Here is a 57,671-nt window from a genome sequence, read left to right on the forward strand (position 1 = left end):
GCAAAGCTAGTTATTTGAAACTTTATTGATTACGTTTTGCTTGTTCAGTTTTCAAGGTTCATTTAATAGTTACATCAAGTAACTTTTTATAATTTAACATAATGTTAACTTCATGTCAACCGTTTATGTTAATATTTTTTTAGTTGTTCGTTTATCTCGTAACAACGTGTTTAAATATATCATCTTAAAAATAAGTTTGCAAGAGTTTCATTGAAGTAAAACTATTCTTATTTATTCAAAATCAAGTTTCTTCTATATAATGTAGAAAATTAATAACTTGATTTGTTTAGGCTATGCTCTATTTTGAATGTCTTAAACCCCAAAATAGTTTCTTGTTATTTTTGTTGGCAATGAAAAAGCACCTCTAATTGTTAGTTTCTTACCTAACAATTGAGGTGCCTTTCAAAATATATTTAACTATCTTACCCAGATAAAGTACGCAAGGAAGACAAAGAATAAGCCATACATCATAGGATGAATTTCTTTTTTACGACCAGCTAATAACATTGTAATTGGATAGAATACAAAACCGATTGCAATACCAGTAGCAATTGAATAACCAAGTGGCATCATTAATACTGTAAAGAATGCAGGTACTGCTATTTCGAATTTATCCCAATCAATTAGACGTAATGATGATACCATCAGTACCCCTACGATTACTAGAGCTGGTGCAGTTACTGCTGGCGTTACAACAGCTAGTAATGGTGAGAAGAATAAAGCTACTAAGAATAGTACTGCAGTTACGACTGCCGAGAACCCTGAGCGTGCACCCGCTGCTACCCCAGAAGTTGACTCTACATACGCTGTTGTTGTTGATGTACCAAATAAAGAACCGATTGTCGTTGCTAGCGCATCCGCCATTAAGGCACGCCCTGCACGTGGTAATTTATTATCTTTTACTAAGCCAGCCTGTGTCGCTACAGCCATTAAAGTGCCTGCTGTATCAAAGAAATCTACAAACAGGAATGTTAACACTACTACTAAAAACTTCACGTTAAATAACGTTCCAATGTCACCAAGTGGTTCCAATGCTACCATAAATGTAGAGTCTACACTTGGAATAGCCGAAACAACTGCTGTTGGAGGATCAATGATACCTGTGATCATCCCAATAACCGCAGTAATGACCATCCCTAAGAAAATACCAATACTACGGAATTTAATGATAAGAATAACAGAAAGAATGATTCCGAATACTGCTAGTAATGTAGCTCCAGTAAAAGTTCCTAAAGTTACTAATGTCGCTGGACTATCAACTATAATCCCTGCACCTTGTAAACCTACGAATGTGATAAATAAACCAATACCTGCTGAAACAGCATATTTAAGTTGTACTGGAATGGCGTTAATAACAGTTTCACGAATACCCGTTAAAGATAAAATGATAAAGATAATTCCAGAAAAGAATACACCTGTTAAACCAGTTTGCCATGGAATACCATAAGCTCCGACTACAGTAAATGCGAAGAATGCATTTAATCCCATCCCAGGAGCAAGTGAAATTGGGAACTTAGCGAAAATCCCCATAATCAAAGAACCGACTGCTGCTGCTAATGCTGTTGCTACGAAAACAGCACCTTTATCCATCCCTGCATTTTCTAGAATACTTGGATTAACAGCTAGAATATATGCCATTGCAAGGAAGGTTGTAATACCACCAATTATTTCTCGGCGATAATTAGTTCCTAATTCATCGAACATGAAATATTTTTTCATTATCAAAAAATCCTCCGTATGGTCGTCTTCAATATCGAAAACAAAAAAGACACGCTGACTACTCTACTAGTCGCATGTCTACGATATATTTCATCACCATAGTGTGTGAAATAAATTAGTGTTTATACATAGATAAACCCAAATCGTAGTCAAGTTATTTACGGTAACTTGGTAGAAACTCACGGGCCTTATTCCCGACATTATACGACGACGTATTTAATTTACATTCGTAATATATCATTTCACTTTTTAGATTTCAACCCCATTTCCGAACATTTTTACAAAAATAAATACGAAAGTTCGTGTAAAATTCTTATTTAATGTTCATATTCAACTAATTCACCGCTAAATAAACGTAGTACTGAACATTTCTATAATCAATAAAAGGCAAAAACCCTCTGGAACTCTTTCGAATTCTAGAGGATCGTCCCTTGAACGTTATGACTTAATTCATCACCTTACTTTGTAAGATTTGAATCCTTTTTTCTAGTTTTTCTTTCCAATCTTCCGCTAATGCATCCACTGCTTGTATTTGTTTCATAGCTATCGCATCTTTATTTTTAAAGTACACTTCATTGCCGTACAAAACTGTGATACGCGCAGGATGCTTTTCCACAACTTCTATTGTTGAATCTGCACAAATTGACCCCTCCTCCAGTACGCGTGCAAGATAACCTGTATAACCTGTTTCAATTAAACGTTTAAGTAATGTGGTTGCCTCAGTATATCTATCAATCGTACTACATGGAATACGTCCTTGTGTGATTTGTATGACGGCATTACCTATTTTATAAATATCCCCAATACAAACATCCGCTTCTAACATATTCGTTACTGTTAAATTTTCACCAAATGCAGCAGTAGGCAACGGTTTTCCAAGTTCATGTTCCCATTGTATGTAATGCTCTGCAGGGTATAAACAAACTGCACGGTCTGGGCCACCATGATGTTTTTTATCTGCCACATCATCCCCTTCGAAGCCACGCGATGACAAATAAACCTCTTGCATTTGTTGCTTTTCAATTCCTGTAATCATCGAACGTCCTTTACTATCAAGCAATTCTTTCGGCATTCCAACAGCAAGTGTGTGAATTATTGGCCTATTTTTCTCCATTTAAATCCCCCCCTAATCTGAATAGTACAATTCTTTTGCATTCATTTAGTTTACTACATACAGCACTTTACCAGCAATTACTGCTTTAACCTTGATATAATTCGAATTATACAATCTATGAATAGACTAAAAATGATCAAATCAAAAAACCCTAAAAACCTCTCAAGGCTTTTAGGGCAGTTACTGTTATTCCCACTCAATCGTTGCTGGTGGCTTAGATGTAATATCATACAGCACGCGGTTCACGTGTTTTACTTCGTTTACCATGCGGACAGAGATTTTCTCTAGTACGTCCCAAGGGATACGTGCCCAGTCAGAAGTCATGCCGTCGATAGATGTTACAGCACGGATACCGATTGCGTAATCATACGTACGTGCATCGCCCATTACACCAACTGAACGGATATCAGGTAATACCGTGAAGTATTGCCAGATGTCACGGTCAAGACCAGCATTTGCGATTTCTTCACGTAAAATGAAATCTGCTTCGCGAACGATTTCTAATTTTTCTTCTGTAACTTCACCAAGTACACGAATACCTAATCCAGGACCTGGGAATGGTTGACGCCAAACGATTTTTTCATCAAGACCAAGTTCTAAACCTAGCGCACGAACTTCATCTTTAAATAACGTTTTCAGTGGCTCGATTAATTGGAATTGCATATCTTCTGGAAGACCACCAACATTATGGTGTGATTTGATTGTTTGCGCCGTTGAAGTACCAGATTCAATGATATCTGTGTATAGAGTACCTTGTGCTAAGAAATCCATACCTTCAAGCTTCGATGCCTCTTCATCAAATACGTAAATAAATTCATTACCGATAATTTTACGTTTTTTCTCCGGATCTGATACACCTGCAAGTTTGTCCATGAAACGTTTGCGAGCATCAATTTTAATAAGATTCATATCAAAGTCTTCTGTGAATGTTTTCATTACTTGTTCAACTTCACCTTTACGGTTTAAGTTGTGGTCTACGAACATACAAGTCAATTGATCGCCGATTGCTTTATGAATTAAAACTGCTACAACTGATGAATCTACACCGCCAGAAAGAGCACATAATACTTTTTTATCGCCAACTATTTCACGAATTTTTGCGATTTCAAGCTCAATGAAGTTAGCCATTGACCAGTCGCCTTTTGCCTCACAAATATCGAATACGAATTGACGTAGTAAGTCATTACCATAAACAGAGTGACGTACTTCTGGATGGAATTGTACAGCATATAATTTGCGTTCTACATCTGCCATTGCAGCAATCGGACAAGATGCACTTGTAGCAATTACTTCAAATCCAGCTGGAACTTCTGTTACATGGTCACCATGGCTCATCCACACGATTTGCTCAGTTGGTAAGTCTCCAAATAACTTATTTGAAGTAGTGACTTTGATTTCCGCTTTACCATATTCACGCGTTTCAGCACCTTCAACTTTACCGCCATTTGTATGTGCCATTAATTGCATCCCATAGCAAATACCTAATATTGGTAAACCTAATTCAAAAATAGCTGGATCCACATGGAAGGCATTTTCATCATAAACAGAGTTTGGGCCACCTGAAAAAATAATACCCGTTGCGTTCATATCTTTAATTTCTTCCGCAGTTACCGTATGTGGGTGCAATTCACTGAAAACACCAAATTCACGGATACGACGCGTAATTAACTGGTTAAATTGGCTACCGAAGTCCAGTACAACGATTTTTTCTTGCTCTTTTAATAAAGGGCTAGCTGTCAAAATTTCCACCTCTTCTACTATTTTTAAAGGATATTTTCATTTGTTCAAAGAAAAACGCGAAGAAAGTAAAAAAACTTTCTACGCGTTCATAAGCTCTAGAATAGTGATAAAGGCGAATGCGTAGCAAAGTAAAGTGATTTACTATACTTTTCACCTAACGAAAACATCCGCCTTCATAGAGAAATCATTTAAGGTGATTTCGTAGAAACATCCGAACCCTATTATCGAACTTATATGAAAGCAATCCTTGCATTTAATTTTTTTCATTTTACTCTTTGTACACATTAAAATCAACTGATAGTGCGATTGATTAAATATTCCCAACTTTCTTTCAGCTCTCTAAAATCGACTTCCTCCTTATCTTTCCCATAAACATGTTGTTCATATACTTCTGTCAGCTTTTGCATTTCATCTATCTCAAGCGCAGCATCTACTCGCTCAGCGAACGCACGCAATGTTTCCCCATCTCTTCTACGCAATCCAATACGGGATAATTGCTTCAGCAATACATGGTAAGAAGAATCGAAGTTTGACCAATCCGCTACCTTTTTGCGATATACACGCACATGCATCTTAGGAATCCATGTTTTACGTTGTAAGTATAACGTAATACTAATAATGATCAGTAAAACCACGATGGCAATCCACACATAAGTGAATTTTTTCAGCCATGTCCATACTGCATCTAAATTAAATGTTGATGGAGACTGTTCCTTTTCAGATACCTTTTCTTGTGGTTGGGGCTGCTCTGGTTTTTTTTCTGGCTGCAATACCTCTTCCTGATCAGCTGTATCTAGTGGGATATCATAATCAATATTCACATTACCTGTAAAGCCGATGGTAGGTTCAAACTCCATCCAACCCGTGCCAGGTATATATGCTTCCACCCAAGAGTGCGCATTGTCATTCGTGATTCGATATTCGCGCAGTCCGTCTGTTATCGGTCCTACTGTGCCAGGTGCAAAGCCTTTAACCCATCTTGCTGGTATGCCTAGTGAACGTAAAAGCACAACCATCGAAGTGGAGAAATTATCACAATAGCCTACTTTAGTATCGAATAAAAATTGATCGACATAATCTTGATTTTCAGCAGGAATTGCCGCTTCATTTTTATCGTATCTAAAGCCATTGGTTCTAAAGTAACTTTCCACAGCTTTAATTTGATCGTATATCGTAGCTTTACCTTGCGTTATATTAGAAGCTAAATCTCTTACACGCTGCGGCAGCTGGTTTGGTAATTGTAGAAAACGATTATATGAAGGATCTAATGTTTCAAGTGTAGTAGGATATGACAATTGAAGCTGCTCCATACTATAAACTGGTTCACTATAAGACAATGAGTAGTTTGATAACGATTTTGATTCACCCGCCTGCTGCTCTATCGTCATTTTTTCAGTCTGCTCATCCTGAATAAATAAAGTGGCGTCTTGAGCTGAAACAGATAATAAACCATAAGTTTGAATCAAAAATGGCATTGGAACAGCAATATCTAATTGAATTTGTCGCTCATTTTCTGGTAATCCTACTTGTAAAGAAGTATGAATGGGTGTATTTGTTTCATAGACATTTTTGCCAAAGTTTCCATCCGAAATAATCCAGCCTTTTGATGTATACGTATCTTTTGTTTCAATACGCCAATAATGCCGATCACGAGAAGAAGCCGTGAAAATTAATGTATTATCCCCTTGGAATGGGCCTCCGAGCTGACTATCATCTTGGCCATAGCCAACTGATTTTTCCCCAGTTCCGCTTCCAGCTTGGCCAGTAATTTCTTGGATGAATGGCACAGGATCTGCCCATGTTGGTCCTGTCTTTGGTAAAAAGAATGCGACAGAGCTAACAAGCAATACTGAGACAAGCATCGGAATAACAATTTTCCATTTCTCCAGTATAGTACTTGTTGTCTCAACTTGAAGCCATAGACGTTTAACAAAGAGTACTCCTGTCATAATTAATCCAAGTACAATAACTTTTACAATAGCCGCTTTACCATCATAATCACTAAACGTATCTAATGTGGCAATAAAGAAGACAGTCATAGCAAAAAAGTAAAATATATTTTTCCGCACTGAAACCCAATGGTGAATTAAATAAACAAGCATCCAAATTAATACAAGAAATAGCACTGTCCTAAAGGCATTTGATACTTGTCCAAAATCCCCCGATAGTATAGAGGCCATATTCCCTGTCCATTCAGACAATAAAAACGGTAAAGTTTCTCCTGAAAAAACGGGGCTTGTACTATAAGTGAAGACAATAAGCCAAGTAATATAGCCTAACTTCACTAATCCAGATAATATTGGGTGTACTCGGCATAAACTTAACGCTAGGGATAAACCAATAAACACAAGGAAGAGTTGCATCCCGCCAGTATTCGTTAATTGCATAATAGGAATAAGCCATTCACGCAAAATGAAGAATATAATAATATACGCAATGGTTAATTCTATAAATTCCCCTAATGGTCGTTTCACGGTTTCATCACCTCCGTGAATAAATGATAAAAATCTGTTGGGTCTACATAAACGATTTGTATATGTTTATAACGCATCATAAGCTCAGATTGCACAGGTGGCTGTTTTGCCACTACAAAACAAATACAGCTTTTCACTAAATTCGCAAGAGTATGTAGTAATTCTTCTGATACATCACTTGTCACATAAAGCAATGTTGCAACTTGCTTAAAAGATTGCTGATCATAAAATCTGAATTTGACATTCTCTATAGGCTTTATAGCGGCTAAATGATACATAATCTGATCTAATTGCTTTTCACCTTGTATAACCGGGAATACTTTCGTCATTTCTCCAGCGGAAATAAAAGATAAATCTCCTCGTTCTTGAACAATCATCTGTAGCATGGATGCTACTAACTCCACTTTTTCTTCAAACATTGGAGATTTTTTAGCGTCTAATACGAGCAATAACTCTGAAGATTGTCGATCCTCAAACTCCTTCGATTGTAAGGTTTGCGTTCTCGCAAATGATTTCCAATGAATCCATGAAAAGCGATCTCCTGGAACATACTCTCTTAACCCAACAGCCATAGATGTGTCCTTTACAATGGAATAGGGTGACATCATAGAGCCAACATCATATTTCGTTTGAAGGGTAGCGTATTTCATCTCCCTGATTCTCGGATAAACTAAAATAGTTTGTTCCTTTTCTGCTATGACAGGCTTTTTTGCCCAGCCAAAGAAATCATAGAAAACCATTGTAACCCCTAAGTAGCGATGCTCTCCACGAGGCATCTTTTCCAAGTCATAATGCCAGCTAAATTTTTTCCTAAAACCAACAAACTTAATGGCATTTGAATTTTCTATTTTAGCCTGTACTAACCCCTCACTATCTACAAGTTCCTCCATCATGATATAGGCAAATGGGAAACGTGTTCTTCTTTCTATCGTAATAAACACCTTTGCCGATTGCCCTCGTTCTATATGATTTGGTTCAATTTTACGCTCTACAAGTAAAATATCTTCTCTCACTACAAAGAACAAGAGTGCGTACACTAAAAATGGACTAACCGTAAAAAATACAAACCAGCTGACGAATCCTCCTTGGAACATAGCGTAACTAAATGTTACGACCATCAAAAAGGTAATCAATAAAAAATGTTTGCTTTTTTCTAAAAAGCCTTTCCATTTCTTCATTGTTCTGCAAACCTTTTAGTCGGAACAGGTGTACTCGCAATAATGCGCTTGATTATTTCGTCTGCGGCTACGTTATCGTAGCGTGCATCTGGTTTTAAAACTAAACGATGGTTAAAGACAAATGGCACAAGATATTGAACATCATCGGGTGTCACATAGCTGCGCCCTTTCATAAATGCATAAGCTTGAGAAGCTTTCATTAGCGCTAATGTTGCCCGCGGACTCACCCCTAAATAAACATAGCTATTTTCCCTTGTTTGGGCAGCAAGCTCCACCATATAATTTTTAACTGAATCTTCCACATACACGCCCTGAACAAGCTCCTGCAATTCAATTAATTGCGTTACAGATAACACTGATTCGATTTTTTCAATTGGTTTACCATTTTCAGCTCTTCGCAAAATTTCTACTTCCTGCCCTCTAGATGGGTAACCCATTTTTATCTTCAATAAAAAGCGATCCAGTTGTGCCTCTGGTAAAGGATAGGTACCCTCATGTTCAATCGGATTTTGTGTGGCCATAACAAAAAATGGCTGGTTAATTAGCAGTGTTTTTCCGTCAATTGTGACAGATGCCTCCTCCATGCCCTCTAATAAGGCAGATTGTGTTTTTGGCGACGTACGGTTTATTTCGTCTGCTAATACAACATCCCCCATAATTGGTCCTGGGCGAAATTCAAACTCCATTGTTTTTGGATTATAAATAGATATACCAACTACATCTGAAGGCAATAAATCTGGTGTAAATTGAATGCGCTTAAACTGAGCGTCAAAGGATTTCGCAAGCGCTCGCACCATCATCGTCTTTCCTACTCCAGGTACATCCTCTAACAAGACATGCCCTCTCGCTAATAATGCGACAATACTAAGCTCAGCAACCTCTCTTTTACCAATCATTACTTTTTCTATATTTTCTAAAACATCCTGTATTTGAGAATTCATAAATCAAAAAAGCCTCCCATTCCATCAGGCAATTGTGTGAATTGCACGATAACTTATCCTAAGCATAGCGAAATCTGTCTTCTAAAACAATTATCTGAAACCGCTACATACTATTGATCCTCATAAAGAAGGCTTGTTTGAATGTTATCAAACAAGCCTAGTCCTTATTATATAACGTCATTCCGTAATAGAATGTTACAAATTTATTCTTTTTAACCATATTTCTTCCAACGATGTAGCATCTTCTTGTAAAAAAATATTAGTTATCGTCCCAGAAACAATAATTTTCCCTTCATGTAAAACTAATATATCATCTGCTATTTCTTCAGCAAAAGACAGCAAGTGTGTAGAAAATATGACCGTATTCCCTTTCTCCTTTTCCTCCAACATCATATTTTTCAGCTGCGCTATCCAAAACGGATCAAGGCCATTAGTCGGTTCATCTAAGATCAACAAAGAACCGCTGCCAAGTAAGCTTTGCGCAAGATTTAATCGTTGTAGCATTCCCTTAGAAAACTGTTTAGCCTGTTGCCTGCGAACGTCCCACAAGGAAACGCGCTTCAAAACGTGCTCTTGTTCATATTTATCTACTTGTTTTAAAGATGCCAACAACTCTAAAATTTCAGCGGCAGTTAGCATAGTAGGGAAATCTACATCGTCAGGCATATAACGAATTGCTTGTGGTTTATGCCATATCATTTCCCCAGATTTTTGCTTTTCTTGACCCGTTAATAGTCGAATCAACGTACTCTTTCCTGCTCCATTGCCTCCAACCAGCGCTAAAATTCGACCTGAATGCAATGTAAAGGTTGCTTCTTTTAAACCTCTATCATTATCATAGACATTAGCTACATTTTTCGCTTCTAAAAGAATCATCGTTGCTGGTCCCCCTTTAATAACTTCGTAGCAAGCATAAGCGGCAAAACAATCCAACAAGTCGTCACAATCCCATATACCACGTGACCCAATGGCGACAAATAAAACTTCGTTACTCCATAAAACGCTGGACCAAGCACACTAGCTTGATTGCTGAATATAAAATAACCAAAGCGCAGCCATTCCACAGGATTTATATGTATCGTTATGATGGTAAGCTTTTGTAAAACATGACCAGCTACAACTGCACCTAGAGCCATTAAAGCATAAGATATAAGCAATAAAAAAAAGGACCATACAACAAGTGATAATGCTAGTGCAAATAACCTTGTTTGGGCAAATGCCCCCAGTGCAATACCTATTGATACAAAAATAAAGATACTTAATAGCGTGAGGGTAACTAAAACAAACGGTAATCGTACGCCGCCTAAAAAACCACCTAATGCTAAGACAACACCAAATGCCACTAACACAACCAGTAAAAAGGCAAGTGATGTTGCTACATATTTGCCTATAATATATTGTCGTCGTTTCATCGGATAGGTTTTTAGTAACGAATACCAACCAGATTCTATATCACCAGCTATACTCATACTTCCAATGCTTACAATAAATAATGGTAATAGAAACAATAATACATTTAAAAATGATGCTGTTTGACGTGTAAAACCCTCGATATCAGGTAAAGCCATTTGTTGAATGACAATAATTGCTACAAAAACAAATGTAAAAAGAAAGGCTACTAGTTGCATCCAACGACTTCTTAAAATTTGCTTCAGCTCTATTTTCACAAACATCACTCATGTATCCCCCAATTAAACGTTAGCAAATCCTGATAAGCCAATAGTTGACCATCTCCTTCATTAGTCATCCATTTTTGCGCTTCATCTTTTGTCGCAAATGCTAGAACTCCATAGTTCATCGGAGTCCAATACTCTTTGTTGTACACAAATGTCGCTTTATAAATGTCAATCCATTCATTGTTTGCCTTATTTTTAATATAGGCTGCGCCAACTTCATCCTCACCATTTAGCTCAAGATATTCCATCAGACACCCAATATCATCAAAAATCTCATAGTCTCCATTTTTCAAAACAATCTGTCCAGCATATTCATTATGAACAATACTCATATTACAAATTTCACAAACATCTGTTTCACTGATAATCTCACGTGGTTTATATGTTTTATCGCTACATCCTACCAATAGTGCACTGCATAAAATCAAAATAGTTATCCATCTAGTCATATTCGCATCCCTCTTTTCCAAAACCATAAACCACACATAGATACCACTAGACCAATTAACAATTGTATGATATTTATCGAAAACTCCGTCTTTCTCATATCGCTAAGTAATTTTGGTTCATTATCTACGAGTAGATTTTGTTCTGTTTTATTAATTTGCTGATCTAGTGACGTCAAGATCATGACGCTTGGTGATGCTACAAAAAATTGATAAACTGGTTGTCTCACCATCCACTGTCCAAAGCTCGATACAGCTACGTAGGGAACATCCCCGAAACCATCGCCCGCAACATCTATCCCAGTATAATCATCATAAAAATTGCCAATGAGACGCAAACCTTGGTGGTCTGATCTTGCCGTTAATATATTTCCCGTAAACTGATTATCATTTATGATTGAGTCATCCTCTACCTTTGTACCTTCTAATGCGGTCTGATTCATTCGAAAGCAATTTTCTTGTATTTGAATGTCTGAACTTTTTTGCAATGCTACACCTACTCGATTATTATGAAAGCTATTTTTTCTTATCATTGCTTGCTGAGTGTCATACATTAAAAGACCATAGCTATTGAAATCGTTATGGCTACTGACTGTATTATTAGCTATTTCTAAGTCAGTAGTCATCATGACCATTAGACCTGTAACATTATGTGAATACGTATTGAAAAGCACCTCCACACCACTCGAATACATAAAGTGTGTTCCGTAACGGCTATTCGTCACCTTGTTTCGTTGAACATCGATTTGCTTCACTTCTTCTACGTATATACCATCTTGCACTTGTTCAATAGTATTTTGTTCGATGGCAATGTCCTCGCTTTTAAACACAGCAATCCCATTGCCTTTTTCAGCATAATGTGACTGATTACCAATAATCCTATTTTCTAAAATTCGAACATGCTTTGAACGTTGAATATGGATACCTACTTGAACATCTTTTACCTCTATCTCTCTCAACTCTAGATTCTCTGCCTCATTGGCTACAATGCCTTTGTTTTTTGCACTTATCATTATATTTTCTACAGAGACATTAGCTACATGTTCAATTTTTAGTGCAGGGTTATTATTTAAAGAATACAACTCAACCCCCTCTTCTCCGCGTAGTATAATTGGTTTCTTCACCGTAAAATTCCCTTGGTAACGACCAGCAGGAATATGAATAATCTCTCCAGTTTTCGCTTGATCAATAGCAAATTGAATATCAAATTCCGCATATGCCGTTTGACTTGTAAATAGAAAAAACAAAAAGAAAAAACTGATTTGTTTCATCACTCTTCACCTCCCCATTCAGCATGAAAAGACTAGAGGAATGCCCCCTAGTCTAACGCTTTAATGACTGTGTCCCTCTTGTTCATGATTCATTTCATTCGAATGCATGGAACCAGATTCGCCATTTTCTTCCTCAGCCTTTTTTTGCATCATTTTCTTCTTACGTCTCTCCAATGCATCATCTTTAATTTTTTGTAGATCTTCAACGTAAGCTTTCGAATTTTCTTGGATATATTTATCTGCTTCAGCCTTGTTCACAAAATAAATATAGCCCCAGTTCATTGGAGATTTCAGCTCTGTTTTCACAATAGTTACATCTTCAACCTTTGCCCAATCCTTTGTCACAAAATCACGGACAAATTTTTCATTTTTTTCTTCATTGGCAACCTCCGCGTTCAACAAACAGCCAATATCGTCATAAAAAGCAATGGACCCATCTTCTTTTATAGCTTGTGTTGAAAATACTCCCATCTCGTGATCTTTCATGTAAACCTTCATATTACACATTTCACAAACTGTATCTTCCTTTGGCTCTTGTAACCGTGGGTCTACTAGCGAAGCAACCTGGACAGAATCTTCTTTCAATGTTGCTGTTTCATTTTTCGTAGCCTCTTGCTCCGTTTCCTTCTCTTTCACTTGGGCTTTTTCACTGCCACATGCTGCAAGTACAAATAATAATATTAGTGCAGGTAACCATAATTTTTTCACAACTATTTCCTCCAAATTTAGTTTTCTGTTGCTATACTCTACATTACAGATTAGTTGTGAAATTAGTTAAAAATCGGAGTGAAGAATTGGAAAAATTATCTTGAACATTCAATGAACATCTTCACTTCAAATATTTTGAATTTAGAGCAATTCTTTTTCCACTCTTATATAAAAACTCCCCACACTATGCATGTGGAGAGCTCGTTATTTATATGGAAGAACGGTAACTATTGAGTCGCTTCTTTTGTTTGCTTAAACGGCTTAGCTTTAACGCAGTTTCATTTAATTCCCGACGAATTTGTAAATCACTAGCACTATCCATATGAATAGGCGCTGTATGTTGATGTTGCTGCTGTTGATTTGGTGCATTTATTGAACTGTGCTTCTTCTCTTTATTTTTTTGCAAACTATTTTTAAATAGTTTTTGTGGATTTTGCCCAAAGTTATGGCTAATATCCCCAGCATGCAAATACTGATTTTCTTGCCGAAAAACACTGCTTGTCGTTGCACTCACTCTAGAAGTCCTCATAAAAAGTTACCCTCCCCTACATTTTATTATCCTTATAGGTAATTATATCGACATTATATGCTGATCATTAACAACATAGAACCAAATGGCATAAAAAAAGAGAGAAAAGAGCTATTTTCAAAAGCGAAGTTCACTTTTTCATAACTCTTTTCACTCATCTTACTTCCAAAAATCATCAAATATTGTAATTGGCATATGACGTTTATGTTGAGAACGCAAATAATATCCTTCTAAGATTCGGCGTGGTTCTTCAGGAATTTCTTTTCCCTCTAAATAATCATCGATTTGATCATATGATACACCAAGTGCCACTTCGTCTGGCAATGATGGACGATTCTCCTCTAAATCCGCTGTTGGCACCTTTTTATAAAGATGCTCAGGACATTTAAGTTCTGCTAACAGTTGCTTACCTTGTCGTTTATTTAGACGAAAAATCGGCATTAAGTCCGCTCCACCATCACCAAATTTTGTATAAAACCCCGTAATAGCCTCCGCAGCATGATCCGTTCCTAACACAACTGCCCCATTCATCGCGGCAATTGAATATTGCACCTTCATACGCTCACGAGCTTTTTCATTCCCTTTCACAAAATCATTCAGCTCAACGCCTGCATTTGCTAAAGCCAACACACTAGCATCTACAGCATTTTTTATATTCACAGTGTAAATTTTCGTTGGTTTTATATAATCAATGGCATCCTGACAATCTTGTTCATCAGCCTGCATGCCATATGGTAAACGTACAGCCAAAAAAGAATACTTCATTTCCCCAGCCTCTGCATTTAGTTCATCAATTGCCAACTGTGCTAGTTTTCCTGTTAACGTCGAATCTTGACCACCAGAAATACCAAGAACGAATCCTTTTACAAAGCTATAGTGTTGTGCATATTCCTTTAAAAAATCAATGGATTTACGTATTTCTTCCTGTACATTAATAGTAGGCAATACACGTAATTCTTCAATAATTTGTTGTTGTAAAGTCATTGTACCCGTCACTCCTCTTATTTACATTCGCTTAACCATATTGTGCACTTCTTCAATATTACGCATTTTATTATCCCAGCATTTTTGGCTGAGATCGACTGGATACTCTTCAGGATTCATCGCACGCTTATATTCATCCCACAGCAATTCTAAATTTTCCGCAGCATAATCACGCATTTCCACCAAAGTAGGATTTTGATAATTGATTACTCCATTTTTAATGACATGCTGATGTAAATTTTTTGCTTCAAAATTTGTGACAAACTTTGATACAAATGTATGGATTGGATGGAACATTTTTATGCGTTCCTCAGCTTGAGGGTTTTCTTCTTGCATCGTAATATAATCGCCCTCTGCCTTCCCATTTTTTTTATCGATAATACGATAGACATTTTTTAATCCTGGCGTTGATACCTTTTCCGCATTAGCCGAAATTTTGATTGTATCTTCAAGTTGCCCTTCGCTATTTTCGATAGCCACCATTTTATAAACTGCACCTAATGCAGGCTGATCGTAAGCTGTAATAAGCTTTGTACCAATTCCCCAAACATCTACTTTTGCACCTTGAGATTTTAAATTTAAGATTGTGTATTCATCTAAATCATTCGAGACAATGATTTTGGCATCCTGGAAGCCTGCAGCATCCAACATACGACGAGCTTCTTTTGATAAAAACGCGATATCACCGCTATCTAAACGTATGCCAATAAAGTTAATTTTGTCTCCTAGCTCTTTAGCTACTTTAATAGCAGTTGGCACACCTGATTTCAATGTATTGTAAGTATCTACTAAAAAAACACAATCACGATGACGTTTAGCATAAGCATGGAATGCATCATAATCATTTTTATAAGCTTGTACTAACGCATGTGCGTGTGTACCAGAGACAGGAATATTAAAAAGTTTACCTGCACGAACATTACTAGTAGAAGCAAAGCCCCCTATAAACGCAGCACGAGTTCCCCAAATAGCTGCATCCATTTCCTGTGCACGCCTTGTCCCAAATTCCATCGCCACTTCATTTTTAGTAATTTGTTTAATACGGCTTGCCTTTGTGGCAATTAATGTTTGGTAATTAACAATATTAAGCAATGCCGTTTCAATAAGCTGCGCTTCTACTAATGGAGCTTCAATTCGAACAATCGGTTCATTGGCAAAAACAAGCTCCCCTTCTACCATAGAATACATATCCCCTGTGAATCGAATATTTTTCAAGTACTCGATAAAGTCCTCCTTGTAGCCCACTTCCTCACGTAAATAGGTAATATCGGATTCGCTAAAATGAAAATCACGTAGATAATCAAGCATTCGCTCTAACCCAGCAAATATGGCATAGCCATTACCAAAAGGTAATTTCCTAAAATATAATTCAAAAACTGCTTTTTTATTATGTATGCCATCCGCCCAGTAGGATTCTGCCATATTAATTTGATATAAGTCTGTGTGTAGCGCTAAGCTATCATCTGCATAGTTTGATCTCAAAAGAAACCCCTTCTTCCGCTTTGATAATTAGTCCTAGTATACACTATATACCCAAATTCTTGCGTTTTACATATCTTCTATTTGATGTTAGGTTTTCTAACATAAATAGTCAGAAAATTTAGAACTGTTCACATTTTAGACACATTTTTTAGTACCGCTTTCATTCCTTTTATAAAAACATTTTCTGCAAACTATTTCGAGAATAGAAATATAAGATGTAAGGTAATGTAACATGCATTCTAAAAAAACAATTGCATTGATTTTTATTCCGCTTTAACATGTAAATTAAATTTACGCAAGGAGCTGGTACACATGAAAAAAATTGAAGCAATCATTCGTCCTGAAGTTTTTGGGGCCGTTCGGGACGGACTTGCAAAGGAAGGAATTGCAGGTTTAAGCGTCTCTGAAATTGCCGGCTGTGGTCGTCAGTTAGGTAGAACAGGACTCTTTCGCGGCAATACGTATGAAATTGAATTTTTACCTAAATTGAAATTGGAAATGATTGTGGACGATGGGAAAATCGATGCCATCGTAGAGATTTTATTGCGTGAAGCAGCAACTGGCAAGGTCGGGGACGGAAAGATTTTCATTTATCCAGTAGAACAAGCAATTCGTATCCGAACAAAAGAAGTCGGATCGATTGCAGTAGAGTAAAGGGGGAAGATGTAGATGGATGCAGTATTATTATCGGTTAATTTAATTTGGGTGATGCTTGGTACTATTTTAGTATTCTTTATGCACGCTGGTTTTGCTATGGTCGAGGCTGGATTTACCCGCTCGAAAAATGCCGTCAATATCATCATGAAGAATTTCCTAACGATTTCCCTTGGTGGCATTGTCTATTTTTTATGTGGTTACGCCATTATGTTCGGCGACACAGTAGGTGGTATTTTCGGCACTAGCGGCTTTGCTTTAAAAGGAGTAGATGATCTTTCCTTCTTTATCTTCCAAACAATGTTTGCTGCAACTGGAGCAACGATTTTGTCTGGCGCTGTCGCAGAACGTACTAATATTTTTGCTTATATCGGCGTCATTATACTTATGTCTTTAGTTGTTTATCCTGTTGTTGGTCACTGGGTTTGGAGTGGGCAAGGCTGGTTAACAGATCTAGGCTTTGTTGATTTTGCCGGCTCTACAGTTGTTCACTTAACGGGGGCTGTCGCAGCATTTGTCGCAGCTGTTATGGTTGGACCTCGACTTGGTAAATATGAAAATGGTCGAGTAAATGTAATTACAGGACACAGTATCCCATTAGGAGCTTTAGGCGTATTTTTACTTTGGTTTGGTTGGTTTGGCTTTAATGGAGCTTCAACGTTAGCTGCCGATCCTGAACTTGTTCCTAGTGTTATTTCCAATACATTCTTTGCAGCAGCTGCTGGTGTAGTTGCTACCGCTTTCTATACGAAATTCCGTTACGGTCATATTGATGGCTCCCTTACATTAAACGGTGCATTAGCCGGGCTTGTAGGGATTACGGCTGGTGCTGCGAATGTCAGTATCATGGGCTCCCTCATCATCGGCTTAATCGCCGCGCCATTACTTGTAGAAGGTGTACGTTTCCTTGAATGGAAGCTAAAAGTAGATGATCCTGTTGGAGCGATTGCGGTTCATGGTATTTGTGGTATTTGGGGAACATTGGCAGTTGGTTTATTTGACATTGGTGGTCAAGGCTTATTGTATGGCGGTGGTTTTGGTCTACTAGGGATTCAAGCAATCGGTGTCATCGCAACAGTTGCCTGGGTTAGCGTATCTGTGTCAGCAGGCTTATTGATTATCAAAGCATTTATCCCATTACGTGTAACAGCTGAAGAAGAGATTGCTGGTTTAGATGTAATGGAACATGGCGCTCCTGCTTACGAATTCCAAGACATTTTCAAAAGCTCTGCTGTACGAGGAGAAACCTTTGCTCATCGCTTAACACATTTCGGTAAATCACAAAGCAATGTCCAAGAAGAACAACATGTATAGCTAGTGGAAAATCTGCTCCTGTATCTCTAGATGATGGGGCAGATTTTTCTTTTTTAGTTCGGTAATTATTTCCAATTCTTTCGCTCAAAACGCTCTTCCCATTGCTCAAACCACCCTTCATCAACCTTCACTTAATTTAAACTTGCTCTAACTCAAGTAAAAACTGTTTCATAGCGAGGCCACTTCGGAAGCCTGTTAATTGACCATTTTTGCCAATGACTCGATGGCATGGAATAATCGCTAGTATTGGATTTGCACCAATTGCAGTCCCTACAGCTCTAACTGCTTTCGGATTACCAATGCGTTGTGCGATATTACCATAGGATGTTGTTGTACCATAAGGCAATTCTTTTAGGGCATCCCAAACGGCTAATTGAAAAGGTGTTCCCTTTACATGGACAGGTAGGTCAAACTCAGTAAGCTCCTTGTTAAAATAAGCAGTTAACTGAGCCTTATATGGCTGTAATTTTTCTGGATTTTCTTCAAAGCCATACCCTTTAAAAGGTTTTTTAGCCCACTCTTCTACTTCCTCAAATGATGCATTTGGTGTTCCTATATAGACAAGACCTTTATCTGAAGCCACTAGATACATATCCCCTTGTGTATACGTTAATGTATCGACATACAATATTTGCATTTCCAAATCCCCTACTTTCTACTATTTAAACTGCATCTTCCAGTCATTTCATGCTACAGTTATTTTACCGACTATAACAAAGGAGTTTCAATAAATGAATACGTTATATGAGCCTGCCATTCACTTTCAACAAGTTCATTTTTCAGTAAATGACAAAATGATATTAAAGTCAATTACTGGGTCATTTCCAAAAGGGCAAATTACGACTCTTGTTGGTCCTTCTGGTGCTGGTAAAACAACGCTACTTAAATTATGTAATGGTCTTCTGTCACCAACAAACGGGCATATACTCGTTGAAAATCAGCCTATTTCTACATATGAGCCCACCGCTTTAAGGAGACATGTTGGTATTGCTTTACAGGCAGCTCCGATGATAGCAGGTACAGTGCTAGATAATCTCGCCCTTCCCCGTACACTACAGGGGCAAAAACTCTCGCAGCAGGAGGCTGTCCAATATTTAGAGGATGTTGGATTAAACGAAAGCTTCTTACACCAATCAACAAGTGAATTGTCTGGTGGACAACGTCAAAAGGTATCCATTGCACGAACCCTGATCAATCAATCCTCTATTTTATTATTAGATGAAATTACATCTGCGCTGGATCGTCAATCCGTACAAGAAATTGAAAAATTGATTGCTACTATTAACAAAAAATACAATGTCACGATAATTTGGATTACACATAATTTGCAACAAGCATTGACAATTGGTCACTATACATGGGTTATGATGGATGGTGAGTTAATTGAAACTGGTAAAAGTGCTTTACTTGAAGCCCCAACGAATCCACGTGTTGCAGCGTTTGTTCAGGGGGTTAATCAATGACATTTACAGCCTTATCCTTAACCCTAATCTTTGTCTGTATTCCTCTCATATTATCTAAAACATTAAAGTTGGGTCTTGAAAAAGATACGCTCATTGCAACGTTACGTTCCATTGTTCAATTGCTTGCTGTCGGCTATATTTTAAAATTTGTTTTTGACGCCAATAGTTATGGTTATATACTTCTCATGGTAGCGCTAATGATTGTCGTCGCAACATTAAATGCACGAAAAAAAGGGGTGGATATTAAAGGAATTACTTGGAAAATAGCACTGACACTTGTCGTCATAGAAATTGTTACACAAGGTGTCTTGCTAGGATTTCATATTGTTCCAGCTACTGCCCAGTATATCATTCCGATTAGTGGGATGTTAATTGGCAATTCGATGGTGCTGTCCATTTTATTTTTAAATCGTTTTACAGCTGAAATTAGTAGCCATAAAGATCAAATGGAATTAATTTTATCGCTAGGTGGCACGCCAAAACAAGCCGTTCATCGCCAACTGATCAATGCCGTAAAAGCTAGTATGATTCCTACGATAGAAAGCCAAAAAACAATCGGTTTAGTACAGCTACCAGGTATGATGAGTGGGCAAATTATTGGTGGGGCTGACCCTATCCATGCTGTCCAATTTCAACTTTTAATCATCTTTGCGCTCTTAACAACAGCAACATTATCCAGCATCATGATTGGTTTTTTAAGTTATCCTGTGCTATTTAATGAACGTATGCAAATACTTGATATGAAATAATTGTTAAGCTGAAATGAATATAGTTTAAAACATTTATGTTATACTAAAAAGAAAATGCAGTTAGGAGAATGACCATGTTATTACGCGATTTTTTCATCCAGTTATCTGAAAACCAACTATTAAATAGTGCTGCAAAGAAATATGGCCTAAAATTAGGAGCACAGAGTGTAGTAGCTGGTACAAATATTGAAGAAACAATTGCAAGCATCAAAGAACTAAATGCACATAATATTTCTTGTACGGTAGACAACCTAGGTGAATTTGTTTCAAGTAAAGAAGAAGCAACGGCTGCAAAAGAAAAAATCCTTACTGTAATCGAAGCCATCCATGAGAACGGTGTTGCTGCACATATTTCATTAAAACCATCTCAATTAGGTTTAGACATTGATGTTGATTTTTGTTATGACAACCTGTATGAAATAGTAGAAAAAGCCGCTTCTTATGATATATTTGTTAACTTTGATATGGAAGACTACGGCCGTCTTCAAACATCCTTTGATATGGTAGAAGAGTTATCTAAAACATTTAATAATGTTGGTACAGTTATTCAATCCTACTTTTACCGTGCAAAAGACGATATCGAAAAATTCAAGGACTACCGTTTACGTATTGTAAAAGGTGCTTATAAAGAGCCTGTAGAAGTCGCCTATCAAGATAAATTAGATATTGATTTAAACTTTATTGAGTTGATTGAATATCACTTGCTACACGGCAAATTTACGTCAATTGCAACACATGATCATAATATCATCGCACACGTAAAACGCTTTGTTGCAGATCATAATATTCCACTTGATAAATTTGAATTCCAAATGCTATACGGTTTCCGCACTGATATGCAGAAAGAGCTTGCAAAAGAAGGCTATAACTTCTGTGTGTACGTTCCATTCGGTGAAGATTGGTACGGCTACTTTATGCGCCGTTTAGCTGAGCGTCCTCAAAACCTTAACCTTGTAACAAAACAAGTGTTTACGAAAAAAACGAATACTGTTCTTGCTGTAGCAGCAGGTGCATTCGTTCTTGGACGTATAACAAAACGCAAAAAGTAAAAAAACGAACCTTATCGCGCTCATGCGATAAGGTTCTCTTTATTTGTTCCATCCTTTTTCTTTAAAGCGTGCAATGGCCTCAATACGATTACCAACATTTAGTTTTTCTAAAATGGTTGAAATATAATTACGTACCGTTCCAGCAGATAAAAATAGCTCTGCCGCAATTTCCTTTGTCGTCTTGCCCTCTGCCACAAGTGTCAGCACCTGGCTTTCACGCTCTGTTAAAGGATTTTCACTATCATCCTCATAGACAAAATCAACAAGCTCTGGTGCATAAATACGTTTACCGTCCATTATTGTACGAATCCCACTTACTAATTCCTCAATAGGGCTATCCTTTAATAAATAGCCTCTTACGCTCGCTTTCCTAGCACGCTCGAAATAACCTGGTCTGGCAAATGTAGTTAAAATAATGACCTTACAATCTGAGCCAATACTATGCATTTCTTCTGCTGCGTCTAGTCCCGTTTTCACTGGCATTTCAATATCCATAATACAAATATCAGGCTGATGTTCTGCCACCAGCGTCAATGCTTCCTCACCATTTTTTGCTAAGCCGACGACCTCCATATCCTCTTCCATACTAAGTAAAGAGCGAAGAGCCCCTAATAGCATCCCCTGATCTTCAGCGATCACAATTCGTATCATGTCACAAGCCTCTTTTCTATTCTATATGTTCTTCAGATTTTCTTTGACATTTTGATGCGTAATAGCCACTGGTATAGTTACCGTTAATGTAGTACCCTCAACACTTTCAATCTTAAAGGACCCATTAATAAACTCTAAGCGTTCCCTCATTCCCTTCAATCCGTTCCCCGTTTTCCATGCTTGTTTTTTCGTAATACCTTGTCCGTTATCCCGAACGATTAAGTAAACTTCCTTAAAGTTTTGATGGAAAGCAATTTCACATTTTGTTGCTCCACTATGTTTGACAACATTATTAACCGCCTCTTTTAGGCACATGCATAAAACATTTTCGACAAGTGGCGGAACTTGCAATGCATTTTTATCTCCTTCAAAAACAAACTCCATTTCTGCTGCCTTTAGTATTTGAGAAATACGCATTAGCTCATCCTCAAATTTTGCCGTCCGCATGTCTGACACCAATTCACGAACCTCTTTTAAGGCAATGCTTGCCGTCTGGCGTATATCCTTAATCTCAATCAAAGCCTGCTGTGGATCACGTTCAATCAACCTAGAAGCTAGATCACTTTTTAAGCCAATCATGGACAATTTTTGCCCCAAAGTATCATGCAAATCACGAGCAATTCGTTGTCGTTCCTCAAAAACAATTAACTCGGCAATACGTTCATTAGCTGTTTCTAACTGCCCCTCTAAGTTTTCACGTTTATTTTTGGAATAAATCGTTAATGGTAAAAGAACAACAGCTAGAATGGTTAGCACAACAAAAGGTAGCTGCGATAAAAATAAGTGAAGCTCCACAAAGAAGCCGACACCGGTAGATATAACTGTAAACCCAATATGTAGACCGTACATAATATAAAAGCCGACAGGTCTTCGTATGTTGCCAATAAAAAATGCTGTGAAAATAGATAGATACACATAGCCATATAAGATGGTCATGACAATATTGATGGCCATTTCAAAGCTGATCCACATATAAACTAAACCGCTTTTCGAATTCATGGAAAATCGATAGAAAATAAAATAAAGCATTAAAAACGTAATGCCAATCGAGATTTCGATATAAGATGATTTCCTAAAAATGAAGAAAAACGGTAGGAAACAAAAAATAATCCATAAATATACACTGAGCATTGGACTATTCGGAATAATACTATGCCATTTCCTCAACATAATCTCACGCTCTTTCCTACTTTTCCCTTATTATAACAAGAAAATTTAATTTATGCCTGCACATGCTTTAGACAAAACCCATCCTTTTACATAAAACAGCCATCTCGTTTGCAGAGATGGCTGTTTTCAACTAAGCGGCAATACTGCCTCTTGCTTTGCGTTTGATGATTTCATTTACTTCTTTAAACGATACAAATTTGCCTTGATCTTCATCATATAACTTGTAACGTAATGATTCTAAACTTGTACGTAACGTAATCGTTGTTGCCATGTGTAAAGGCGGCGTTTCATTATGTGCTTTTTCAAGATTATAGTTAGGTACTCGAGGAGCTAAGTGATGGACATGGTGGAAACCAATATTCCCTGTAACCCATTGTAAAATCTTTGGCAATTTATAATACGAGCTACCTTCCACTGCGGCTTTAACATAATCCCATTCTGATTCATGTTCAAAATAAGAATCTTCATATGTGTGCTGAATATAAAACAGCCAAATTCCTAAAGAACCAGCAATAAATAAGGTAACGCCTTGGACTAATAAAAATGCTTGCCAGCCCATGAAGAAAATTAAAGCAGCACAAACTCCGACCATAACGATATTCGTTAAAATTGTGTTCAAGCGTTCTTTCTTTCTTGCATCCTTACGATTAAAACGATTTAAGATAAGCACCATATATAATGGTCCTAACCCAAACATAACGAATGGGTTACGATAAAAGCGATACCATAATCGTTGTCCCTTTGAGGCTTGCATATATTCTTCCACTGTCATCATATCAATATCACCAATACCACGCTTGTCTAGGTTTGAGCTTGTTGCATGGTGAATTGTATGTTCACGTTTCCATTTTTCATATGGGAATGATGTTAGCACTCCAGTAAAAAATCCAACCCAGTCGTTTGCCTTTTTACTTTTGAAAAATGATCCGTGTGTGCAATCGTGAAAAATAATAAAAGTTCGTACGACAAACCCCGCTGAAATGGCACTTAAGCCAACTGTTAGCCAAGGTGAAACATCTACTAATAAGTAACCAGCAACCCACAATGCAATTAACGGTACAAGTGTATTTATCATTTGAAAAACACTTTTACCCGTATTAGATTTAGCAAATGGCGCTACATCTTGGCGTAGCTTTTTTGTTTTTTCTTTAATAGTTGCCATCCTTTACTCCCTCGTTTCTTTTTTTCTTATGACCTCATCATAAAACAAGAGTACAAGTCAGTAACAGACGCAAACATCATAAAAAGGATATGACATTTGTCATATCCTTTTTATGATGTTGGTCCATTCAAATGCAACTGATAGAACACAAGGTCTAGCCATTGTTCAAATTTATAGCCTGCATTTTTAATTGTACCTGCATATTCAAAACCTAATTTTTCATGTGCTTTAATGCTAGCATTGTTTTCTCCATCAATGCCAGCAACGAGTGTTTTGACACCACGCTCCTCTGCAATCGCTATAAGCTTATGCATGAGCTTCGTTGCAATCCCCTTTTGATAATGCTCATTATGCACGTAGACGGAATGCTCCATTGTATATTGATAACCAGGGTAAGGACGGAATTGACTATAAGTAGCAAAGCCAGCAACAATCCCATTTTCCACAAATACAAGCAGTGGATTGCCGAATGCTTGCTGCTCCTTATACCATCGCATTTTTTCATCTAAAGTTTGTATATCATATCGGTAGACAGCCTTACTTGTTAAAATAATATCATTATAGATGTCTAAAACCTCAGGTATATCTTTTTCTTCCATGAATTGACTATCTATATCCTCCTATTTTACGCCTTAAACATTGAAGTAGCGAGCATCGGGATGAGCAAAAACAATCGCTGAAACAGATGCTTCAGGCTCCATCATAAAACCTTCCGTAAGGTGAACGCCAATATCCTCAGGCTTTAATAAGCCGAATAGTTTTTCCTGATCCTCCAAGTTAGGGCACGCAGGATAACCGAAAGAAAAACGCTGCCCTTGATATTTAGCTGCAAAACGATCTCTCATTGTAAAATCAGTGGCATCTGGGAAGCCCCATTGGTCACGAATTTCTTGATGCATACGTTCAGCAAAGCCCTCTGCTAATTCTAGTGCAGTCGATTGCAGTGCATGGCTTTCAAGGAATTTGCCAGCCTCTTTTAACTGACGAGCTGTTGCCATAACCCCTTGCCCTGCTGTTACCACCATGAGTGCAATATAATCCATTTCTCCACTCTCTACCGTTTTTAAGAAATCGGCAAGACATAAAAATGGTTCCACTTGCTGGCGCGGGAAAGTAAAACGTTCAATTTCTGTTTTACTATCAGCAGGATCATAAACAACGACATCATCACCATCCGCTTGAGCAGGGAAAAATTGATATAAACCTGAAGGCTTTAATAAATCACTTTTTAAATAATCATCTACTAAATCCTTTAGCTCTGTTGCTCGTGAATCACCGGCATCTAGCAATTGCTGAACCTGCCCTTTCAAGCCTAAATGATGTCCCAGCAATGTACGCATATTGACGTATGGATATAAATGCGATACTGCATAGTCTTTCTTCACATGACGACGTAAATCAGCTGGTAAAAATACTGACGCTCCCTTTACTGTACGTACTGGCTTTATTGTTATCTCTTTAGCTGGACGTGCAGCTCTTTTTACATCTGCCTCTAGCCGTTTTTGACGAGATTCCTGGATTTCAGCTAAGAAATTCGCACGCGTTTCCTTACCCATTAATAGATTTGCTTGCTCTAATCCCTGCATAGCATCCTTTGAATAAATAACTGGACCATTGTATTCATCTGCAATTTTTGTTTCTGTAAAGCGTCGAGAAAGTGCAGCTCCACCAACTAAAATCGGTACATCAATGCCAGCCTCTTTGAAATCCTGAGCAGTAATGACCATCTGTTGCGCTGATTTTACCAGTAAGCCTGATAGCCCGATAAAATCTGGTTTTTCCTTGCGAATCGCTTCAATCAATTGTGCTGGTGTTACTTTAATGCCTAAATCGACAACCTTATAGCCATTATTACTTAAAATAATATCAACAAGGTTTTTCCCAATATCGTGCACATCTCCTTTAACGGTAGCCAAAACCATTTTCCCTTTTCCAGCACTCTCTTCATCCTTTTCCATGAATTGCTCTAAATGGGCAACAGCAGCCTTCATCACGCCTGCTGATTGTAAAACCTCCGCTACAATGAGTTGGTTATCATTAAACAATCGACCTACCTCAGCCATACCAGCCATTAAAGGACCATTAATAATATCAAGTGGCGCCTCAAAGATTTCGCGTGCAGCATCTAAATCCTCAATCAGCCCTTCTTTTGTACCTTCTAAAATATAATAAGCTAAACGACCTTCAACCGTTTTTGGTATATCCGCTTCGGTTTTTTCTTTCTTTTTATCACGATAAAAGTCTGTGAATACTGCTAATGTTTCATCATTCGTATTAAACAGTAAGTCATTTGCAAGTTTAATTTCTGCCTCTGGAATGGATGCATAACGTTCTAGTTTCTCTGTATTGACAATGGCATAATCTAAGCCGGCCTGTGTACAATGATAAAGATACACAGCATTCAGTACTTCACGGCCAACTGGTGGTAAGCCAAATGAAATATTACTTACACCCAGTACAGTTAATGTCTGTGGCATCTTTTCTTTAATTAGTCGAATTCCTTCAATTGTTTCTAGAGCCGATCCAATATACTGCTCATCACCAGTCCCTACAGGGAACATCAACGGGTCGAAAATGATATCCTCCGGTGCAAGTCCCCATTTTTCAGTTAATAATTTATAGGAACGTTCGGCAATTTCAAGCTTGCGATGACGATCAACGGCCATTCCTATTTCATCAATGGTTCCAACTACCAATGAGGCTCCATACTTCTTTACGAGTGGCATTACTGCATCAAATCGTTCTTCACCATCTTCTAGATTTATAGAGTTAATGATGGCTTTTCCTTGAGAAAATTTTAATGCTTCCTCAATGACCTTTTCATCTGTCGAGTCGATTACAAGAGGAACCTTAACCTTTTTCACAACCTCCTGCATAAAACCACGCATATCAGCTAATTCATCACGATCAGGGTTGGCTAAACAAATATCAATAACATGTGCACCATTTTTTACTTGCGCACGTGCAATTTCTGCAGCTTCTTCAAACTTCCCATCAATGATTAAATTCTTAAATTTACGAGAGCCTATAACATTCGTTCTTTCACCAATAAATAATGGACGCATAGAATCGTCATACAATAATGGTTCGATTCCTGATACCGCATGACCATGTGTTTTCTCTGGTATTTGGCGTGGTTTTTCATCTTTTAAAACCTCACGGATAGCTGTGATATGAGCTGGAGTCGTCCCACAACATCCACCTACAATATTAAGCCAGCCCTTTTCTGCAAAGCCTTTTAATTTTTGTGATAAAGATTCTGGTGATTCATGATAGCAACCTTCTTCATCCGGCAAGCCTGCATTCGGATAACAGCTAATATAGCCTGTGGAAAGCTCTGCTAATGAACGAATATGATCCGTCATAAACTCTGGTCCAGTCGCACAGTTTAAGCCAACGGATAGTGGTTTAATATGTTCAATAGAAATATAAAAAGCATCAATCGTTTGCCCTGCGAGTGTTGTACCCATCGGTTCAATTGTTCCTGAAATCATGACGGGTAGTTCTTTGCCAGTTGCCGCGAAAGCACGTGCTACACCTAGAGTACCTGCTTTTACGTTTAACATATCCTGACTAGTTTCTAGTAAAAGGACGTCTGCTCCTGCCTCAATTAACGCCTTCGCCTGTACATAAAAGTTTTCCTCTAGCTCATCAAATGTAATACCGCCAGTTACGGATAATGTTTTTGTTGTTGGACCCATTGCGCCAGCAACAAAGCGTGGCCAATCTGATGTTGAAAAGTTATCCACTGCTTGACGAGCAATTTCGACGGCACGTTTATTAATTTCTTCCGCTTTTGCGCCAAGATCATATTCATTTAACACAAGAGGTGTCCCGCCAAAAGTATTCGTACAAATAATATCTGCGCCTGCCTCTAAATATTTATGGTGAATTTCCTTAATTACATCAGGTCTAGTCAGCACAAGATTTTCATTACAGCCATCAAGCTCCTCCCCGCCAAAATCCTCAGCGGATAAGTTTTCGTTTTGTAGCATTGTTCCCATTGCGCCATCAAGAATTAAAATACGTTTCTCTAGTTGCTTTTCAATCAAGTGCTTAGCCATGTATACTTACCCCTTTTTTCTGTTCATCCAATTGCTCAATATATTTCATCAACTCTAATGTCACATCATAACGTAAAAATGGAGTGATAAGGTAAATGCCATTGAAATACTGTGCAGCCACCTCAACTAATTCCTTCGCAATGGCAATCCCCTCAAATGTTGCACGTTCTTTATCTTCACCACAGGCCTTCATTCTTGCTAAGGCATCTTCAGATAATTTTATGCCTGGCACCTCATGATGTAAGAATTCAGCACTTTTATAACTTGTAACGGGCATAATACCAATATAAATAGGTGCTTGCAAATGCTTGGTTGCCTCATAAATTTCCACAATTTTTTCCTTCGTATATACTGGCTGTGAAATAAAGTAGTCTGCTCCATACTCAATTTTCTTCTCTAAGCGTGCCACAGCACGATCTAATACACGGACATTTGGATTAAATGCAGCAGCTACTGAAAAATTTGCTTTTTTACGAAGTGGTTTACCTGAGAAGGAAATGCCTTGATTTAACTGTTTAATTAATTGGATCAGCTCCATTGATGAGACATCATAAACACTTGTGGCACCTGGGAAGTCCCCAACTTTTGTTGGATCACCAGTAACAGCTAACACATCATGAATTCCTAATGCATTTAACCCCATTAAATGTGATTGCAGACCGATTAAATTACGATCTCGGCATGTAATATGTGTTAGAGGACGTACACCATTAGTACTCTTCAACAATGCACCCATAGCAATATTGCTAATACGTGGAGAAGCCAGAGAATTGTCTGCCATCATGACGACATCTGCTCCTGCATCATACAATTGTTTTGCCCCTTCCAGAAAACCATCAATTTCCAGATGTCTAGGTGTATCTAGCTCTACAATGACAGAGCGTTCGCGCTTTACTTTTTCATGAAGAGGTTCATACTTCGTTGGCTCTGCTTCACGAACAATTTGAATCTTCTCGGGTTTGGCATACTTTTCATGAACTGGTGATAACTCTTCTAAATACTTCTTCGCTGCTGCTATATGCTTCGGTGTCGTACCACAACAGCCTCCAATTAAGCGTACCCCTTGATCACGTAATTCCACAGCCGCTCGACCAAAATATTCAGCTTCTGACTCATAAACGACACGACCATCTTCTAAGTCAAGGAGTGAAGCATTTGGATAAGCCGACATAAATGCCTTATCAGGAAGTTCTACACCTTCAAACGCCTGAATGGTATGGTGTGGACCTAAACGACAATTGACACCCACAATATCCGCACCAAGTTTTTCTAGCTCATGCAGGGCGTTATTTAAAGACATACCGTTTTGTAAAACACCAGGTTCGTGCATGGAAACTTGCGCAATAATCGGTAATTTTGTCTTTGTCCGTAGCATCTTTAAGGTAGCTGTTAATTCTTCAAAATCATAATAGGTTTCGAGTAAAAGGCCGTCTGGATTCCCAGCAAGTAAAACACTCGCTTGCTCCTCAATAGTTGCTAAGATTTCATCTAACGTTGCATCACTTTTACGAATACCACGAATACCACCAATTGTCCCTAAGACAAACTGACCTCCATCTGCCGCAGCTCGCTTTGCGATTGTAATCGCTGCTTCATTAAATTGTTGGACACGCGATTCTAATCCATAGCGAGCTAATTTAATGGCATTTGCACCATACGTATTCGTTTGGATGATATCAGCACCAGCTGCAATATATTCTCTATGAATCTTTTCAATTAACTCAGGTTTCTGTACATTCATTTCCTCATGACAATACTCCAAACCATAGCCATAAAGTACTGTGCCTATTGCGCCATCTGCCGTCAATACATGCGTTTTTAACCTTTCAAGCAATCTCATTAAACTAGCCTCTCTTCCTATATCTCTGTATAATAAAAAGCCTTCTTTTATAAAAAAAAGAAGGCTTTAATGACTCATCATTGTTTTTTCCTTCTCATCTTCGACTCAATGGTCTTCTGGATTTAGCACCTGACAAAAAAGTTGGTTGCTGAAGCTTCAATGGGCCAGTCCCTCTGCTTCTCTTGATAAGAATGTAGTATGAATTTTTTAAATAATTAAAAGAATCATATCGTTTACTGACGAATGAGTCAAGACTATTTCACATAACAAGGATATTTTTCACTTAAAAGCTTAGAAATTGGCTAGTTCCTTTGCAAGCTCCTCACCGATTTTTTTCCCATTTTGAATACAAGCACCAATCCCTACCCCGAAGTATGAACAACCTGCGATGGATAGATTAGGATAGTTTTCTTGTAATTCTTGAACTAAACCTTGTAATGCTTCACGGTGAGCTAGATCATATTTTGGCATTTGATCAATCCATTTTGTGACATTAATAACTGTTGGCTGTTCCTCTATTCCTAGGCTCTTGCGCACATCCTCTAAAGCAACCGCTGCTAATTCTTCGTCAGACATGGCACGGAGTTGCTCATATGCTGGATTGATGCTTTTATAAAAGAGTCGCACAAGTAATTTATGATCTCTTGATGTATGCCTCCATTTACGACTTGTCCAAGTTGCAGCATTACATGTAACGTCAGAATTATGTGAGACAATATAGCCCGTTCCATCTGCTGGCAATCTAGAGTCTGGTACATCAAAACCTAAATAGATCGTAATTGCTGAAGCTGTCGTAAATTGGTCAAAATAACGGTTTAATGATTCATCCTGTAGTAGGCCTTGAACAGCCTCATTCGGCAGTGCTAAAACGACATAATCTGTCTCGATGCTTTCACCATTAGCTAAGGCAATTGAATAGTGGTTTTCTTGCTTTTGAACATTGACAGTTGCGACACCCTTGATGATCTCTACATCAGTTAATGTTTGTTCGAGACGATCAATTAGAGAAGATAAACCGTTTTTGAACGATATAAACTTTTTATTGGCTGCTTTAGCAAATTGCTCACGATTCGCATCAAAGCCTTTTATGATACTTCCATACTCGTTCTTATAGTCAATCAAGTACGGTAAAGTAGAGGCAATCGAAAGCTGGTGTAAATCCCCTGAATAAACACCTGCAAGAACGGGTGCAATTTGATTTTTCACAAGCTCTTCCCCTAAATAATAGGTTAAAAACTCTCCAATTGAACTTTCCTTTGTGAAGTCTTTGTTTGGTAAAGTCAAATCTTTTAATGCATCTTGTTTACCTTGCTCTGTAATCAATGTGCTTTGCTCCAAGGATGCCAAACTCATTGGTATTCCAAAAGTAGAATCTGCCGGAATGGCATGTAATTCATTATTCGTATAAATATAGGAAATACCTGTTTCGTTGTAAACTAGATTCTCCTCAAAATCAAGCTCCTGTACAAGCTCCATAACACCTTTATGACGAGCTACAATCGAGTCAGCACCTGTTTCCATAATAAAACCTTGCTCATGTGTTGAATATAATTTGCCCCCTAAATATGTATTTTTTTCTACAAGCACTAGACGCACATCTACATTATTTTCCTTCACTTGACGTTGTAAATAATGCATTGTGCATAATCCTGTAATACCGCCACCTAATACAACAACTGTTTTCATAGTAACCGCCCCTATTTTTAGTTCTTCCTACAGTATAAACTTATTTTCATTGAAAATTACGTTAAACCCTTTACAAATTTAGCAAAAATAGAGCTACCTCATCTGTGAGATAGCTCTAGCTTAATCATATGGAATTTCCATTTCAAGGTTTACAAAAAATACACATATTTATAGGTACTATAGTGTTTAATATGTTTAAAAAATACGGAAACATAAACGTTAATTTAGTAGTCTATCCTTTTAGATTTTGGGAAAAGCTCGCTAAGTTTTCTGCTGAATTCGTTACTTCTGTAAATGATGTCCCTAACTCGTTTAATATCCCGACGATTGCTTGTATTTTCGTTGCCATACAGTCGTTTTGATCCTTTGCTTCTGTCATGGCTCCCAATATGCTTGTAAATTGACCTTCAGTTTGTAACATGTTTTCCTCACCTGACGCTACTTCATCTTGAATATTTGCCAGAGAATGCTCTAATTTCTCTGTCCGTTCACTCGTTTTTTTCAATAACAATGCCACCGAAGTAACCGAATCCTTCGTTTGAATAGATAATTTACGCACCTCATCAGCCACTACACTAAAGCCTTTGCCCGCTTCTCCAGCACGCGCCGCTTCAATTGCAGCATTCAATGCCAACAGATTGGTTTGATTAGCAATATTAGTAACAACATTCATGATTGTCTCCATTTCCCTAGACATATCCGATAATTGTTCAATATTTTCTTCTATATCATGAAGTGAATGAATAATATTAAGCATATTTTGTGATTGATTTTTTAAACGTTCACGACCTTCAAGTGCTTGATTTTCAGCCAGTGTTGAGACATCAAGTGATTTTTTAGCCAATTGTTTAATTTCGTCAGATTGCTTGCTTAAGCAGCAAAATGAATTATTTGTTTCCTGAGAAATTGTGGCAAGTGCTTCGGAAGAATCAACAATTTGTCGTTCAATAGCTTCTTTCTCATGCATCATTTTTTCTTTCATTTGTTCTACAGTGTTTTCAAAAGCCTCCAAAACCAGCTGCTGCTCGAAATTACAAATTTTCGATATGGCCCTGATCGTATTAAATTGATCTTGGGGGTGCTCTATATTTTTTTCGACTAAATCAATAAATGATATGGATAAATCTTGGAATGCGCAAATATACCATTGGGTTCTAAGCCCAATATGAACATGTACCTTTGCAATTTTTACTCGTCTTTGGTAATACACCTCATCAATGGTTCCGTTAAACATTTCAATAATATGCTGCCGTAGCGTTACTTTAAGTCTGTCTACAGAACTATGATGACTTATAATATCTACCAAATGATGCTCTGTTCCTATCATGTTGTAAAAACGGTTTACGATGTGATCTACATTGTCCATAACATATGGCTGGAAAGCTTTTAAATATTGTAAGTCTTGCTTCGTTAGATTCAGCATTTCAATTTGTTTCACCATTGATTGGCGAGTAGACAAATCCATTTTTACTGTATATTGCTGTAAATCCAATACCTTCGTCTTTCTCTGTTTTTGAAAAATCACACATCTTCCCTCTTTCATTCCGTTTACTTTCAGCAGGCTGAGAAACACCAAATCCCTTTTTTAACATATTGATTGATACAAGAAAAAATACCGATAAAAACAGATTAGCTATTATGCTATGGGCTAATACTCTTTCTGTCTGGCACACTTCCTCCAAAAGCATGTCGAGTACCTCTTTGTACAATCACATAAAAAATATTCCCGCTCAGCAAGCAGACCTAGTCAGTACATGACTAACAGTAGACTTATTTACGTATGCTTTATTTCAAAATCACTCATTTACATTAATCATTTTATAAATTGCTGTCAATCTTATCGATTCCGTTTTTTTACATATACCACACCAAAAGTCCCTATCTTAAAATTAATGGTAATGCATAAGAAAAAAGCTACCACAATATTATTTGGTAGCTTTTTTACCCGTTTTCTTGTTTATTATGCCTATTTTTTTTATTTTTCTTATCCTTTTTTATTAATCTTCTTTAAATATCACTATATCAATATTTTTTACCCTCTCCACAAGAGCATCTATATACCTAAAAACACAGCCCGTTTTAAATCAAAAGTTTTATAAATGTATGGCAAATAAATAATTCAAATAAACTATATTTTTTCACACAAAATTTACAATCCTTTAAGTTCCTGTAATATTTTAGAAGCTTCTGCAACACCAGCATCCGCTGCGAGGCCATACCACTTGATGGCTTCTTTCAGATTTCTAGCAATTCCTTCACCTTTATTGTAAATATGCCCTAGTTGTAGCTTAGCATCCGCGTCTCCTTGAATTGCAGCCTGTTTAAACCAATGAATACCTTTTTCGATATTGCGTATACCAGTTAGTCCATTACTCCATATATAGCCCAAATCATAAAAGGCATCTACATGATATTGTTCAGCCGCTCTTTCATACCAAAAGAGGCCGCGGTTTACCTCCTTTGTTTGACCCAAGCGTCCCTCTAAATATATTCCACCAAGCCGATATTGCGCTTCGACATAACCTAGCTCTGCTGATTTTTTGTAGGCATTAAAGGCTGCTTCTACATCTGCTTCGACACCCAGTCCCTGCTCGTATATAATTCCTAACGTAAACATCGCCTCTGCCACATTTTTTTCAGCAGCATAGTCGAACCATTGTTTTGCTAATATAAAATCTTGCGGTACGCCCTCCCCATTGAAATACATATCCGCTAAATTATTGGCGGCATCCGCATGCCCCTGTAAAGCTGCTTTTTCATAGTATGAAAAAGCAAGGGAATCATTTTCTTCCACACCAATCCCCTCAAAGTAAAAATTCCCTAGTACGTATTGAGCATCTGCATGATTCTGAAGCGCTGCTAATTCAAACCATTTCAATGATTTTTCAGGTTGAAAATGTTCACCTTCTCTAGCGTTGTAGTATTCTCCCAATTGATATTGTGCATCTGCGTCTTGTTCTTCAACTGCTTCTTTATATAAATCAATAATGACTTCATGATCTAAATCCTCTTCATCTAAAATAGGGAGCTGTTCATCTTGATGACGGAAGTACCACTCCACAATATCAAGTACATCATCAACTACTGCTATACGGCTTGCTAGCTTTTCTAACGAAGAAATTTGCCAAACAAGGATATAGATAGATTCGGGAATGGCATCACGCAAGACATCGTCATATTCCGCTAACAATGTTAAAACATTCTCCTGTATGGACTGAGATTGTTCTGAATGGATAATTTGTAAATGCCGTTGTTGCTGTTCTTTCAATAGCCCTCGCACTATTTGATACAATATTTTTTGCAAGGCTGTTAGGGTAACTTCCGTGAATGTAAGTAATTTTATATTTTGAGCAAACCATGTATTTTCTGACTGTGTCAGATTTTGTAGGGAATCAATTCTTTCTTTATTTCGCTTGGCTAACATTTGCTCGTACATTATTTTCCTCCCTTGCACACTATGTAAAAAAACTGCCTTGCCACTATTATATGGAAGACAGTTGAAATTTGGTTACACATATGCTCTCAATAATAAGCCAACGAATAGCGTAATGATTAAAAAAACTGTAATATGGGCCCATTTATACATATCTAATAAGCCTATAAATTCTCGTGTAAATGCATTGGGAACATAGTAAAAGGCTGTCTTTGAGCCAATTCCTTCTGCATCTAGCTTTGCTTTCTTAGCATAAATACTTGCACGAAATACATGGAAATTATTGGTCACAAATAGCGAACGATATTTTTCTCCCTGCGCATGATGGTCCATTATTTTTTTGGAAAAGACCATATTTTGTTCTGTATTGGTCGATTGATCTTCGAGCAATATCTTGTCAGTGGGAAGATGATGTACATCTATTAAGTATTGTTTCATGGCATATGCCTCGGTTAGCTTTTCGTCATTGCCTTGACCACCAGAGACAATAATAAAAGCTCTCTCCCCATACTTTTTATACTGCTTTACTGCCTCATCTAAACGACTTGCTAAAAGTGGGGGCACTTTATCCCCAATTAACCCTGAGCCCAATACAATAATATAATCTGGTTCATAGCGTATGGGTGTAAAATGATACAGTATTGCATAGGCAAGGACACTTGTGTATAAAAACATTGTATAGCCAAAAACCAAAAACGCATAGAAGAAAAGAATATGCCAAAGTATATTTTCTATTTGGATAAAAATGACGAAAACATACCATATCATCATAATAACAAAACTTAGTCCGAGAATGGCTAACATTAAATTACGTACTTTACGCCCTTCCTTCTCTAATAATACTTTACTATTGAAAAACATTGCGATTGATAAAATAAACATAATGCTTGGAAAGCTTCCCAATATAATAAATATCCCCATTTCTGAAATAATCCCCTGATCATTTGGCAGCAATAATGGATAGTGCATAATGAACGCTCTTATCATATATATCCCTATTAAACCTAGTGCTACCGCATTGAGAAAGCGCCTTTTTTCTGTTAAGTACAACACGAGAAATAATGTGGTGAAAAGTGTTAAAGTTAGTAGCATCGTTTCACTCCTTTCTATTGCAGAATTTTCACAATCATGGCATTTGTCACTACTTGTTCAAATTTGATGATATAGCTCAATTATTGAAGGCGTTTGTTTTATTTTTTAATATAGTTCATGTAATATTACTATATAAGAACTAGTTTATGACCAAATTCAAAATTATATTGGAGGAATGTAAGTAATGAAAAAAATTCTTGCCGCTCTTTTTGCAGCGACACTGATATTTTCGACTGTTGGTGCAACATTATTCATTTCGGATACGCCAACGGCAGAAGCTAAATCCTATAAATCAGGTAAAAAAGGCTTCACTAACAACAATAATAGCTCGAATATCCAAAAATCTAAGGATACTTCTAAAGATCAAAATAATGCAACAACAAATAAAAACAACTCATCCTCTACTAATAAAGTGGATACTACTAAAAAAGGCGGCTTTTTCTCTGGCGGTCTAATGAAAGGCTTAATGCTTGGTGGTCTAGCTGGTTTATTATTCGGCAGTCTATTTAGTGGCATGGGGATTCTTGGCAATATTTTAGGTCTACTCATTAATGTAGCTGCAATTGCCGTTATCGTGATGCTTGTGGTAAAGATTATGAATATGTTTAAAGAGAAAAAGCGCAAAGAGGAAGCACAATGGCACAAATAATCAACGAACAAGATATTATTAATGCTATTTGTTTATCTCAAGCTTATTATAAAAACATTCGTCCCGAGGCAGTTCTTGTCGAATTGACTTACGAAGATGACGCTGGCTTTGGTGCAGAGGTTGAAGTAAACGGTCAAATCGAAGTACTTAATACAGCAGCTATGATTGGTGCATTACGTGTTTGGATTAAAGATGTTCTACATAGTGACCCATTCTCAACTGGGATTGAGCTTGTTTTAGACGACGAGGAAGGCATTATTGCCAAACTATCATAAAAAAAAGCAGTACAATGAATTGTTCAAAAATTCATCGTACTGCTTTTTATTTTTTCAAACGTTTCTTCATCTCTTCTTTTTCTTCCTCATTAAGAGAAAAATCTACGATAGAACGCCCTAGCATTAGCAACATAATAAACATTACTCCCGTACCAACTATTAAATAAATCATTGTAAATACTTTAGAATAAGTCGTTGTTGGATATAACCCTGTTTCTACGCCTGTTGGTATCAAACTCACTACAGCAAAATACATAGCATCTAACCAGTACCATCCTTCCGTTCCCTTGTAAAACAGTGTTCCTGATAAAATGATTAAAAACAATGTAGTAAATAATGAGATAAATTGAGGACGTTTAAATGACTTCCACAACCCTTTTACTAATCTTTTCGCAGATAATATAAATGACAGCATCCCCATTCTCCTCTTTAAATACGTTCTACAACATAGTTAGACTATACTTCGTTTTTATTAAAAACGTCAAAAGGTAGAGGTGATGTCCCCCTACCTTTTCTGAATTATTTAATGAATATTTGACTAAGGCTTGTAAATATTTTAGCGGCTTGACCTCTTGTTGTGACAGCTTCTGGTGAGAATTTCCCTTCATTTCCTGTCACAATCCCCAACTCATACAACATGGTAATGGCACGTTTTGTTTCTGCATTATAAGAGGTTACATCTGTAAATGGCACATCGCCCTTTGCACTATATGGTTGATTAAATTGCTGTTCATAGGCACGACTTATCATTAAGGCTAGTTGAGCACGTGTAACAGACTGTCCAGGGTTAAATTTCCCATCAGTTCCTTTAATAAGCCCATGAACATATGCTGCTGCAATTTCTGATTGTGTTACTGCATCATAATTTGCAATGTCAGTAAATGGTGCCTTCTCATCTGTAGATAACTCTAAACTTCTTACAAGAATAGCAGCGGCCTGCACACGCGTTACACTACTATCAGGTCTAAATGTCCCATCCGTATAACCATTCATTAGCCCAGCACCCGCAGCTTTTTGAATGTATTCTTTCGCCCAGTGCTGTGCTGTATCTGTAAAGCTTACTGTTCCCTTTGTAGTGAAAGTAATCGTTGGATTTTGAACACTTTCATTACCAGCTGCATCGATTGCTTTGATGGAAACATTGTAGGTTGTATTTTCTGTTAAATCTTCAAGTGTAAATGTTGTCGTATCTGCATCCAATGTTGCGATTAATTTTCCATTCACATAGACATTGTAATTTGCCACACCTACATTATCTGTCGCGTCCTGCCATTTAACCTCTACAGTTGTACGATCTTTCACATCTACTTGAATAGCCTTCGTTATATCCCATAACGAGCTAGTTTTAATGATTGGTAAAAATGCTTCATTTGCGACCGCTAAATAACCAGCTTCACTTAAATGAATGTTATCAGGGTTTGGTAAATAGCTTGCAACATCCTTTGCAACAACATCGTATGTCGGCACAAAAATAGCGCCTGCTTTTTCAGTGGTTGCTTTAATTGTTGAATTCACTGTAGCCAATAACAGTTTAAATTGATTTTGTAGATTCTCACTATAGTATGGGAAAGAATTATAATAGCCCATCACATATATTTCTGCTTGTGGATTTATCTTTTTGATTTCAGATAGGATTGTAGCAATATTCGATACAGCCTCTTTAGTAGCTTTAACAAGAGCCATCGTATCAATTCCCGTTGTTTGGGACTCTTTTAATAATGGTAATAAATCATTTGCTCCAGCCGTTAATGTAATGATTTCTGCCTCTTTAATAGAAGCTCGTAACTTTACTTGTTCCTTTGTGTATCCAAAACCTGTGACTGTTTTTTCTACATCATTTTGTAAATCTGCTAAAACATTTTTGGTAGTGTAGCCTGACATAGCAAAGCCCTTATTATAAGAAGTAAGGAAGCCACCCTGCTGTAAGGCCTGTGCAATAAAATCCGTGTAGCCTAACCCAATAACACCTACCTCATTCATTCCATGTGCTAATGAGTCGCCTAGTGCCACATAATCAGATTGAATAACCCAGCTTGGTGCTATGTAGTCGTCTTGTTCTTGTGCATTAGCTACTACAGGGATGGTTAATTGCAAAGCCAGTACACTCGCTGCTAAATAACGAAATTTCTTTGATAATCGCATTTACTCTCTCCTCCACTTGTAAAATAGTCATTGTTTTCACTATTTTACTAGAGGCGAGTTAAAAATAGGTTAAATTACAGCAATCTTTTTAAACTTTTCTCTACTCAGACTGTATTTTTCCATATATTCCACCACCACCAACCTCGATCGCTAATTGACCCGTTCTAGCTAAATCAATTAAATGGGCGATTTTATGTGGCACAACTTGTTCAAGCTGGTTGAGCGTTACCACATGTAAAATATTCATTTCAGTACCAAATGCTTCTATTAGACGTTCCATCATTTTAGGGCCAATACCAGGGATGAAATCAAGTGGTACTTGATGAATATAAGGCGGTCTATTTCGTTCATTCAGAAAATCCTCTGATAGTTCCTGAATACGTGTAGCTACACCCTTTACGATTTGCATACTTCCACAGTTTGTACATATGGTAGCTTCGTTACCTAGTCGTTCTCCACATTTAGCACAGACCGTTTGATGATACTTGCCAAGCAAAGGATTTAAACCATAATTCGCTGTTACTGCTCGACCTTGTTGTTCATGTAGAGCCATTTTTAATTCTGCAAAATTTGCTTCTGCTAATTGTAACTTTTGATACTCACGTGCCAGTTTTCCAAGCGAATGGGCATCAGAATTACTAACGAACGTATATGCTTGTAATTCTTTGATACGACTTACCATATTGGTATCAGAGCTTAACCCTAATTCAATGGCATCGATAAGCTGCGGATCAAAGACTTCTGTTAAGCTACGCTCAACCCCTCTACCAAACAAACTTTTAAATGGTGTAAAAACATGGGCAGGAATAAACAGACCTCCCAATTCATGCACCTTTCGCTGTAATGTGAGACCGTCACAATAAATTCGCTGTGAACTCAAGTGGATATTTTTCATATGTTGGGACATCCAATCAGAGAACTGCTTCATTAACATCAGTGTTGGAAAGTAAGCAAGCACATGAATAGGTCCATGACAATATTGATCGTAAATTTCGATTTCCGACCCTGGAATCAACGTTGTTTCCTGAAAGCGTAGGCCGCCCTCTTTTAATTCCTGTAGTTCACCTTGTTCAATCATCTCCATCATTTCTTCGATTACTTCGGGTGAATGACAATCAATAATCCCAATAATATCTAATCCCTTTCTAGCACTAGCAGTCTCTAAAATTTTTGCTAACGTTAATGTTTTACTACCAGTAATTTTCACTGCACGCCCACTAGAAGTACGCCCAATATGAATATGTAAATCTGCATAAAATGTTTGCATTTCAATCGCTCCCTTTAGTATTCAAATACGTAAAAATCTTTGTTCAAGCGGATTCAAGATAAAAATACCTTACATCACAGCAAGGTATTTCTCACTTTATTATGATGGATGATTGGCGGTAGTGCTATTATTTGTCTCATAAGCATCTGAACTATGTGATGACCCTGACGATGAATCATAGGCAATTAATGTCACACCAATCTTTTTTTCAAGCTCGTTAATTTTCGCAAGTTGCTGTGGATCTAATTGAGCAAATTTAATGTCTTCCATTATCATCAATCCTTTCACTCATAAAGTTCCCTGAAATAAAAAAAGTATACATCATTTCACCTCATCACAATTGCGTACAGCTCTGTGATTTAGCTAATTTCCAAACGTTTGTTGAATGAAAATGGAAATGACTGATATTCAGTCATTTTTTATTGACATTGTTTTTCTCCTCCTGTAACATACTAAACAAGTAAGGCAAAAGTGAGGGATTGCATGTCAAAGGAAGAAAAAATTATTCAAGCTGCAATTGAAGTTTTTCGCGAAAAAGGAATTGAAAAGACGAAGGTTTCAGATATCGTCAAAGCTGCTGGGATTGCTCAAGGAACATTTTATCTCTACTTCCCATCACGCCTTTCTGTCATGCCAGCTATTGCAAAAAATATGGTAGAAAGAATTATTACTACCGTAGATGAAGGTGTTTCAGATCATAAGCCTTTTGATCAGCAACTTGAAGAGGTTGTTGAAATCATTTTCTCGATCACAAAGGAATATGGTGATATCGTTGCACTCATTTATGCTGGAATTGCACAAACAGAGCATTTAAAAGAATGGGAAAGCATTTATGCACCATACTATGATTGGATGAGTAATTTCTTATTAACGGCTCAACAACAAGGCATCATTCGAGATTCAATTAATCCATCACGGTCAGCAAAGCTTATTATTGGTCTAATTGAATCTGCCGCAGAACAAGTTTATTTGTTTGATGACAGCAAGGAAGAAACGATGACACTGCTTAAGCTTGAACTTCTAGACTTTTTATATCATGCACTTGGCCTACGTCACGCGTAAGTGACGTTCTCTTTTACCTATAAAATGACTGAACGTCAGTCATTTATTCTATTAATGAAAGGATTTTAATTATGCAAAAAGAATGGTTATATGTCGGTCTAACAAGTTTATTTGAATTATTTTGGATATTTGGTTTTAATGTAGCAAGTTCCTGGTGGCATTGGATTATTATTGTGTCTATAATTGCTATCGATTTTCACTTCTTATCAAAAGCTTGTGAAAACCTACCTACTGGTACCGTATACGCTATTTTCGCTGGTGCAGGTGCAATTGGCACTACATTAATGGACATTTTTATTTTCGATGGAGAGTTTAATGCGATTAAAGGTATTTTCATGTTTATTTTAATATCGGGCGTTATTGGATTAAAATTAGCAGATAACGCACCAACAGATCACGATGAAAAGAAAGGAGTGAATGCATAATGGGTTGGGTATATATTTTATTAGCAGCAATAGCCGAAATTATAGGTGTTATTGGATTACGCTTTTATAGTCAAAATAAAACGATACGAAATTTATTATTATATGTCGGTGGCTTTGGATTATCATTTGCCCTTTTATATGCTTCCTTCAATTATTTACAGCTAAGCATTGCCTATGTTGTCTGGGTAGGTATTGGTACTGTCGGTGCAGTGCTTGTCAATATCATTTTCTTTGGTGAATCCAAAAATCTACCACGAATTATCAGTATCATCGCTATTATCATCGGTGTAGCAGGGTTAAAGGCCGTATCTTAATTAAACTACAATCAAAGGACATCCTTCTAATATCGAGGAATGTCCTTTGTCATTTAAACCATTGAGTATATCTTTGAACCTGTTACATTTTTATAATTAAACAGATACACTGCGATCCTTACTCTAGCTAATGAAAAATCCGTCTCCTGTATAAACATTGACTATTTTTCTAACTAAGAAACATAAAAACTCTTCCTGATATGACTGTTTCCAATGCCATGTATTTTCGTAAATGCTACTTTCATAATGAATATATTATGTAAAATAATTGTCCTTACTTTTTTAAACTTGACTGACCTTCTTTGCGAATTGATCAGGAACATACGTGAGGTATGGTTTACCAGTCAAGGAATGTGTTTGAATATCAGCAAAAACACCAAATACTTCTTGTAACAATGCTGGTGTTAGCACTTCCTCGGGTGTCCCATGACACACGATTCGACCTTGCTGCAAAACGTAAATTTGATCACAGTACATTGCCGCAATATTCAAGTCATGTAAAGCCGCAACTACTGTTAAATGTAAGGTTTGAATTAAGTCCATAAGCTGAAGTTGATGTTGGATATCTAAATGATTCGTTGGCTCATCTAATATAAGCACTTGTGCTTGCTGTGCTAGTGCTCGTGCAACCATTACACGTTTTTTCTCTCCACCTGAAAGGGAGCTAAAGCTTCGTTTTTCTAAATGAGCTATACCTGTTTGCTTCAAAGCATCTTTAACAATTTGAAAATCTTGCTCTTGATCTAGCTCTAACAGTTTTTTATGTGGCGTTCTCCCCATGCTAACTAAATCATGTACAGTGAAATCAAATAAAACAGGTGTATCTTGACTAACAACAGCTAAATTCTTCGCAATTGCTTTACTAGATTGCTTTAAAATATCATGCTCATTTAATAATACCGTCCCGCTTTCAGGTTTTAGAAGACGATACATATTTTTTAGCAATGTTGATTTGCCACTACCATTAGGACCAATTAACCCAACAAACTGCTTTTTCTTTATTTGAATACTTACTTCATGTAGTATACGTTGATCGTTAATGGAGAATGATACTTGCTTTGCTTCTAATGTCATATAAGTTAATCTCCTTCACCGAAAGAATAATTATTGCGACGGAGTAGCCAAATGAAAAATGGACCTCCACAAAAGGCTGTAATAATACCAATTGGCATTTCCTGAGGAGCAATGATAATTCGAGCAAAGGCATCAGCCCACACTAAGAAAATCCCCCCTATTAAAGCACTAATCGGTATCACATATTTATAGTTAGATCCCACAATTAAACGTACTATATGAGGGATAATTAGACCTACAAAACCAATAGAGCCACTGACTGCCACCAGTACACCTGTTAACAGGGAGACAAGTAATATAAGCTGAATCCGAAATTGCTGAAGATTAACGCCTAACGTCACTGCCGCTTCTTCCCCAAGTAAAAGTAAATTTAAATTTCGATAGTGTAGCCAGAGAAGCCCAAATACGACGAAAAATATGGAAGCTGGAATGATAATATTATTCCATTTAGCTCCTGCTAGACTACCTAGCATCCAAAACATAACAGCTTTTAAAGCCCCCTCTTGCTTTGACATCATTAAAATAAAATTAGAAATGGCCGTTAAAATAAAGGAAACAGCCATACCTGCCAATAACAGACGAAAAATAGAAACCCGTCCCCCAACACGAGATAAGAAAAACACCAGTGCAATGGCAAGTAATGATCCTAGAAAGGCTGATATTGAAAGCGCGTAAATACCTAAAAATGAAAAGGCTCCTAAAATAATCACAGATGTCGCTCCGACGGCTGCCCCTGAAGAAATCCCTAAAATATACGGGTCAGCAATGGAATTTCGCACAAGTGCCTGAATGGCTGCCCCCGCAATGGCTAATCCAGCACCAACAATAGCAGCCAATAAAACACGAGGTGCTCTTATTTGCCAAATGATAATTTCCTGTGAGCGACTCCAATCCTGCTCTATGGCATTTTGTATAAAGGGGATTTTAGAAAGAATAACTTTCCATACATATAATGGTGTAACTGATACAGAGCCGACCATGACAGCAAAGGTCATAGAAACAATTAATACGAAGAAAAGGATTAAGGAAAAAAATATAAACTTTTTATTCATCCGTTTTAAACTCCTACTGAATAGTGATGAATGAAGCAATAAAAAAAGGTATTCCATACGCAACGACGCATAGAAATACCCTAGAATAAACAAAGTCAGAAAAAATCCAGCTATTGTCCGTAATTGCTTGCATCCTCGTGGGCATTACAGGTATTACTAACTGGCAGGTCTCCTGGCTTCGATTCAACACCCTATAATTGCCTTCCCATTCTTCCACAGTGGCAAATAATATTATAGGACTCCTCGTTACAGTTGCGGGACAGCGTCGGACTTACACCGACTTCCCTTTTAAGTGACATTATAAAATGGCACACCAATAGTATTTGAATTTATAAAATTGTGACGATTCTATCATACATTTTTATAGATTGTTAGTCTACATGGAATTTTATTTCTAAGGAAGAACAATATATAAGCTGTATCTTCGCAGTTTTGAGCACAATAGCTATTTGCTCGTTATAAATTGGCTATCTATTACTTAATAGTTTTGGCATGGGAGGATACTCCACCACATCTTAGCCATTTTTCCTATCACATACATCAATAACATTTCGCTCTCTTCATTCATGTCAAAAAGCAATTGACATCCATCATTTCTGCACATTTGTTTGCTACAGTAAGGGAAAATAGTGAGGAGGATATTACATGATATTTAAAAGAAAATGGTCTACTGGACTTCTAGCAGTAACGGCCTTCATTAGTTTAACAGCTTGTGCGGAGGAGCAAACGAAGCCTGTATCTACTTCCAATAACACTGCTGAAGAAATGGATCATTCTACGATGAACCACTCAAGCTCAGGTGAAGTACCATCCACATTAAAGAACGCGGATAATCCGAAGTTTTCTGTTGGAAGTAACGTGATTATTACGGATGGACATATGGACGGTATGAGAGATGCCGAAGCAACAATAATAGGTGCCTATAACACAACTGCCTATGTTATTTCCTATGAGCCAACTTCCGGTGGAAAGCGTGTAGAAAATCATAAGTGGGTGATTCATGAAGAATTGATTGATCCAGAAGAAGCACCACTAGCCCCTGGCACAGAAGTAAAAACGGACGCAGCGCATATGGAAGGTATGGAAAATGCGACTGTCCGTATTGAGGAGGCTATCCAAACGACTGTTTATATGGTTGATTACACTTCGACCACAAATGGTGAAGCTGTTAAAAATCATAAATGGGTGACAGAAGAAGAATTAACCTCAAAATAATATAAACAACCTCTCCAGCATTTCTGGCAGAGGTTGTTTTCTAGCTTTTGTGTTGTAACGGTTTTCTATCAATTGACTTATGCCATTTATAGCCGATACCCCATACTGTTTGCAAGTAATCATCCGCAGGGAACCCACTTTTTCTTAATTTTTCTCGTAAATTACGCACATGAGAATCAATGGTACGATCTTCAATCGTCACATTATATCCCCAGACTGTGGTGATTAGATGTTCTCTAGAAAATACTTTATTTTGATGATCTAAAAATAAAACAAGCATGGAAAATTCCTTTGGTGTTAGGGGAATTGCCTCATGTTGAAAATATAATTCAAAGGATTCCTTATCTAAGCGAAGACCCTCAAAGCTAATAACCTTTTCCTCTATTTTCGATCTTCTTAATACCGCATATATACGTGCTAATAACTCTTCCTCATCGAAGGGTTTTAATATGTAGTCATCAGCACCGAGGTTTAAGCCTTTTACAATATCCGCATGCTCTCCTTTTGCAGTAAGCATAATGATGGGTACATCCCAAAACTTCCTAATTTCTTGGCACGCCTGCCACCCATCCATCTCTGGCATCATAACATCCAAAAGAATTAAATCTGCATGCCCATCTTCTAAAAAATCGAAAGCCTCTTGAACGGAAGACATAGCTCTACAATAAAAATTCGGCTCTAAATAAAGGGTTAATAAATCTAACATTCTTGGCTCATCATCAATGCATAAAATGGTTTTCATCTGTTTCTACCCCTTTAAAAGATAATTCAAAAGTAGTTCCTTTATTTATTTCACTGCTAACCTTCACTTCGCCCCCATGCGCCTGTACAAGTTCCTTGACAATAGCAAGCCCCAGTCCAGAACCACCTAAAGCACGACTACGAGATTTTTCCACTCGATAAAATCGTTCAAAAATATAGGGTAAATCCTTCTTTGGAATCCCCTTCCCTGTATCTTGAACGATAATGCTTAAAACATCATTGTGTTTCTTTGCGGTGGCTGAAGTCGTATCTCCTGACGCACAATAGATTAATGCGTTATTTAATAGATTTATTAGGATTTGCTCTAGCCTTGCTTCATCTGCCCATACTGTCAAGCCCTCTTCATAACGTACAATAAAATGTATACCCTTCTCTTGAAAAGCAGGGCTTAGCTTTTTTTCAATGTTTGTAAAAAATGAATTTAAATGTACGTTTTGTTGTTCAATCACAAACGAGTTTTCATCCATTTTAGCTAAATCAAATAAATCTTTAATTAATCGAGAAAGTCTATTTGTTTCTTCTATTATAATGGCTAAATACTTTTGACAATCCTGCTCTGTTAAATCCCGTTTCGAAAGAATGTCGGTATAGCCTTTAATAAAGGTTAGCGGTGTGCGAAGCTCATGTGCAATGCTCGATAAAAATTCCTTACGCTCATGCCTTAAATGATTCAGATCGTTAGACAACAGCTGTATAGCATTCGATAAATCCCCAAGCTCATCCTTCCCATTGGTAGAAAGGGCGACTGTAAAATCACCTTTGCTCATTTTCAATGTGGCCTCTTTCATTTGAATTAATGGTTTAGCAAGCTTTCGAGATAGAACGATAATGACTGCTATAGTGACAAGACCAGATACTAACCCAACGATGAGAAAATGTTTATTTAAGCGTTTCATTAACGCATGAATGGAGTCTGTATTTTGAAACATAAAGACATAGCCAATCGTTCTTTGCTGATTTTGAATAGGACTAATAGTGGCAATCGCTTGAACCTCTTGCCAATCATCTTGTAAGATCCTTCCCTCATACGGTATTTTTCCCTCAATCTTATGAATCATATCACTAATTTCTAAATCAGGCTGCGAAGAAACCAGTATTGTTCCCTCATAATCAGTCACTACTACATCCGTACTTTCATTAGATTCCATAAGTACCACATGTGCTAGCGTTTCCTCGTTGAAGTTCTGTTCTAATACCGTACGATGTGAATTTCCCCTTGCTTGCAAACTTGCTAGCTCTTCCTCAACTCTAGAATTGGTTAAGGAGACATGTAAAAAAAACATCATAAATGTTTCGATACAAAATAATGTAATAAAAAAGATGATGCCCAGCTTTAGTGATAATTTTCTCATCTGTAACCACCATTTTAGAATTTCTTAAAAGTATAGCGTGAAAGTATGAAGATTTCATGCAGAAACAACATTAAAAAAATGTCTATAACGAAATGGACCTCCACTAAGGGAAATTTCTTGATGCTAATGCTTCTTCTTGTGCAGGGTCTTGAATTCGGCACAACTTTATAAAATGATTGTCACAACCCATGTACGTCAGCAACAGTTAATTAATTTAGTACATAATATTGCTTAAGCTATCCTCGTTAACCTGACTTGCTATAAAATTAGTTGATGAGTAATGGATTGATTGAAGAAAAACAAGCGACTCCTTGGGGATTAGCGTCACAGAAGTAGTTTTGGAGAGAACAATGTGGGTGAAACAGTTCATCGGATGATCCTTGAAAGCTTAGCTCTATGCAAAGAACAAAGTGATCGTTCACAAAGGAAATCAACTTTGCTTTGCTCAACTGCCATTCTTATTTTTCTAATAAGATGACCCATAAGTAAAGTATACTTATGGGTCAGATTTTAATTAAATGTATTTTTTTGCCCAGTTTAAAAAGTTATCGATGACTACATCAAGGAATTTTACTGTACCTTCATCAGTTAAATCGCCTTCTGTATCGAATTTAGTGTGAACAGCACCAATGTAAACATCATTGCCGCTTAGTAATGGTGAGTTAATGCCAGGAGAGAATAAAATATCGCGTAAATGTAATTGCGCTTTTACAGTACCTAAGTTCCCCATAGATGCACCCATAATGATAGATGGTTTACCAATCATTACTTTATCTACACGAGATAGCCAATCAATGGCATTGACCATAACGCCTGGTACTGTACCATTATATTCTGGTGTCACCCATAGTACAGCATCTGCCGCCTTTACTTTTGCTTTAAAATCAAGAACCTCTTGCGGTGCTTCATTTTCGATATCTTGATTATACATTGGTAGATCCTTTAAGCTTAAAACTTCAAGATCTAACTTTTCTGTATAACGTTTTTGAATAAATTGAGCTAATTGCATATTATAAGATTCTTTACGGATACTACCAACGATAGCTACCACTTTCATGATGTTTCCTCCTAAATGTACATTATTCATAGTATTTGTATAGCAATTCTATTTTATACCACATTAATAATAAGTGGCAAATTCTTCAACTGGCTTGCGATAGCCTCGTAAGCGACGACTGTCTTCTTTTTCTTTCCCAATTGTAATCATCAGTGCTATCTCTTTGGTTTCTGGCACATGAAATAGTTCTCGCAATTTCTGATGATCAAAGCCAATCATAGGACAAGTGTCCCAGCCGCGATTTTTTGCAGCAAGCATAAATAGCATGGCAGACAAAGACGCATTTCGAATAGCTTCATCCTTCATAAATGTCTCACCACGTTCTTCATAAAATTTAGTATTCTCTGCAACAATCTCTACTAGTTCACTAGCTGTTATTATACCCAAATCAACCATACCTTGACTTAGTTCAGCAGTATCTTTATAAGCTTCTTTATCACCTAAGACAAGGATTACCCCTGAAGCTGAATGCACTTTATATTGACCAAATGCCGCCTCTCGCACCTTTTCCTTCATATCCTCATCCAGCACAACGATATAGCTTGCATGCTGTAAGTTAAATGCTGATGGGGCGAGCTTAACATCCTCCAAAATAGGACGAATATCTTCCTCAGTCATCTTAACGCCCTTGATAAAATTATTAGCAGAGCGACGCTTATCAATCAGCTTGGAAAATTCCACTTATTAAACCCCCAATATAATTATGTATTCATCCAGTAGTAACCCTACTGAATGAAATAATATTACTCATATTCTTTATCGAACGTAATGGAGCTTCTTACAGTATCTATTGGACGAACGAGGCCTTCAATCTGCTCACGCTTTGGTTCTAAAAACGGTGGTAATGACAGTTTCTCACCTAGCGTTTCATATGGCTCATCACCCATAAACCCAGGACCATCTGTAGCCAATTCAAATAAAATTTGAGGTGCTACCCGTGCATACAATGATTCAAAGAAATGACGATTTACATAGCCAGATGTATGGAAGCCAAAGCTTTCAAAACGTGCAGTCCATTCATCTAATACTGCACGATCCTCTACACGAAAGGCTGCATGGTGAACCGTACCAAAGCCTTGTCGAGCAACAGGTAACACGGTGTTATGCTCTACAATAATTTGAGCGCCATTTCCACCCTCACCTACTTCAAATAGATGGAAATCCCCTTCTTCTGCAATTTCTTTAAAAAGCATCACTTTTTCTAGCATATCTTTAAAATATTTCACATTAGCTACACGAACAAATACTGGCCCTAAACCTGTAATTGCAAATTCTACTGGGATGGGACCATCTTGCCAAGGCGTGCCTGAAGCAACTCCTGTATTATGCTCATCAGAAATAAGCTGATAGTGCTGATCGTCAAAATCAACAAAGGACAATGTTTTCTTACCAAACTGTTCTTTAATACCTGTATGTTTTACAGTCAATCGATCAAAGCGCTTTACCCAATAATCTAAAGCTGCATCCGTCGGTACACGGAAAGAAGTTTTTGATATTTCATTTGTTCCATGTATCCCTTTTGGAATGTTTGGGAAATCAAAGAATGTCATATCTGTCCCTGCACTACCTTTATCATCTGCAAAGAATAAATGGTATGTTTGAATATCATCTTGATTCACTGTTTTCTTTACTAAACGCATACCTAAAACGAATGTAAAAAATTTATAATTCTCTTCAGCACTACTTGTAATAGCTGTTACATGGTGTACACCTTTTAAATGATTCATACAATATTCCTCCCATTTATCTCGACTTCGAGATATATGTGTAAAATTTTTTAATAATTAGTAGCGTTTTTACCTACTTTTTTAAGAGACAAAATCATTGTGTCCAGCTCCTGCGATTCCAATACTTCAAAAATCTCGTTTATTTTTTGTTCATGCCTAGGGAAAATCCTTTCCATTAAAGCCTGTCCCTCATACGTTAATAACACATACGTAACACGTCGATCTTTCGGACATGCCTTTCGATATACATAGCCTTTTTGCTCGAGCTTATCAATTACATAAGTAATACTACTGCTTGCAATTAATATTTTTTTACCAATCGCTTGAATAGGCTGCTCTCCATGATGGTACAAAAATTCAAGAACCGAAAATTCGGTTTGATTTAAATCATATTGAAGTAAATCTCTTTTAGTGGCATCCTGAATCGTTTGATATGCTCGGAACAAGACCGTAAATGCTTTTAAGTTACGATTGTCTTCCTTCATACGACTCCCTCTTTTACTTCGAATTCATTTATCTTTAATTCGAGATAATAATAACATATTCATTTTTAATCAGCAATCATTTTGTTTCTCACGTTTGCCATCTTCTTCTACGGGTAGAATGTAGTTGTAACTTATAAAGGAGGATTTTACATGAAAAAAGACGTCAATCAAAAACAACAACAGCTAAAAGCATTCCGAGTAAGTGATAAAGATCAACCTCTAACAACCAACCAAGGATTAAAAATATCGGAAGATGAACATTCACTAAAAGCTGGTGAACGAGGACCCACTTTATTGGAGGATTTTCATTTTCGTGAAAAAATGACTCATTTTGATCATGAACGAATTCCTGAACGAGTGGTACACGCACGCGGGTCTGCAGCTCATGGAATCTTTGAAACCTATAAATGCGCGAGTGACATTACAAAGGCTCAATTTTTAAATGGACAAGGAACTAAAACACCTGTCTTTGTTCGTTTTTCTACCGTTGCAGGCTCAAAAGGATCTGCTGATACTGTCCGTGATGTACGCGGCTTTGCTACAAAATTTTATACACAGGAAGGTAATTATGATTTAGTTGGTAATAATATACCTGTTTTCTTTATTCAAGATGCCATTAAATTCCCCGATTTTGTACACGCTGTAAAGCCTGAACCGAATAACGAAATTCCTCAAGCTCAAAGTGCCCATGATACGTTTTGGGATTTCATTGCAAATAATCAGGAATCTGCCCATATGGTCATGTGGCATATGTCCGATAGATCCATCCCACGAAGCTATCGAATGATGGAGGGCTTTGGTGTTAATACCTATCGCCTTGTCAACGCTGAAGGAAAAGCACACTTTGTTAAATTTCATTGGAAACCTATACTTGGGGTTAAATCATTAGTATGGGATGAGGCCCAAATCATCGCTGGAAAAGACCCCGATTTTCACCGTAGAGATTTATGGGAATCCATCGAACGAGGCGATTTCCCAGAGTGGGAGCTTGGTGTCCAACTTATTCCCGTTGAGGATGAATTTAATTTTAGCTTCGATATTCTCGATGCAACAAAAATATGGCCAGAGGAAGAAGTTCCAGTACGTATCCTTGGGAAAATGACACTGAACAAAAACGTTGATAACTTTTTTGCTGAAACGGAACAAGCTGCATTTCATGTTGGACATGTTGTACCTGGTATTGATTTTTCAAATGATCCTTTACTGCAAGGTCGCTTGTTCTCCTATACAGATACTCAGTTAATAAGACTTGGAGGACCGAACTTCCATGAAATCCCTATTAATAAACCAATCTGTCCCTTCCATAATAACCAACGAGATGGCTATGGCCGACAAACCATTAATGTCGGGCAAGTTAGCTACCATAAAAACTCCTTAGCCAATAACTCACCCTCTCCTGTCTCTGAAAGCGACGGAGGATATAAACATTATGAAGAAAAATTGGAAGGACACAAAGTACGTGCACGTAGCGATAGCTTTAAAGACCATTTTTCACAAGCAAGATTATTCTGGCTCAGTATGACCGATGTGGAGAAAAAGCATATTATTAATGCCTTTAGCTTCGAACTTGGAAAAGTAAAAAATAAAGACATTCGAAAACAAGTTGTAGATATGTTTGCTCATGTCAGCTACACACTTGCATCAGCTATTGCTGATCAAATTGGTATAGTACCACCAATCCAAGTAGAAGTACCACATACTCAACAAACCTCACCTGCTGTTAGCCAAATGATCAATGCAGTCGAAAGTGTTAAATCTTTTAAAGTAGCTCTGATTGTAACAGACAATAGTAGTGAAAACTTAAACGAACTAATGGCTACATTGTTAAGTAAAAATATAGTGGTTGAACTTGTGAGTACTAAGCAAGGCATCCTAAATGGCTTTGAAATTCAAGAAACATTAGCTACTACCTCCTCCGTTCTTTATGATGGGGTTTATGTGACTGGAGCTTTCCAGCATTCTGATCAGCAATCTAAAGCACTACAATTCATTGAACAGGCCTATCAGCACTGTAAAACAATAGGCTATACGGAAAATGTTTCGTTTTTACAGCATCTTGCCAATAAAAATGGTGTGGCAAACAATCTGAATTCTTTTATTCGTTTCCTTGCTAAGCATCGACATTGGGTACGATAATGAATGGAAAAGCCAGCTAACGTATTGAATCTGTTAGCTGGCGTATTTCTCTTATTTAATTCGTGTAAATTCCTTTTCATTTCCGTCAACAAATTCAACATCGACTTCAATGGATTGGTAGTTGGCTTCAATATTAAATACTTTAATTACTTGATCGATTACCTCATCATTAGGTGTTGTCGAATCGAAATTTAACTGCTTAAATAATGGCTCTAATTTTGTATAAGCTTCATCCCCTTGCAGTCTTTCATTCTTACGGTCATCCTGTAACTTCGCTTCTATACCTGATTTTTTGTCTTCATATTCTACCTCATATGACTCTGTTGCAGAATAATCAACATCTAATGAAAACTCTAAAAAATTAAAGGTCATTTGCTCTGTTGGCGTATCACCAGTCTGCTGTGTACCATTTTGATTTGCTGGTGCGTTAGTAGGTACGTCCTTTACTTCATCCTTATTACAGCCATAAAGAATAACAGTCATGAAAGAAATCGTTAATAAAAATTTCAATTTCAAATTATACACTCCCTTCTTTCCATATTATTTCCCCATCCAGCTATAAACTAACCCAAAAAAGACATCTCCTTTGATGAGGAAATGTCCTTTTAATGACACGCTAATTAATAATAGAAGTTGCGATCAACTTTATTTTCTTGAATAGCCTTTGCTAAACGGACTGTTGAGATAGCCAAGTCAGCATATGACACACTCTTCGTAGCATTAAAGTTGTTTTGCTGTGCATCAATTAGACCCATACCATGTGCTAAAGCAATATAGCCTGTATACGCTGGATCAATTGAAGTTGCATCAGCAAAGTTTAATTTATAAATATCTTTATATTTAGCAACATTGTCTAATTGTAATAGTTTGATTGACCACTCTGCGAACTCTTGACGAGTCAGAGTCGCATCCAATGCAAATTGATTTGCAGGCTGTATGATCCCCATTTTAACAGCTTGTTCTACTACTCCATAGAGTGGATGCTTTTTATCAATATTGTTAAAGGATTGCTTTTCACCATCTCCATTACCATAGTAACCATATGTTAAGGAATGTAATAAAATTTTCAATGCTTCTCCTTTTGTCACAGCAGCATCCGCATTAAAGTTTGCTAGATCTTTTACCTCTAACACATTTTGATTTAATAAATAATTTAACTCTTTGGCAGCCGTTGGGTGAGAAATAACAGGCTTCTCTTTAGAGTCATCTACATTATTTAACCATTCACCAGAAATAGCATCAATCTGGTTAAATAAACTACCATTGTACGTAGGAGCATACACTAAATCATAATGTTGTTTATTCTCCATATCTTGTTTTACATATTGTAGTTGCAATGTAAGTGCCTTGCTATAGGCTTCTTTTGCTTTGTCAGCTGAAATAACCTTATTGATAGATGGCCAGCTATCTATCTTTTGCTTATATACACTTAGTGAGCGTAAAGATCCATCAGAGCCAATACCTACATATAAGCCATCTCCTACAACTGCAATTCCATTCATAATGCGTGGGAAGGTGAAGTAATATTCCTTACTATATTGATCAAATACAGCATCCTCGATTGGCATTGAATACTCATGTAGATATGAAGGTGCCCATTCCTTCAAGTAATCAGTTGCCTTCTTCAATGCAGCGTCCTTCGAAATAGCATTTACTTTGTTATCTACTAAAAAATCTCTCGATAGGTCATGATACTGAACTAGTTCACCTGTCGCCTTATTGATTTCTAAAGAGCTACCAGATCCACCATTGCCATACATATACGTATAGTTTACAGAGTATATCGTCTCACCATTGTCATTTTCTCTTTCATCTACTAATTCTATATTGAGCTTCGCTTTACTCTCATCAACCTTTAAGAAATTTTTCGCGAACTCTTCAGCCTCAGCTGCCGTCATACCGTTCTTTCTTGGTGGTAATGGCTGTGCTGAAATTTTCTCAACACTCTTTGTCTTCGGCAATTGCTCAGTAAAACCATTTGCTGTCTGCCATTGCCCATTTAGAGCATGTACACCATTGAACCCTGTGGCAGGCGTATACACAAGCTTCACATTACGTTGATTAGATCTGTAGTCGTAATCAATATAATAACGAAGCTCGACAGCTAAATTATCACGAACTTGTGCCAGCATATCTTCCTCATTCTTTTTTTGATCTAAACGATCAAAGGAAGCTTTACTAATAGATTCTGCATTACTAGACATCCCCGTAATTTCACCATTTGCCAGAACATGAATAGTAATACTTTGATCTCCAATAAGAACCCCATTATAAATTGGTGAATAGACAAAGGAGTAAGTAATTGGTTCTGATAACGGTCTAGTAATATTAAAACCATATTCGTTATAATCATCACGAAGTTTGTAATTATCCGAATCAACAAATTTACCCAGGAATTTTTGTGCAATTTTTTGCGCCTCATTCTCTGAATACTTTGCTGGATAGATTGCTTCTGCTATATTTGCAGGCTGATAATAAAAACTTTCTAGTTCTAAATCATCGCCCTTAAATACAAAACTACCATGTGCATCTTTACCATTAATTGTCTTATAAAAGTTTAGTTCATATCGAACCGTTGTATCATCTCTATAAAAATGACCTGGTCCAGAATTAAAGTCATTATCCGCTACAAATTTGAACTCTTCTGGGAATAGTGAACGTAATTTTTTTATCAGCATGTTTTTTGTAACTTTTGTTTCAGTTGAAGCTACCTGAATTTCGATACGCTCCGATGATTCCTTTACATTTGCAGATACATGCGAAATTGGTGCTAAAATACCAACAGAAAATGCTGTTGACGTCAAAATAATACCTAACTTTTTAAATTTACCCAAAATATCCCTCCTAAAATACTATTTACCATAATTATAATGTATTTTCCGATATTTAGAAATGTTTTTTACAGATAATTTCCACTTAGAAGAAAATACATTGGGTAAACCCTATTTTCCTTCCTCATGTTATTTCTTCACCACATCAAAATTGGCTCCAATTAATACCCAATTTTGAGGGAATGGTAGCCCCAACTTCCAATAACCAATACCACGGAGATTATATTGTTTAATAAGATTGAATTTTGCTTGAATAGATCTAGCATCTTCAAACCACACCATATGTGCCCTACCTTGCTCATCATAGTATTCAAAGAATGGTGCTTGGGCTCGCCAATCAAACTGAATTGCTGCATTATAACGTTTGGCAATTTCAATGGCTCTTTGTGGGCTAAGTGCTTCCGCGTACGGCCCACCCTGTACAAAAGGTAACGTCCAGTCATAGCCATATAAATTTTGTCCAAGCATAATTTTACTTGCAGGTATTTCACTAATCGCATATTTTACAACAGCTTCTACCTCTGGGAGAGGCGAAACGGCCATTGGCGGTCCTGCAGAATATCCCCATTCATAGGTCATGAGTAAAACAAAGTCGACTATTTCTCCATGCGCCCTATAATCATGTGCTGCTGTCCATGGACCTCGTTCACTATCACTTGTTTTTGGAGCTAGTGCAGTAGACACTGTATATCCTTGAGCATGGAATTTTTCGACAGCTCTTCTTAAAAAATTGTTATAAGCTTGTCGTTGATCTGCTGGCAAATTTTCAAAGTCAAAGTGGATATCTTTCACTTCCCCAAGTCGCTTTGCTTCTGCAAGAATATTATCAAATAATAAATCTTGAACAGCCGTACTTTGAAAAATATCTCTCGCTAACTCGCCACTAAAACTAAAATTCTCCAGATTGGAAATAACCATAGCCAGAGATGCTCCCGTATCATCCGCAATTTGTGTCACACCTTGACTCGGTGGTCTCTGTAGGGTTCCATCCCTTCTTGCCTCATAACTGAATAAAGCTAAATATGTTAAATAGGGACCCGCTTCCCTAGCCTGATTCAAGAGGGCCTCGCTAACAGATGTTCCTCTGGGCTCTAAATACGCCAATGTTTCTGCCCTGGTTTTTGGCGGTTGTGGAATATATAATCTCGTTCCAATAGCTAATGGTTGATTGGGATTAATACCATTTACTTGAGCAAGCGTTACATAATTAATACCAAAGCGTTGCCCGATTGACCATAAGCTATCGCCTGGCTGTAC

The 57,671-nt window shown here is 37.3% G+C and carries 52 protein-coding genes and 4 riboswitches (1 of these 56 running past the window's edge); of the genes, 12 read left to right on the top strand and 40 right to left on the bottom strand.

Annotation, left to right across the window (positions count from 1 at the left end):
• Nucleotides 1-417 precede the first annotated feature (417 nt).
• From CRI88_RS21075 to CRI88_RS21140, 14 genes are all read right to left on the bottom strand, one after another.
• Nucleotides 418-1,719 carry an NCS2 family permease gene (locus CRI88_RS21075; RefSeq protein WP_036124549.1) on the bottom strand — a complete coding sequence of 434 codons (1,302 nt, stop codon included), beginning with the start codon at nucleotides 1,717-1,719 and terminating at the stop codon, nucleotides 418-420.
• A 126-nt stretch (nucleotides 1,720-1,845) separates the two neighbouring features.
• Nucleotides 1,846-1,947, bottom strand: a riboswitch (purine riboswitch).
• 217 nt (nucleotides 1,948-2,164) lie between these two features.
• Nucleotides 2,165-2,833 (bottom strand): MOSC domain-containing protein, encoded by a 669-nt coding sequence (locus CRI88_RS21080; RefSeq protein WP_101967016.1) that lies wholly within the window; start codon nucleotides 2,831-2,833, stop codon nucleotides 2,165-2,167.
• A 186-nt stretch (nucleotides 2,834-3,019) separates the two neighbouring features.
• Nucleotides 3,020-4,573: a glutamine-hydrolyzing GMP synthase gene (gene guaA, locus CRI88_RS21085; RefSeq protein WP_036124553.1), complete on the bottom strand. Its 1,554-nt coding sequence runs from the start codon at nucleotides 4,571-4,573 to the stop codon at nucleotides 3,020-3,022.
• Nucleotides 4,574-4,729: 156 nt separating this feature from the next.
• Nucleotides 4,730-4,831, bottom strand: a riboswitch (purine riboswitch).
• A 32-nt stretch (nucleotides 4,832-4,863) separates the two neighbouring features.
• Nucleotides 4,864-7,047: a DUF4129 domain-containing transglutaminase family protein gene (locus CRI88_RS21090; protein WP_101967017.1), complete on the bottom strand. Its 2,184-nt coding sequence runs from the start codon at nucleotides 7,045-7,047 to the stop codon at nucleotides 4,864-4,866.
• Nucleotides 7,044-8,225 carry a DUF58 domain-containing protein gene (locus tag CRI88_RS21095; RefSeq protein ID WP_058845188.1) on the bottom strand — a complete coding sequence of 394 codons (1,182 nt, stop codon included), beginning with the start codon at nucleotides 8,223-8,225 and terminating at the stop codon, nucleotides 7,044-7,046. Before CRI88_RS21095 ends, CRI88_RS21090 begins: the two co-directional genes overlap by 4 nt.
• Nucleotides 8,222-9,166 carry an AAA family ATPase gene (locus tag CRI88_RS21100; RefSeq protein ID WP_058845189.1) on the bottom strand — a complete coding sequence of 315 codons (945 nt, stop codon included), beginning with the start codon at nucleotides 9,164-9,166 and terminating at the stop codon, nucleotides 8,222-8,224. Before CRI88_RS21100 ends, CRI88_RS21095 begins: the two co-directional genes overlap by 4 nt.
• A gap of 195 nt (nucleotides 9,167-9,361) precedes the next feature.
• A complete protein-coding gene (locus tag CRI88_RS21105; protein WP_058845190.1) occupies nucleotides 9,362-10,042 on the bottom strand; it encodes an ABC transporter ATP-binding protein in 681 nt (226 codons plus the stop codon).
• On the bottom strand, nucleotides 10,039-10,839 hold the full coding sequence (locus tag CRI88_RS21110; protein ID WP_058845191.1) for an ABC transporter permease: 801 nt from the start codon (nucleotides 10,837-10,839) through the stop codon (nucleotides 10,039-10,041). The genes CRI88_RS21105 and CRI88_RS21110 overlap by 4 nt, the downstream gene beginning before the upstream one ends.
• Complete coding sequence (locus CRI88_RS21115; protein ID WP_058845192.1) at nucleotides 10,839-11,291, bottom strand: nitrous oxide reductase accessory protein NosL; 453 nt, start codon at nucleotides 11,289-11,291, stop codon at nucleotides 10,839-10,841. Before CRI88_RS21115 ends, CRI88_RS21110 begins: the two co-directional genes overlap by 1 nt.
• Nucleotides 11,288-12,559: a right-handed parallel beta-helix repeat-containing protein gene (locus CRI88_RS21120; RefSeq protein ID WP_058845193.1), complete on the bottom strand. Its 1,272-nt coding sequence runs from the start codon at nucleotides 12,557-12,559 to the stop codon at nucleotides 11,288-11,290. The genes CRI88_RS21115 and CRI88_RS21120 overlap by 4 nt, the downstream gene beginning before the upstream one ends.
• Before the next feature lie 60 nt (nucleotides 12,560-12,619).
• Nucleotides 12,620-13,267 carry a hypothetical protein gene (locus CRI88_RS21125; RefSeq protein ID WP_058845194.1) on the bottom strand — a complete coding sequence of 216 codons (648 nt, stop codon included), beginning with the start codon at nucleotides 13,265-13,267 and terminating at the stop codon, nucleotides 12,620-12,622.
• 208 nt (nucleotides 13,268-13,475) lie between these two features.
• A complete protein-coding gene (locus CRI88_RS21130) occupies nucleotides 13,476-13,796 on the bottom strand; it encodes a hypothetical protein (protein WP_058845195.1) in 321 nt (106 codons plus the stop codon).
• Nucleotides 13,797-13,955: 159 nt separating this feature from the next.
• Nucleotides 13,956-14,780 carry an ammonia-dependent NAD(+) synthetase gene (nadE, locus tag CRI88_RS21135; RefSeq protein ID WP_058845196.1) on the bottom strand — a complete coding sequence of 275 codons (825 nt, stop codon included), beginning with the start codon at nucleotides 14,778-14,780 and terminating at the stop codon, nucleotides 13,956-13,958.
• A 21-nt stretch (nucleotides 14,781-14,801) separates the two neighbouring features.
• Nucleotides 14,802-16,262: a nicotinate phosphoribosyltransferase gene (locus CRI88_RS21140; RefSeq protein ID WP_082673778.1), complete on the bottom strand. Its 1,461-nt coding sequence runs from the start codon at nucleotides 16,260-16,262 to the stop codon at nucleotides 14,802-14,804.
• Between the two features lie 312 nt (nucleotides 16,263-16,574).
• Here CRI88_RS21140 and CRI88_RS21145 point away from each other — a divergent pair, with 312 nt between their 5' ends.
• Nucleotides 16,575-16,916, top strand: a complete 342-nt coding sequence (locus CRI88_RS21145) for a P-II family nitrogen regulator (protein WP_036124574.1) — start codon at nucleotides 16,575-16,577, stop codon at nucleotides 16,914-16,916.
• Nucleotides 16,917-16,931: 15 nt separating this feature from the next.
• Nucleotides 16,932-18,230: an ammonium transporter gene (locus CRI88_RS21150; RefSeq protein ID WP_058845197.1), complete on the top strand. Its 1,299-nt coding sequence runs from the start codon at nucleotides 16,932-16,934 to the stop codon at nucleotides 18,228-18,230.
• A gap of 136 nt (nucleotides 18,231-18,366) precedes the next feature.
• Here the strand turns inward: CRI88_RS21150 and CRI88_RS21155 are convergent, their stop codons facing one another.
• Nucleotides 18,367-18,867: a methylated-DNA--[protein]-cysteine S-methyltransferase gene (locus CRI88_RS21155; RefSeq protein ID WP_058845198.1), complete on the bottom strand. Its 501-nt coding sequence runs from the start codon at nucleotides 18,865-18,867 to the stop codon at nucleotides 18,367-18,369.
• Nucleotides 18,868-18,961: 94 nt separating this feature from the next.
• Between CRI88_RS21155 and CRI88_RS21160 the strand changes: the two genes are divergently transcribed.
• The 3 genes from CRI88_RS21160 (at nucleotide 18,962) to CRI88_RS21170 (ending at nucleotide 21,491) form a co-directional block, all read left to right on the top strand.
• On the top strand, nucleotides 18,962-19,693 hold the full coding sequence (locus tag CRI88_RS21160) for an ABC transporter ATP-binding protein (RefSeq protein ID WP_058845199.1): 732 nt from the start codon (nucleotides 18,962-18,964) through the stop codon (nucleotides 19,691-19,693).
• Complete coding sequence (locus CRI88_RS21165) at nucleotides 19,690-20,442, top strand: ABC transporter permease (protein WP_058845200.1); 753 nt, start codon at nucleotides 19,690-19,692, stop codon at nucleotides 20,440-20,442. Before CRI88_RS21160 ends, CRI88_RS21165 begins: the two co-directional genes overlap by 4 nt.
• A 74-nt stretch (nucleotides 20,443-20,516) precedes the next feature.
• Nucleotides 20,517-21,491: a proline dehydrogenase family protein gene (locus CRI88_RS21170; protein ID WP_036124585.1), complete on the top strand. Its 975-nt coding sequence runs from the start codon at nucleotides 20,517-20,519 to the stop codon at nucleotides 21,489-21,491.
• A 39-nt stretch (nucleotides 21,492-21,530) separates the two neighbouring features.
• On the opposite strand, the gene CRI88_RS21175 is transcribed toward CRI88_RS21170, so the two are convergent.
• The 10 genes from CRI88_RS21175 to CRI88_RS21220 all read right to left on the bottom strand — a co-directional run bounded on the left by CRI88_RS21175 (nucleotide 21,531) and on the right by CRI88_RS21220 (nucleotide 36,589).
• The gene (locus CRI88_RS21175; RefSeq protein WP_036124587.1) at nucleotides 21,531-22,142 is read right to left on the bottom strand and encodes a response regulator transcription factor; all 612 of its coding nucleotides are present in this window, start codon (nucleotides 22,140-22,142) and stop codon (nucleotides 21,531-21,533) included.
• Between the two features lie 21 nt (nucleotides 22,143-22,163).
• A complete protein-coding gene (locus CRI88_RS21180; RefSeq protein WP_419185187.1) occupies nucleotides 22,164-23,312 on the bottom strand; it encodes a sensor histidine kinase in 1,149 nt (382 codons plus the stop codon).
• 130 nt (nucleotides 23,313-23,442) lie between these two features.
• The gene (locus CRI88_RS21185; protein WP_058845202.1) at nucleotides 23,443-24,474 is read right to left on the bottom strand and encodes a Delta(5) desaturase DesA; all 1,032 of its coding nucleotides are present in this window, start codon (nucleotides 24,472-24,474) and stop codon (nucleotides 23,443-23,445) included.
• A gap of 110 nt (nucleotides 24,475-24,584) precedes the next feature.
• Nucleotides 24,585-25,073: a GNAT family N-acetyltransferase gene (locus CRI88_RS21190; protein WP_058843595.1), complete on the bottom strand. Its 489-nt coding sequence runs from the start codon at nucleotides 25,071-25,073 to the stop codon at nucleotides 24,585-24,587.
• A gap of 33 nt (nucleotides 25,074-25,106) precedes the next feature.
• Complete coding sequence (gene metH, locus CRI88_RS21195) at nucleotides 25,107-28,538, bottom strand: methionine synthase (protein ID WP_058843594.1); 3,432 nt, start codon at nucleotides 28,536-28,538, stop codon at nucleotides 25,107-25,109.
• Nucleotides 28,531-30,378, bottom strand: a complete 1,848-nt coding sequence (locus CRI88_RS21200) for a bifunctional homocysteine S-methyltransferase/methylenetetrahydrofolate reductase (RefSeq protein ID WP_036124596.1) — start codon at nucleotides 30,376-30,378, stop codon at nucleotides 28,531-28,533. The genes metH and CRI88_RS21200 overlap by 8 nt, the downstream gene beginning before the upstream one ends.
• Before the next feature lie 91 nt (nucleotides 30,379-30,469).
• A riboswitch (SAM riboswitch) is annotated at nucleotides 30,470-30,570 on the bottom strand.
• Between the two features lie 99 nt (nucleotides 30,571-30,669).
• Nucleotides 30,670-32,064: a protoporphyrinogen oxidase gene (locus tag CRI88_RS21205; RefSeq protein WP_058843593.1), complete on the bottom strand. Its 1,395-nt coding sequence runs from the start codon at nucleotides 32,062-32,064 to the stop codon at nucleotides 30,670-30,672.
• 232 nt (nucleotides 32,065-32,296) lie between these two features.
• Nucleotides 32,297-33,589, bottom strand: coding sequence for a globin-coupled sensor protein (locus CRI88_RS21210; RefSeq protein WP_036124600.1), 1,293 nt, complete (start codon nucleotides 33,587-33,589; stop codon nucleotides 32,297-32,299).
• Nucleotides 33,590-34,213: 624 nt separating this feature from the next.
• Nucleotides 34,214-35,500, bottom strand: coding sequence for an SEL1-like repeat protein (locus CRI88_RS21215; protein ID WP_036124602.1), 1,287 nt, complete (start codon nucleotides 35,498-35,500; stop codon nucleotides 34,214-34,216).
• A gap of 72 nt (nucleotides 35,501-35,572) precedes the next feature.
• Complete coding sequence (locus CRI88_RS21220; RefSeq protein WP_058843592.1) at nucleotides 35,573-36,589, bottom strand: YdcF family protein; 1,017 nt, start codon at nucleotides 36,587-36,589, stop codon at nucleotides 35,573-35,575.
• 184 nt (nucleotides 36,590-36,773) lie between these two features.
• On the opposite strand from CRI88_RS21220, the gene CRI88_RS21225 reads away from it, so the two are divergent.
• The gene (locus tag CRI88_RS21225) at nucleotides 36,774-37,238 is read left to right on the top strand and encodes a hypothetical protein (protein ID WP_058843591.1); all 465 of its coding nucleotides are present in this window, start codon (nucleotides 36,774-36,776) and stop codon (nucleotides 37,236-37,238) included.
• Complete coding sequence (locus CRI88_RS21230; RefSeq protein ID WP_036124608.1) at nucleotides 37,226-37,513, top strand: DUF2653 family protein; 288 nt, start codon at nucleotides 37,226-37,228, stop codon at nucleotides 37,511-37,513. Before CRI88_RS21225 ends, CRI88_RS21230 begins: the two co-directional genes overlap by 13 nt.
• A 46-nt stretch (nucleotides 37,514-37,559) precedes the next feature.
• Here the strand turns inward: CRI88_RS21230 and CRI88_RS21235 are convergent, their stop codons facing one another.
• From CRI88_RS21235 to CRI88_RS21250, 4 genes are all read right to left on the bottom strand, one after another.
• The gene (locus tag CRI88_RS21235) at nucleotides 37,560-37,928 is read right to left on the bottom strand and encodes an ion channel (protein ID WP_036124610.1); all 369 of its coding nucleotides are present in this window, start codon (nucleotides 37,926-37,928) and stop codon (nucleotides 37,560-37,562) included.
• Nucleotides 37,929-38,032: 104 nt separating this feature from the next.
• Nucleotides 38,033-39,655 carry an S-layer homology domain-containing protein gene (locus CRI88_RS21240; protein ID WP_101967018.1) on the bottom strand — a complete coding sequence of 541 codons (1,623 nt, stop codon included), beginning with the start codon at nucleotides 39,653-39,655 and terminating at the stop codon, nucleotides 38,033-38,035.
• Nucleotides 39,656-39,755: 100 nt separating this feature from the next.
• Entirely contained in the window at nucleotides 39,756-40,922 is a 1,167-nt protein-coding gene (locus CRI88_RS21245) for an endonuclease Q family protein (protein WP_036124615.1), read from the bottom strand.
• A 99-nt stretch (nucleotides 40,923-41,021) separates the two neighbouring features.
• A complete protein-coding gene (locus CRI88_RS21250; protein ID WP_180957837.1) occupies nucleotides 41,022-41,192 on the bottom strand; it encodes a hypothetical protein in 171 nt (56 codons plus the stop codon).
• 213 nt (nucleotides 41,193-41,405) lie between these two features.
• Here CRI88_RS21250 and CRI88_RS21255 point away from each other — a divergent pair, with 213 nt between their 5' ends.
• The 3 genes from CRI88_RS21255 (at nucleotide 41,406) to CRI88_RS21265 (ending at nucleotide 42,723) form a co-directional block, all read left to right on the top strand.
• Nucleotides 41,406-41,984 (top strand): TetR/AcrR family transcriptional regulator, encoded by a 579-nt coding sequence (locus CRI88_RS21255; protein WP_058843588.1) that lies wholly within the window; start codon nucleotides 41,406-41,408, stop codon nucleotides 41,982-41,984.
• 71 nt (nucleotides 41,985-42,055) lie between these two features.
• A complete protein-coding gene (locus tag CRI88_RS21260) occupies nucleotides 42,056-42,409 on the top strand; it encodes a DMT family transporter (protein WP_036124623.1) in 354 nt (117 codons plus the stop codon).
• On the top strand, nucleotides 42,409-42,723 hold the full coding sequence (locus CRI88_RS21265; protein ID WP_058843587.1) for a DMT family transporter: 315 nt from the start codon (nucleotides 42,409-42,411) through the stop codon (nucleotides 42,721-42,723). The genes CRI88_RS21260 and CRI88_RS21265 overlap by 1 nt, the downstream gene beginning before the upstream one ends.
• Nucleotides 42,724-43,005: 282 nt before the next feature.
• On the opposite strand, the gene CRI88_RS21270 is transcribed toward CRI88_RS21265, so the two are convergent.
• Nucleotides 43,006-43,797 (bottom strand): heme ABC transporter ATP-binding protein, encoded by a 792-nt coding sequence (locus CRI88_RS21270; RefSeq protein ID WP_036124627.1) that lies wholly within the window; start codon nucleotides 43,795-43,797, stop codon nucleotides 43,006-43,008.
• Nucleotides 43,798-43,802: 5 nt separating this feature from the next.
• Complete coding sequence (locus tag CRI88_RS21275; protein ID WP_036124629.1) at nucleotides 43,803-44,849, bottom strand: FecCD family ABC transporter permease; 1,047 nt, start codon at nucleotides 44,847-44,849, stop codon at nucleotides 43,803-43,805.
• Nucleotides 44,850-44,994: 145 nt separating this feature from the next.
• Nucleotides 44,995-45,182: riboswitch (cobalamin riboswitch) on the bottom strand.
• A gap of 312 nt (nucleotides 45,183-45,494) precedes the next feature.
• Between CRI88_RS21275 and CRI88_RS21280 the strand changes: the two genes are divergently transcribed.
• Nucleotides 45,495-46,064, top strand: coding sequence for a YdhK family protein (locus tag CRI88_RS21280; protein WP_058843586.1), 570 nt, complete (start codon nucleotides 45,495-45,497; stop codon nucleotides 46,062-46,064).
• A 40-nt stretch (nucleotides 46,065-46,104) separates the two neighbouring features.
• On the opposite strand, the gene CRI88_RS21285 is transcribed toward CRI88_RS21280, so the two are convergent.
• The 6 genes from CRI88_RS21285 to CRI88_RS21310 form a co-directional block, all read right to left on the bottom strand.
• Entirely contained in the window at nucleotides 46,105-46,806 is a 702-nt protein-coding gene (locus CRI88_RS21285; RefSeq protein WP_036124632.1) for a response regulator transcription factor, read from the bottom strand.
• A complete protein-coding gene (locus tag CRI88_RS21290; protein WP_058843585.1) occupies nucleotides 46,784-48,178 on the bottom strand; it encodes a HAMP domain-containing sensor histidine kinase in 1,395 nt (464 codons plus the stop codon). The genes CRI88_RS21285 and CRI88_RS21290 overlap by 23 nt, the downstream gene beginning before the upstream one ends.
• Nucleotides 48,179-48,692: 514 nt before the next feature.
• Complete coding sequence (locus tag CRI88_RS21295) at nucleotides 48,693-49,235, bottom strand: NADPH-dependent FMN reductase (RefSeq protein ID WP_036124636.1); 543 nt, start codon at nucleotides 49,233-49,235, stop codon at nucleotides 48,693-48,695.
• Nucleotides 49,236-49,298: 63 nt separating this feature from the next.
• Nucleotides 49,299-49,916 (bottom strand): nitroreductase family protein, encoded by a 618-nt coding sequence (locus CRI88_RS21300; protein WP_089934260.1) that lies wholly within the window; start codon nucleotides 49,914-49,916, stop codon nucleotides 49,299-49,301.
• Nucleotides 49,917-49,978: 62 nt separating this feature from the next.
• Nucleotides 49,979-50,962 carry a ring-cleaving dioxygenase gene (locus CRI88_RS21305; RefSeq protein WP_058843584.1) on the bottom strand — a complete coding sequence of 328 codons (984 nt, stop codon included), beginning with the start codon at nucleotides 50,960-50,962 and terminating at the stop codon, nucleotides 49,979-49,981.
• Between the two features lie 50 nt (nucleotides 50,963-51,012).
• Nucleotides 51,013-51,447, bottom strand: coding sequence for a MarR family winged helix-turn-helix transcriptional regulator (locus tag CRI88_RS21310; protein WP_036124642.1), 435 nt, complete (start codon nucleotides 51,445-51,447; stop codon nucleotides 51,013-51,015).
• A gap of 150 nt (nucleotides 51,448-51,597) precedes the next feature.
• On the opposite strand from CRI88_RS21310, the gene CRI88_RS21315 reads away from it, so the two are divergent.
• Complete coding sequence (locus tag CRI88_RS21315; RefSeq protein WP_058843583.1) at nucleotides 51,598-53,583, top strand: catalase; 1,986 nt, start codon at nucleotides 51,598-51,600, stop codon at nucleotides 53,581-53,583.
• A gap of 51 nt (nucleotides 53,584-53,634) precedes the next feature.
• Here the strand turns inward: CRI88_RS21315 and CRI88_RS21320 are convergent, their stop codons facing one another.
• The 3 genes from CRI88_RS21320 to CRI88_RS21330 all read right to left on the bottom strand — a co-directional run.
• Complete coding sequence (locus CRI88_RS21320) at nucleotides 53,635-54,099, bottom strand: YusW family protein (protein ID WP_058843582.1); 465 nt, start codon at nucleotides 54,097-54,099, stop codon at nucleotides 53,635-53,637.
• A gap of 104 nt (nucleotides 54,100-54,203) precedes the next feature.
• On the bottom strand, nucleotides 54,204-56,417 hold the full coding sequence (locus CRI88_RS21325; RefSeq protein WP_058843581.1) for a YcdB/YcdC domain-containing protein: 2,214 nt from the start codon (nucleotides 56,415-56,417) through the stop codon (nucleotides 54,204-54,206).
• Nucleotides 56,418-56,543: 126 nt separating this feature from the next.
• Nucleotides 56,544-57,671, bottom strand: the 3' portion of a protein-coding gene (locus tag CRI88_RS21330) for a glycosyl hydrolase family 18 protein (protein ID WP_419185182.1). Its footprint extends 45 nt past the window's final position; 1,128 of the gene's 1,173 nt are visible here — the last part of the coding sequence; its start codon lies off the right edge, out of view — the gene reads right to left on this strand; its stop codon occupies nucleotides 56,544-56,546.

It is taken from the genome of Lysinibacillus fusiformis (genome assembly GCF_002845985.1).
Lineage (GTDB): Bacteria > Bacillota > Bacilli > Bacillales_A > Planococcaceae > Lysinibacillus > Lysinibacillus fusiformis_D.

What these genes read in the sequence shown, in the direction of transcription:
- CRI88_RS21175 (WP_036124587.1), bottom strand. Translation starts at nt 22,142, where the DNA reads ATGATACGAATTGTGATCGCTGAAGATCAGGGGATGCTATTAGGGGCT.
- CRI88_RS21170 (WP_036124585.1), top strand. Translation starts at nt 20,517, where the DNA reads ATGTTATTACGCGATTTTTTCATCCAGTTATCTGAAAACCAACTATTA.
- CRI88_RS21225 (WP_058843591.1), top strand. Translation starts at nt 36,774, where the DNA reads ATGAAAAAAATTCTTGCCGCTCTTTTTGCAGCGACACTGATATTTTCG.
- CRI88_RS21260 (WP_036124623.1), top strand. Translation starts at nt 42,056, where the DNA reads ATGCAAAAAGAATGGTTATATGTCGGTCTAACAAGTTTATTTGAATTA.
- CRI88_RS21165 (WP_058845200.1), top strand. Translation starts at nt 19,690, where the DNA reads ATGACATTTACAGCCTTATCCTTAACCCTAATCTTTGTCTGTATTCCT.
- CRI88_RS21080 (WP_101967016.1), bottom strand. Translation starts at nt 2,833, where the DNA reads ATGGAGAAAAATAGGCCAATAATTCACACACTTGCTGTTGGAATGCCG.
- CRI88_RS21245 (WP_036124615.1), bottom strand. Translation starts at nt 40,922, where the DNA reads ATGCAAACATTTTATGCAGATTTACATATTCATATTGGGCGTACTTCT.
- CRI88_RS21200 (WP_036124596.1), bottom strand. Translation starts at nt 30,378, where the DNA reads ATGAGATTGCTTGAAAGGTTAAAAACGCATGTATTGACGGCAGATGGC.
- CRI88_RS21130 (WP_058845195.1), bottom strand. Translation starts at nt 13,796, where the DNA reads ATGAGGACTTCTAGAGTGAGTGCAACGACAAGCAGTGTTTTTCGGCAA.
- CRI88_RS21155 (WP_058845198.1), bottom strand. Translation starts at nt 18,867, where the DNA reads ATGCAAATATTGTATGTCGATACATTAACGTATACACAAGGGGATATG.
- CRI88_RS21290 (WP_058843585.1), bottom strand. Translation starts at nt 48,178, where the DNA reads ATGAGAAAATTATCACTAAAGCTGGGCATCATCTTTTTTATTACATTA.
- CRI88_RS21185 (WP_058845202.1), bottom strand. Translation starts at nt 24,474, where the DNA reads ATGGCAACTATTAAAGAAAAAACAAAAAAGCTACGCCAAGATGTAGCG.
- CRI88_RS21145 (WP_036124574.1), top strand. Translation starts at nt 16,575, where the DNA reads ATGAAAAAAATTGAAGCAATCATTCGTCCTGAAGTTTTTGGGGCCGTT.
- CRI88_RS21305 (WP_058843584.1), bottom strand. Translation starts at nt 50,962, where the DNA reads ATGAATCATTTAAAAGGTGTACACCATGTAACAGCTATTACAAGTAGT.
- CRI88_RS21275 (WP_036124629.1), bottom strand. Translation starts at nt 44,849, where the DNA reads ATGAATAAAAAGTTTATATTTTTTTCCTTAATCCTTTTCTTCGTATTA.
- CRI88_RS21215 (WP_036124602.1), bottom strand. Translation starts at nt 35,500, where the DNA reads ATGTACGAGCAAATGTTAGCCAAGCGAAATAAAGAAAGAATTGATTCC.
- CRI88_RS21250 (WP_180957837.1), bottom strand. Translation starts at nt 41,192, where the DNA reads ATGGAAGACATTAAATTTGCTCAATTAGATCCACAGCAACTTGCGAAA.
- CRI88_RS21115 (WP_058845192.1), bottom strand. Translation starts at nt 11,291, where the DNA reads ATGACTAGATGGATAACTATTTTGATTTTATGCAGTGCACTATTGGTA.
- CRI88_RS21270 (WP_036124627.1), bottom strand. Translation starts at nt 43,797, where the DNA reads ATGACATTAGAAGCAAAGCAAGTATCATTCTCCATTAACGATCAACGT.
- CRI88_RS21160 (WP_058845199.1), top strand. Translation starts at nt 18,962, where the DNA reads ATGAATACGTTATATGAGCCTGCCATTCACTTTCAACAAGTTCATTTT.
- metH (WP_058843594.1), bottom strand. Translation starts at nt 28,538, where the DNA reads ATGGCTAAGCACTTGATTGAAAAGCAACTAGAGAAACGTATTTTAATT.
- CRI88_RS21100 (WP_058845189.1), bottom strand. Translation starts at nt 9,166, where the DNA reads ATGAATTCTCAAATACAGGATGTTTTAGAAAATATAGAAAAAGTAATG.
- CRI88_RS21120 (WP_058845193.1), bottom strand. Translation starts at nt 12,559, where the DNA reads ATGAAACAAATCAGTTTTTTCTTTTTGTTTTTTCTATTTACAAGTCAA.
- CRI88_RS21190 (WP_058843595.1), bottom strand. Translation starts at nt 25,073, where the DNA reads ATGGAAGAAAAAGATATACCTGAGGTTTTAGACATCTATAATGATATT.
- CRI88_RS21310 (WP_036124642.1), bottom strand. Translation starts at nt 51,447, where the DNA reads ATGAAGGAAGACAATCGTAACTTAAAAGCATTTACGGTCTTGTTCCGA.
- CRI88_RS21235 (WP_036124610.1), bottom strand. Translation starts at nt 37,928, where the DNA reads ATGCTGTCATTTATATTATCTGCGAAAAGATTAGTAAAAGGGTTGTGG.
- CRI88_RS21095 (WP_058845188.1), bottom strand. Translation starts at nt 8,225, where the DNA reads ATGAAGAAATGGAAAGGCTTTTTAGAAAAAAGCAAACATTTTTTATTG.
- CRI88_RS21285 (WP_036124632.1), bottom strand. Translation starts at nt 46,806, where the DNA reads ATGAAAACCATTTTATGCATTGATGATGAGCCAAGAATGTTAGATTTA.
- CRI88_RS21220 (WP_058843592.1), bottom strand. Translation starts at nt 36,589, where the DNA reads ATGCTACTAACTTTAACACTTTTCACCACATTATTTCTCGTGTTGTAC.
- CRI88_RS21295 (WP_036124636.1), bottom strand. Translation starts at nt 49,235, where the DNA reads ATGAAAGTGGTAGCTATCGTTGGTAGTATCCGTAAAGAATCTTATAAT.
- CRI88_RS21280 (WP_058843586.1), top strand. Translation starts at nt 45,495, where the DNA reads ATGATATTTAAAAGAAAATGGTCTACTGGACTTCTAGCAGTAACGGCC.
- CRI88_RS21075 (WP_036124549.1), bottom strand. Translation starts at nt 1,719, where the DNA reads ATGAAAAAATATTTCATGTTCGATGAATTAGGAACTAATTATCGCCGA.
- CRI88_RS21180 (WP_419185187.1), bottom strand. Translation starts at nt 23,312, where the DNA reads ATGTTGAGGAAATGGCATAGTATTATTCCGAATAGTCCAATGCTCAGT.
- CRI88_RS21230 (WP_036124608.1), top strand. Translation starts at nt 37,226, where the DNA reads ATGGCACAAATAATCAACGAACAAGATATTATTAATGCTATTTGTTTA.
- nadE (WP_058845196.1), bottom strand. Translation starts at nt 14,780, where the DNA reads ATGACTTTACAACAACAAATTATTGAAGAATTACGTGTATTGCCTACT.
- CRI88_RS21150 (WP_058845197.1), top strand. Translation starts at nt 16,932, where the DNA reads ATGGATGCAGTATTATTATCGGTTAATTTAATTTGGGTGATGCTTGGT.
- CRI88_RS21315 (WP_058843583.1), top strand. Translation starts at nt 51,598, where the DNA reads ATGAAAAAAGACGTCAATCAAAAACAACAACAGCTAAAAGCATTCCGA.
- CRI88_RS21110 (WP_058845191.1), bottom strand. Translation starts at nt 10,839, where the DNA reads ATGTTTGTGAAAATAGAGCTGAAGCAAATTTTAAGAAGTCGTTGGATG.
- CRI88_RS21105 (WP_058845190.1), bottom strand. Translation starts at nt 10,042, where the DNA reads ATGATTCTTTTAGAAGCGAAAAATGTAGCTAATGTCTATGATAATGAT.
- CRI88_RS21265 (WP_058843587.1), top strand. Translation starts at nt 42,409, where the DNA reads ATGGGTTGGGTATATATTTTATTAGCAGCAATAGCCGAAATTATAGGT.
- CRI88_RS21240 (WP_101967018.1), bottom strand. Translation starts at nt 39,655, where the DNA reads ATGCGATTATCAAAGAAATTTCGTTATTTAGCAGCGAGTGTACTGGCT.
- CRI88_RS21205 (WP_058843593.1), bottom strand. Translation starts at nt 32,064, where the DNA reads ATGAAAACAGTTGTTGTATTAGGTGGCGGTATTACAGGATTATGCACA.
- CRI88_RS21255 (WP_058843588.1), top strand. Translation starts at nt 41,406, where the DNA reads ATGTCAAAGGAAGAAAAAATTATTCAAGCTGCAATTGAAGTTTTTCGC.